Annotated in this window: 46 protein-coding genes (2 of these 46 running past the window's edge); 14 read left to right on the forward strand and 32 right to left on the reverse strand. The window is 60.9% G+C overall.

Annotated features, from left to right (window positions below; all coding sequences use genetic code 11):
* From OX460_RS19970 to mnmG, 13 genes are all read right to left on the reverse strand, one after another.
* Positions 1–202, reverse strand: partial view of a F0F1 ATP synthase subunit epsilon gene (locus tag OX460_RS19970; protein ID WP_077398374.1) — the beginning only. The gene continues 218 nt to the left of window position 1, outside the view; 202 of the gene's 420 nt are visible here — the first part of the coding sequence; the start codon lies at positions 200–202; its stop codon lies beyond the left edge, outside the window.
* Between the two features lie 62 nt (positions 203–264).
* Positions 265–1,665, reverse strand: a complete 1,401-nt coding sequence (gene atpD, locus OX460_RS19975; RefSeq protein WP_034752705.1) for a F0F1 ATP synthase subunit beta — start codon at positions 1,663–1,665, stop codon at positions 265–267.
* Between the two features lie 29 nt (positions 1,666–1,694).
* Positions 1,695–2,570 carry a F0F1 ATP synthase subunit gamma gene (gene atpG, locus OX460_RS19980; protein ID WP_034783836.1) on the reverse strand — a complete coding sequence of 292 codons (876 nt, stop codon included), beginning with the start codon at positions 2,568–2,570 and terminating at the stop codon, positions 1,695–1,697.
* Positions 2,571–2,633: 63 nt separating this feature from the next.
* Positions 2,634–4,175 carry a F0F1 ATP synthase subunit alpha gene (gene atpA / locus OX460_RS19985; RefSeq protein WP_034752701.1) on the reverse strand — a complete coding sequence of 514 codons (1,542 nt, stop codon included), beginning with the start codon at positions 4,173–4,175 and terminating at the stop codon, positions 2,634–2,636.
* A 78-nt stretch (positions 4,176–4,253) separates the two neighbouring features.
* A complete protein-coding gene (locus OX460_RS19990) occupies positions 4,254–4,799 on the reverse strand; it encodes a F0F1 ATP synthase subunit delta (RefSeq protein ID WP_034752699.1) in 546 nt (181 codons plus the stop codon).
* Positions 4,800–4,801: 2 nt separating this feature from the next.
* Complete coding sequence (locus tag OX460_RS19995) at positions 4,802–5,272, reverse strand: F0F1 ATP synthase subunit B (protein WP_034752697.1); 471 nt, start codon at positions 5,270–5,272, stop codon at positions 4,802–4,804.
* Positions 5,273–5,315: 43 nt separating this feature from the next.
* Complete coding sequence (gene atpE, locus OX460_RS20000) at positions 5,316–5,594, reverse strand: F0F1 ATP synthase subunit C (protein WP_034752695.1); 279 nt, start codon at positions 5,592–5,594, stop codon at positions 5,316–5,318.
* A 59-nt stretch (positions 5,595–5,653) separates the two neighbouring features.
* Positions 5,654–6,463 (reverse strand): F0F1 ATP synthase subunit A, encoded by an 810-nt coding sequence (gene atpB, locus OX460_RS20005; RefSeq protein WP_046681851.1) that lies wholly within the window; start codon positions 6,461–6,463, stop codon positions 5,654–5,656.
* A 51-nt stretch (positions 6,464–6,514) separates the two neighbouring features.
* Positions 6,515–6,883 (reverse strand): ATP synthase subunit I, encoded by a 369-nt coding sequence (locus tag OX460_RS20010; RefSeq protein WP_035823464.1) that lies wholly within the window; start codon positions 6,881–6,883, stop codon positions 6,515–6,517.
* A gap of 270 nt (positions 6,884–7,153) precedes the next feature.
* Positions 7,154–8,038, reverse strand: a complete 885-nt coding sequence (locus OX460_RS20015) for a ParB/RepB/Spo0J family partition protein (protein WP_251349583.1) — start codon at positions 8,036–8,038, stop codon at positions 7,154–7,156.
* 64 nt (positions 8,039–8,102) lie between these two features.
* Positions 8,103–8,873 (reverse strand): AAA family ATPase, encoded by a 771-nt coding sequence (locus OX460_RS20020; protein WP_034752687.1) that lies wholly within the window; start codon positions 8,871–8,873, stop codon positions 8,103–8,105.
* 158 nt (positions 8,874–9,031) lie between these two features.
* Positions 9,032–9,676, reverse strand: coding sequence for a 16S rRNA (guanine(527)-N(7))-methyltransferase RsmG (gene rsmG / locus OX460_RS20025; protein WP_289899681.1), 645 nt, complete (start codon positions 9,674–9,676; stop codon positions 9,032–9,034).
* Positions 9,673–11,610, reverse strand: coding sequence for a tRNA uridine-5-carboxymethylaminomethyl(34) synthesis enzyme MnmG (mnmG, locus tag OX460_RS20030; protein WP_251349586.1), 1,938 nt, complete (start codon positions 11,608–11,610; stop codon positions 9,673–9,675). Before mnmG ends, rsmG begins: the two co-directional genes overlap by 4 nt.
* A 317-nt stretch (positions 11,611–11,927) precedes the next feature.
* On the opposite strand from mnmG, the gene sugE reads away from it, so the two are divergent.
* From sugE to OX460_RS20050, 4 genes are all read left to right on the forward strand, one after another.
* Positions 11,928–12,248 (forward strand): quaternary ammonium compound efflux SMR transporter SugE, encoded by a 321-nt coding sequence (gene sugE / locus OX460_RS20035; RefSeq protein ID WP_289899682.1) that lies wholly within the window; start codon positions 11,928–11,930, stop codon positions 12,246–12,248.
* A gap of 11 nt (positions 12,249–12,259) precedes the next feature.
* Positions 12,260–12,619: an NADH-quinone oxidoreductase subunit A gene (locus OX460_RS20040; protein WP_099665948.1), complete on the forward strand. Its 360-nt coding sequence runs from the start codon at positions 12,260–12,262 to the stop codon at positions 12,617–12,619.
* Positions 12,616–12,777: a hypothetical protein gene (locus tag OX460_RS20045; protein ID WP_180278653.1), complete on the forward strand. Its 162-nt coding sequence runs from the start codon at positions 12,616–12,618 to the stop codon at positions 12,775–12,777. The genes OX460_RS20040 and OX460_RS20045 overlap by 4 nt, the downstream gene beginning before the upstream one ends.
* A gap of 76 nt (positions 12,778–12,853) precedes the next feature.
* Positions 12,854–14,011 (forward strand): iron-containing alcohol dehydrogenase, encoded by a 1,158-nt coding sequence (locus OX460_RS20050; protein ID WP_289899683.1) that lies wholly within the window; start codon positions 12,854–12,856, stop codon positions 14,009–14,011.
* Positions 14,012–14,081: 70 nt separating this feature from the next.
* Here OX460_RS20050 and OX460_RS20055 read toward each other — a convergent pair whose 3' ends face one another.
* The 7 genes from OX460_RS20055 to OX460_RS20085 all read right to left on the reverse strand — a co-directional run bounded on the left by OX460_RS20055 (position 14,082) and on the right by OX460_RS20085 (position 22,818).
* Entirely contained in the window at positions 14,082–16,142 is a 2,061-nt protein-coding gene (locus tag OX460_RS20055; protein ID WP_289899684.1) for a 3-hydroxybutyrate oligomer hydrolase family protein, read from the reverse strand.
* 76 nt (positions 16,143–16,218) lie between these two features.
* Positions 16,219–17,199: a branched-chain amino acid ABC transporter permease gene (locus tag OX460_RS20060; RefSeq protein ID WP_289899685.1), complete on the reverse strand. Its 981-nt coding sequence runs from the start codon at positions 17,197–17,199 to the stop codon at positions 16,219–16,221.
* 31 nt (positions 17,200–17,230) lie between these two features.
* The gene (locus OX460_RS20065) at positions 17,231–18,115 is read right to left on the reverse strand and encodes a branched-chain amino acid ABC transporter permease (RefSeq protein ID WP_034752662.1); all 885 of its coding nucleotides are present in this window, start codon (positions 18,113–18,115) and stop codon (positions 17,231–17,233) included.
* A 160-nt stretch (positions 18,116–18,275) separates the two neighbouring features.
* Positions 18,276–19,484 carry an ABC transporter substrate-binding protein gene (locus tag OX460_RS20070; RefSeq protein WP_289899686.1) on the reverse strand — a complete coding sequence of 403 codons (1,209 nt, stop codon included), beginning with the start codon at positions 19,482–19,484 and terminating at the stop codon, positions 18,276–18,278.
* 76 nt (positions 19,485–19,560) lie between these two features.
* On the reverse strand, positions 19,561–20,289 hold the full coding sequence (locus OX460_RS20075; protein WP_077398364.1) for an ABC transporter ATP-binding protein: 729 nt from the start codon (positions 20,287–20,289) through the stop codon (positions 19,561–19,563).
* Entirely contained in the window at positions 20,289–21,059 is a 771-nt protein-coding gene (locus OX460_RS20080) for an ABC transporter ATP-binding protein (protein WP_289899687.1), read from the reverse strand. The genes OX460_RS20075 and OX460_RS20080 overlap by 1 nt, the downstream gene beginning before the upstream one ends.
* A 133-nt stretch (positions 21,060–21,192) precedes the next feature.
* Entirely contained in the window at positions 21,193–22,818 is a 1,626-nt protein-coding gene (locus OX460_RS20085; RefSeq protein WP_289899688.1) for a GMC family oxidoreductase N-terminal domain-containing protein, read from the reverse strand.
* A gap of 1,455 nt (positions 22,819–24,273) precedes the next feature.
* On the opposite strand from OX460_RS20085, the gene OX460_RS20090 reads away from it, so the two are divergent.
* Positions 24,274–25,050: a 5'-methylthioadenosine/adenosylhomocysteine nucleosidase gene (locus tag OX460_RS20090; RefSeq protein WP_289899689.1), complete on the forward strand. Its 777-nt coding sequence runs from the start codon at positions 24,274–24,276 to the stop codon at positions 25,048–25,050.
* Between the two features lie 166 nt (positions 25,051–25,216).
* On the opposite strand, the gene putA is transcribed toward OX460_RS20090, so the two are convergent.
* Positions 25,217–28,870 (reverse strand): trifunctional transcriptional regulator/proline dehydrogenase/L-glutamate gamma-semialdehyde dehydrogenase, encoded by a 3,654-nt coding sequence (gene putA / locus OX460_RS20095; protein ID WP_289899690.1) that lies wholly within the window; start codon positions 28,868–28,870, stop codon positions 25,217–25,219.
* A 206-nt stretch (positions 28,871–29,076) separates the two neighbouring features.
* On the opposite strand from putA, the gene OX460_RS20100 reads away from it, so the two are divergent.
* Positions 29,077–29,532, forward strand: coding sequence for an Lrp/AsnC ligand binding domain-containing protein (locus OX460_RS20100; protein ID WP_010393827.1), 456 nt, complete (start codon positions 29,077–29,079; stop codon positions 29,530–29,532).
* Between the two features lie 202 nt (positions 29,533–29,734).
* Entirely contained in the window at positions 29,735–31,294 is a 1,560-nt protein-coding gene (locus OX460_RS20105) for a methyl-accepting chemotaxis protein (protein WP_289899691.1), read from the forward strand.
* 50 nt (positions 31,295–31,344) lie between these two features.
* On the opposite strand, the gene OX460_RS20110 is transcribed toward OX460_RS20105, so the two are convergent.
* Positions 31,345–32,325, reverse strand: coding sequence for a LysR family transcriptional regulator (locus tag OX460_RS20110; RefSeq protein ID WP_034783859.1), 981 nt, complete (start codon positions 32,323–32,325; stop codon positions 31,345–31,347).
* Positions 32,326–32,517: 192 nt separating this feature from the next.
* Between OX460_RS20110 and OX460_RS20115 the strand changes: the two genes are divergently transcribed.
* Positions 32,518–32,823, forward strand: coding sequence for a hypothetical protein (locus OX460_RS20115; protein WP_034752641.1), 306 nt, complete (start codon positions 32,518–32,520; stop codon positions 32,821–32,823).
* Positions 32,824–32,889: 66 nt separating this feature from the next.
* Here the strand turns inward: OX460_RS20115 and OX460_RS20120 are convergent, their stop codons facing one another.
* The 5 genes from OX460_RS20120 to OX460_RS20140 all read right to left on the reverse strand — a co-directional run bounded on the left by OX460_RS20120 (position 32,890) and on the right by OX460_RS20140 (position 36,264).
* On the reverse strand, positions 32,890–33,498 hold the full coding sequence (locus OX460_RS20120; RefSeq protein ID WP_289899692.1) for a chalcone isomerase family protein: 609 nt from the start codon (positions 33,496–33,498) through the stop codon (positions 32,890–32,892).
* A 112-nt stretch (positions 33,499–33,610) separates the two neighbouring features.
* Positions 33,611–33,877, reverse strand: a complete 267-nt coding sequence (locus OX460_RS20125) for a YfhL family 4Fe-4S dicluster ferredoxin (RefSeq protein ID WP_077398358.1) — start codon at positions 33,875–33,877, stop codon at positions 33,611–33,613.
* Between the two features lie 14 nt (positions 33,878–33,891).
* Positions 33,892–34,389 carry a pantetheine-phosphate adenylyltransferase gene (gene coaD / locus OX460_RS20130; RefSeq protein WP_034752633.1) on the reverse strand — a complete coding sequence of 166 codons (498 nt, stop codon included), beginning with the start codon at positions 34,387–34,389 and terminating at the stop codon, positions 33,892–33,894.
* Between the two features lie 112 nt (positions 34,390–34,501).
* A complete protein-coding gene (rsmD, locus tag OX460_RS20135; protein WP_289899693.1) occupies positions 34,502–35,161 on the reverse strand; it encodes a 16S rRNA (guanine(966)-N(2))-methyltransferase RsmD in 660 nt (219 codons plus the stop codon).
* Positions 35,162–35,358: 197 nt separating this feature from the next.
* Positions 35,359–36,264 carry a DUF6279 family lipoprotein gene (locus OX460_RS20140; RefSeq protein WP_289899694.1) on the reverse strand — a complete coding sequence of 302 codons (906 nt, stop codon included), beginning with the start codon at positions 36,262–36,264 and terminating at the stop codon, positions 35,359–35,361.
* Positions 36,265–36,289: 25 nt separating this feature from the next.
* On the opposite strand from OX460_RS20140, the gene glmU reads away from it, so the two are divergent.
* On the forward strand, positions 36,290–37,666 hold the full coding sequence (gene glmU, locus OX460_RS20145) for a bifunctional UDP-N-acetylglucosamine diphosphorylase/glucosamine-1-phosphate N-acetyltransferase GlmU (protein WP_099665959.1): 1,377 nt from the start codon (positions 36,290–36,292) through the stop codon (positions 37,664–37,666).
* 433 nt (positions 37,667–38,099) lie between these two features.
* Here glmU and OX460_RS20150 read toward each other — a convergent pair whose 3' ends face one another.
* The 3 genes from OX460_RS20150 to OX460_RS20160 all read right to left on the reverse strand — a co-directional run bounded on the left by OX460_RS20150 (position 38,100) and on the right by OX460_RS20160 (position 47,126).
* On the reverse strand, positions 38,100–39,770 hold the full coding sequence (locus OX460_RS20150) for a ShlB/FhaC/HecB family hemolysin secretion/activation protein (RefSeq protein ID WP_289899695.1): 1,671 nt from the start codon (positions 39,768–39,770) through the stop codon (positions 38,100–38,102).
* Positions 39,771–39,804: 34 nt separating this feature from the next.
* Positions 39,805–44,790 (reverse strand): YDG domain-containing protein, encoded by a 4,986-nt coding sequence (locus tag OX460_RS20155; protein WP_289899696.1) that lies wholly within the window; start codon positions 44,788–44,790, stop codon positions 39,805–39,807.
* A 329-nt stretch (positions 44,791–45,119) separates the two neighbouring features.
* Complete coding sequence (locus tag OX460_RS20160) at positions 45,120–47,126, reverse strand: sensor histidine kinase (RefSeq protein ID WP_289899697.1); 2,007 nt, start codon at positions 47,124–47,126, stop codon at positions 45,120–45,122.
* An 80-nt stretch (positions 47,127–47,206) separates the two neighbouring features.
* Here OX460_RS20160 and OX460_RS20165 point away from each other — a divergent pair, with 80 nt between their 5' ends.
* Positions 47,207–47,905, forward strand: coding sequence for a response regulator transcription factor (locus tag OX460_RS20165; RefSeq protein WP_289899698.1), 699 nt, complete (start codon positions 47,207–47,209; stop codon positions 47,903–47,905).
* 315 nt (positions 47,906–48,220) lie between these two features.
* On the opposite strand, the gene OX460_RS20170 is transcribed toward OX460_RS20165, so the two are convergent.
* Complete coding sequence (locus OX460_RS20170) at positions 48,221–48,694, reverse strand: Lrp/AsnC family transcriptional regulator (protein WP_289899699.1); 474 nt, start codon at positions 48,692–48,694, stop codon at positions 48,221–48,223.
* Positions 48,695–48,855: 161 nt separating this feature from the next.
* On the opposite strand from OX460_RS20170, the gene glmS reads away from it, so the two are divergent.
* Entirely contained in the window at positions 48,856–50,685 is a 1,830-nt protein-coding gene (gene glmS, locus OX460_RS20175) for a glutamine--fructose-6-phosphate transaminase (isomerizing) (RefSeq protein WP_289899700.1), read from the forward strand.
* Between the two features lie 900 nt (positions 50,686–51,585).
* Here the strand turns inward: glmS and OX460_RS20180 are convergent.
* Positions 51,586–51,864: a hypothetical protein gene (locus tag OX460_RS20180; RefSeq protein ID WP_070283028.1), complete on the reverse strand. Its 279-nt coding sequence runs from the start codon at positions 51,862–51,864 to the stop codon at positions 51,586–51,588.
* A 389-nt stretch (positions 51,865–52,253) separates the two neighbouring features.
* Here OX460_RS20180 and OX460_RS20185 point away from each other — a divergent pair, with 389 nt between their 5' ends.
* The 3 genes in view from OX460_RS20185 to OX460_RS20195 are tightly spaced (each overlapping or abutting the next) and all read left to right on the forward strand, a layout consistent with a single transcriptional unit that may run on beyond the window.
* Positions 52,254–54,974, forward strand: a complete 2,721-nt coding sequence (locus OX460_RS20185; protein ID WP_289899701.1) for an AAA domain-containing protein — start codon at positions 52,254–52,256, stop codon at positions 54,972–54,974.
* Entirely contained in the window at positions 54,974–56,380 is a 1,407-nt protein-coding gene (locus OX460_RS20190; protein ID WP_289899702.1) for a hypothetical protein, read from the forward strand. The genes OX460_RS20185 and OX460_RS20190 overlap by 1 nt, the downstream gene beginning before the upstream one ends.
* Positions 56,377–57,671, forward strand: the 5' portion of a protein-coding gene (locus OX460_RS20195) for a phospholipase D-like domain-containing protein (protein ID WP_289899703.1). 271 nt of this gene lie beyond the right edge of the window; the window shows 1,295 of its 1,566 coding nt (coding positions 1–1,295); it begins with the start codon at positions 56,377–56,379; the stop codon falls past the right edge of the window. The genes OX460_RS20190 and OX460_RS20195 overlap by 4 nt, the downstream gene beginning before the upstream one ends.

Here is a 57,671-nt window from a genome sequence, read left to right on the forward strand (position 1 = left end):
CGGCAACGAAGACGAACTCTTCTTCAGCCTGGCCGACTACCTTGATGCGGACCGCGCCCGGACGGATGCGGGTAATCAAAGGCGTGTGGCGTGGGTAGATACCCAGCTCGCCCTGTTCACCCGGCAACGCGACGAATTCTGCTTCGCCTGAAAAAATCAGTTCTTCAGCGGAAACCACGTCAACGTGAATTGTGTGTGCCATGTGTGTCCTATCGGGTTGAAGAACCCCGCCGTGTAACGGGCGGGGTTAGGCCCAGACTTAACTTAGTTAAGTTTCTTGGCTTTTTCGATTGCTTCTTCGATCGTGCCGACCATGTAGAACGCTTGTTCCGGCAGGTGATCGAGTTCGCCCGAAGCGATCATTTTGAAGCCCTTGATCGTGTCTTTGAGCGAAACGTATTTACCAGGCGCGCCGGTAAAGACTTCAGCGACGTGGAAAGGCTGCGACAGGAAACGCTGCATCTTACGTGCGCGGGCGACCAGCAGTTTGTCTTCCGGTGCCAGCTCGTCCATACCCAGAATCGCGATAATGTCGCGCAATTCCTTGTAGCGTTGCAGGGTCGTTTGCACGGCACGCGCGGTGTCATAGTGCTCTTGACCAACGATCAACGGATCCAGCTGACGCGAGGTCGAATCCAGTGGGTCCACGGCTGGGTAGATACCCAGGGAAGCGATGTCACGCGACAGCGCAACGGTCGAATCCAAGTGAGCAAACGTGGTAGCAGGCGACGGATCGGTGTAATCATCGGCTGGAACGTAGACGGCCTGGATCGAGGTGATCGAACCGGTCTTGGTCGACGTGATACGCTCTTGCAGACGGCCCATTTCTTCCGCCAGGGTCGGTTGGTAACCCACAGCCGATGGCATACGGCCCAGCAGTGCCGATACTTCGGTACCGGCCAGCGTGAAGCGGTAGATGTTGTCGACGAAGAACAGAACGTCCTTGCCTTCATCACGGAACGATTCAGCGATCGTCAGGCCGGTCAGCGCGACACGCAGACGGTTACCTGGCGGTTCATTCATCTGACCGTAGACCATCGCCACTTTGGAGTTCTCTGGGTTTTCCAGATCGACCACTTTCGCGTCAGCCATCTCGTGGTAGAAGTCGTTACCTTCACGGGTACGCTCACCAACGCCGGCAAACACGGACACGCCGCTGTGTGCCTTGGCGATGTTGTTAATCAGTTCCATCATGTTCACGGTCTTGCCTACGCCAGCGCCGCCGAACAAACCAACTTTACCGCCTTTTGCAAACGGGCACACCAGGTCGATCACCTTGATGCCGGTTTCCAGCAGTTCTTGCGATGGCGACAGTTCGTCGTATGCAGGAGCGGTGCGGTGGATCGACGCGATCTGCTCGTGCGACACAGGGCCGCATTCGTCGATCGGGTTGCCCAGCACGTCCATGATGCGACCCAGGGTTGCTTTACCGACTGGCACCATGATAGGTTTGCCGGTGTTCTGGATCATCATGCCGCGACGCAGGCCATCGGACGAGCCGAGTGCAATGGTACGGACAATGCCGTCGCCCAACTGCTGTTGTACTTCCAGGGTCAGTTCCGAGCCTGCCATCTTCAAGGCATCAAATACCTTAGGCATCGCGTTGCGGGGAAACTCAACGTCCACCACAGCGCCGATACACTGAACGATTTTGCCATCAGCCATGTTCGTTCCTTCAATATAGTTAAATTCGTTTAAACCGCAGCCGCACCGGCGACGATTTCGGAGAGTTCTTTGGTAATCGCAGCTTGACGGGTCTTGTTGTAGATCAGCTTCAATTCGCCGATCACACTACCCGCGTTGTCGCTTGCAGCTTTCATCGCGACCATCCGTGCCGATTGCTCGGACGCCAGATTCTCCGCGACTGCCTGGTACACCAGCGCTTCTACATAGCGCTCCAGCAATTCGTCGATCACGCTTTGCGCGTCCGGCTCGTAGATGTAATCCCACGAGTGGGCGCCCTTGTCGGCGACCATCTTGTCGGCCGTCAGGGGCAGCAATTGCTCCACGACTGGTTCCTGTTTCATCGTGTTGATGAATTTGGTGTAGCACAGGTACACTGCATCGATCTTGCCTGCCTGGAACTCTTCGAGCATGACCTTGACGGGTCCGATCAATTTGTCCAGGTGGGGCGTATCACCGGTTTGAATGGCGTGCGCAATGATCTTGACGCCGATGCGATTCAAAAAACCCAAACCCTTGTTACCGATGGCAACTGCTTCAACCCGGTTGCCAGCTGCTTCCAGCTCGCGCGACTTCGACGTCACCTGGCGCAGGATGTTGGTGTTCATGCCGCCGCACAGACCCTTGTCGGTCGTGACAACGATGAAACCCACTGCCTTCGCTTGCGTACCCTGGGCAGCTGCCAGGAACGGGTGCGTGTATTCCGGATTGGCGGTCGCCAGATTGGCGGCGATATTCCGAATCTTGTCACTGTAGGGACGGGCGGCCCGCATCCGGTCTTGCGCCTTGCGCATTTTGGACGCGGCGACCATTTCCATCGCCTTGGTGATCTTCTTCGTATTCTCTACGCTCTTGATCTTGCCTCGTATCTCTTTGCTTGATGCCATGAGTCCTTACTCCTTCTGCGCGTAGGGCGGCGCCTCACTCAAAGGTGGGCGCCGCCTGGCCGCTTAATATGCGCCGGATTTCTTGAAATCAGCAATGGCCGCCGACAGAGTTGCTTCGCTGTCTTTGTCGAGTTGCTTGGTTTCTTCGATCTTGGCCAGCAGAGCAGCTTGCTTGGTCTTCATGTAAGCGTGGACACCAGCTTCGAACGACAGCACTTGCTTGACTGGCACGTCGTCCATGAAGCCTTTGTTCACCGAGAACAGCGATACGGCCATCAGCGAGATCGACAGTGGCGAATATTGGGCTTGCTTGAGCAATTCCGTTACGCGCGCACCGCGGTCCAGCTGCTTGCGGGTCGATTCATCCAGGTCCGAAGCGAACTGCGCAAACGCGGCCAGTTCACGGTACTGCGCCAAGTCGGTACGGATACCGCCGGACAGGTTTTTGATGACCTTGGTCTGAGCGGCGCCACCGACGCGCGATACGGAAATACCGGCGTTAATTGCAGGACGGATACCGGCGTTGAACAGCGAGGTTTCCAGGAAGATCTGACCGTCGGTAATCGAAATCACGTTGGTTGGAACGAATGCGGACACGTCGCCAGCTTGCGTTTCAATGATCGGCAGTGCCGTCAGGGAACCGGTCTTGCCTTTGACGGCGCCGTCGGTGAACTTCTCGACGTAGTCGGCGTTCACGCGTGCTGCGCGTTCCAGCAGGCGGCTGTGCAGGTAGAACACGTCGCCTGGGTACGCTTCGCGACCTGGTGGACGGCGCAGCAGCAGCGAGATTTGACGGTATGCAACAGCTTGTTTGGACAGATCATCGTAGACGATCAGTGCATCTTCACCGCGGTCACGGAAGTATTCGCCCATGGCGCAACCGGAGTACGGCGAGATGTATTGCATAGCGGCCGATTCCGAAGCGGAAGCGGCGACAACGATGGTGTATTCCATCGCGCCGTGCTGTTCCAGCGAGCGCACGATGTTCTTGATCGACGAGGCTTTTTGGCCAATCGCGACGTAGATACATTTCATGCCCTGGCCTTTTTGATTGATGATCGCATCAATCGCCACAGCCGACTTGCCGGTTTGACGGTCGCCGATGATCAGTTCGCGCTGGCCGCGGCCAACTGGAACCATCGCATCGATCGACTTCAGGCCGGTTTGCATCGGTTGCGACACGGACTCGCGGGCGATCACGCCCGGAGCGATTTTTTCAATCGCGGCCGTCAGTTTGGTCTCGATGGCGCCTTTGCCGTCGATCGGCTGACCCAGCGCGTTGACAACGCGGCCGAGCAGCTCAGGACCGACTGGCACTTCCAGAATGCGGCCGGTGCATTTCACCGTGTCGCCTTCGGAGATGTGCTCGTAGGCACCCAGAATCACGGAACCGACGGAGTCGCGTTCCAGATTCATGGCCAGGCCAAACGTGTTGCCTGGGAATTCCAGCATCTCGCCTTGCATCACGTCCGACAAACCGTGGATGCGGCAGATACCGTCGGCGACGGAAATAACCGTGCCTTGATTACGCACTTCAGCGCCGCCGTCAAGACCTTGGATCCGGCTCTTGATCAACTCGCTGATTTCAGATGGGTTGAGTTGCATACTAACTCCTAAAAGTGTTTCTCTCAGCTTGCGCGAGGGGTAAGGGTCTGTCTAAGCTGGCCTGCCGAAGCGCGTGTCTTACGACACCAGTGCAGCGTGCAGTTGCTGCAGCTTGGCGCGCACCGAGGTGTCGAGCACTTGGTCGCCAACAACCACGCGCACGCCGCCGAGCAGCGATGGATCCACTGTGACGGCAGGGTTGAGCTTACGACTGAATTTCTTTTCCAGCGTTGCGACCAGCTCGGCCGTTTGGCCTTCGCTCAGATCGAAAGCGCTCGTGATCTCGGCGTCAGCCGCACCTTCCAGGCCATTTTTCAAGGCATGGAATTGCGCGCCGATTTCCGGCAGCAGGCTGATGCGGCCATTTTCGATCAACATCGTGACGAAGTTTTTCACTTCCTCATTGAGCGGCGATTTCAACAACGACAGGATGGTGGCGGCGACGTCGCTTTCCGAAACTTTCGGATTGCGCGCGTACGCCTGTACCTCGGGGTGGCTACCGATCTGTGCCAGTTCGGACACCAGTTCGGACCACGCCGCGAGGTTGCTTGACTCCTTACCAGCTTGGGCTACGCGGAACAAAGCTTCCGCGTAGGGACGGGCGACGGTTGCGAGTTCTGCCATGATTACAGCTCGACAGCAAGACGCTGCAACATTTCGGCGTGAGCCGTAGCGTTTACTTCACGCTTCAAGATCTGCTCGGCACCCTTGACAGCCAGGTCAGCCACCTGAGCGCGCAATTGTTCGCGTGCTTTCGACAGTTGCTGTTCGGCGTCCGACTGGGCTTGCGCAATGATACGCGCAGCTTCAGCTTGTGCATTTTGCTTGATCTCTTCAGCAACCAGCTGCGCGCGCTTTTCAGCGTCCGCAACGCGTTGCGACGCTTCTTCACGTGCACTGTTCAATGCCTCTTGCGCACGCTTTTCAGCGACTGCCATCGAAGCCTGACCTTGATCGGCCGCAGCCAATCCATCCGCGATTCGTTTGGCACGCTCATCCAGCGCGTTGTTCAGCGCTGGAAATACGAACTTCATCGAGAACCAGACCAACACCGCGAAGGTGATCATCTGGCCGATGAGCGACATATTGATGTCCATACCTTTGCTCCTAACTAAAAGTTTCTCCTAGGGTTGGAGCGAATTACTGAGCAACAGCCGTCAGAGCGGACAGGAACGGGTTAGCGAACGTGTACAGCAGAGCAACACCAACGCCGATCATCGAGATAGCATCCAGCAGACCAGCGATAACGAACAGTTTGGTTTGCAGTTGTGGCATCAGTTCTGGTTGACGTGCCGAAGCTTCCAGGAATTTGCCACCCAAGATAGCGAAGCCCAGAGCGGTGCCGATTGCGGCCAGGCCGATGATGATTGCTGCTGCCAGAACGGTCATGCTTTGTACTTGTGCGATCAGAGCTTGCATAAAATTCTCCTAAATTTAAAAACGAAAGATACTAAAAAAACAAAATATAAAGTTAATGATTAATGTTTCTCAACCGCAAGGCTCAGATACACAACCGTCAACGCCATAAACACAAAAGCTTGCAAAGTTACAATCAAGATATGGAAAATTGCCCATGGACCACCCAACGCCCACTGTGCCCACCAAGGCAACAACGCGATCAAGATGAAAATCAGTTCGCCGGCATACATATTGCCGAACAGTCGCAGCGACAGGGAGATCAGTTTTGCAACCAGCTCAACCATTTGCAGCAGGAAATTGACAGGTGCCAGGGCGATCGTGCCGATCAGGCCGCTCGCATGGAACGGTGCCGTGAACAGTTCCTTGATCCAGCCGCCCAGGCCCTTGGCCTTGATCGAGAAGGCGATCACGCACAGCACGACCGACAGCGACATGGCGAAGGTGTGGTTGACGTCGGCGGTCGGCACGGCGCGCAGTTTATGCACGCCAAACCAGCTCAAGATCTTCGGCAACAGGTCAACCGGCAGGAAGTCCATCGCGTTGAGCAACCAGACCCACACAAAAATAGTGATGGCCAGCGGCGCGATGACCTTGCTTTTCGCGTGGAAGGCCCCATTAATAGTGTCATTGACGATTTCCATGACCATTTCGACGAAGTTTTGCAACTTGCCAGGGACACCCGCCGTCGCGCGGCGCGACGCCATATAGAAAACAGCCAGGAAAACAAAGCCCAGAATGGCCGAAATCCAGAACGTATCCAGATTGATCATGCCGTCGGCACTTCTCAGGTGGGCCAGATGGTGACTGATGTATTCTGTGGCGTTGGCCGGGGCAGCATGGCCCGCTTCAATAGCGTGTTCTGTGGTCATAATGAATTTAGATTTGTCGTTTCAGAGCTCAACAGGCCCCAAAACCAATGATTAAACAGCGAGCAATGAAAACCAGTATGCTAAGGTTGCCACCGCGAAACCCAAGATCAGCCATAACCAGGCGGCCGACTGAAACAACACCAGTGCCAATATAAACAGCACCGCTGTGATAAATATTTTCACCACTTCTGCGCGCAAATGCGCCCGGAATGCCTTGTTGGCGTCGCTAGAACCGCGAACCACCAACAGGGCATACACCAGGCTACCGATGACTGCGATAGCGCCGCCGTATGCGGCGGACCAGCCTCTGACATTGCCACCGAAAAACAGGGTGACCGTGGCAAAGCTGATAGCGATTGCTAGCTGCAATGCAACTACTTTGTAGACTGGCTTGGCAATACTTTGTTGTGAATCACTCAATTGCCAAGTTCCCAGAAAAATCTACACACGCAAAGACACGGGATTATAGTTGGCTTTGATCTATAGAGTCAAACGTTGCTGCACCGCAGCAGGGCAATTGCTGCGTGAAACTGACGCTTTACCGACTATTCGCCGCCTTTTGCACCACTATATGGCAAAGTCGCTTGTCTGGCCGCTTCCAGCCGTGTTATCAAGGAATCACGTGGTGCATCTGGAAAGCATGGCCGGATCGTCCATACCCGCATGGCCCCTGTCTTTGCAGCTTGCTATTTAACCACGCAAGCGGGTCAACAAACCATCGAGCACGTCAAGATCGGCAAAATCAATCACCAATTGGCCGCGGCCCTTGTTGCCCATCTTGAACACCACGGGCGTGGCCAGCGCATCGGACAACTCTTCTTCCAGGCGCGCGATGTCGCCGGACTTTTCCTTCTGCCGCGGCTCGACCGGGTTGGCCGCTTCCTCGACCGTGCGGGTAACGAGCTTTTCCGTTTCACGCACGGACAGGCGCTTGGCCACGACCTGGTTCGCCAGGGTGATCTGGCTGGCCGCGTCGACGGCCAGCAGCGCGCGCGCATGGCCCATGTCGATATCGCCGGCCATCAGCATGGTTTGCACGGGAGCAGCCAGGTTCATCAAGCGCAACAGGTTCGACACGGCGCTGCGCGAGCGTCCCAGCGCAGTGGCCGCTTGCTCATGCGTAAAACTGAAGTCGGCGATCAGGCGGTGGATGCCCTGCGCCTCTTCCAGCGGATTCAAGTCTTCGCGCTGGATATTCTCGATCAGCGCCATGGCCGCCGCCGCCAGATCGTCCACATCGCGCACCAGCACCGGCACTTCCGTCAGGCCCGCCAGCTGCGAGGCGCGGAAACGGCGTTCGCCGGCGATGATTTCATATTTGATCACGCCGCTCAGGGTGTCTTGCCCGATCGGCCGTACCAGGATAGGCTGCATCAGCCCCTGCGCCTTGATCGAGGCGGCCAGTTCATTCAGGGCCCCCTCGTCCATGCGCGTGCGCGGCTGGTACTTGCCGGCTTGCATTTGCGACACGGGCAAGTTCGACGGTTGATTCGTGTCCGGACCGGCAAAGTCGCCGCCGCCGCCCAACAGGGCGTCGAGTCCGCGACCCAGTCCTTTTAATTTTTTCGTAGCCATGCTGTCCTAATCGTGTTTTCAGAGTAAGCGCTTACATCACAATGTGCAGGCGCTCGCCCCTTGTTTACATATGTTTGATGCGTTCGACCATCTCGGCGCCGAAGGCGATGTACGCCTGGGCACCTTTCGAGCTGGGGTCGAAGGTCACGCCGGGCAAGCCGTACGATGGCGCTTCGGCCAGGCGGACATTGCGCGGGATGATGGTATTGAATACCTTGTCGCCGAAGTGCTGCTCCAGCTGCGCCGACACTTGTTGCGATAATGTCATGCGCGGATCGAACATCACGCGCAACAAGCCGATGATCTTCAGATCCGGGTTCAGGTTGGCATGCACCTTCTTGATGGTATTGACCAGGTCGGACAAACCTTCCAGCGCGTAGTACTCGCACTGCATCGGGATGATCACGCCATGCGCGGCGCACAGGCCGTTCAGGGTCAGCATCGATAATGCCGGTGGGCAATCTACTAATATGAAGTCGTATTCGCCGTCCACTTCGGCCAGCGCATCCTTCAGGCGGCGTTCGCGGTTGTCCAGTTCGACCATCTCCACTTCCGCGCCGGCCAGCTCGCGGTTCGACGGCAAGACATCGAAGCGCCCCGCTTCCGAACGCTGGCGTGCCGTCTTGACATCGGATTCGCCCAGCATCACTTCATAGGTCGACGCCTTCAGTCCGGCCTTGTTGATGCCGGCGCCCATGGTCGCGTTGCCCTGCGGGTCGAGGTCGACCAGCAGCACGCGCTGGTTCAACTTGGCCAGACCGGCGGAGAGGTTGACGCTTGTTGTTGTTTTACCAACACCACCCTTTTGATTTGCTACACAAAAAATTTTGGCCATGTATCTTCTAATTGTAAAGAGATGCAAACTTCATCGTGCGCCCCGGCATCCGGCCGAAACGATTTATATTATTTATTTCATTTATACGATATAAATCATTTATATCGTTTATACCGTATAAACTGTTTATATGATTTATACCGTTTAATTTCCGGCTTTTAAATTCTTGCTATAAAGACCAGATGACGCTCTGCATTTAGCCCTGGCACCTGGATAGGCCGTAATTCCGTCACTTGCCAGTCTGCCGGCAGTCTCTCGCGCTCGTCTGGCGGTGCCACCCCTTTCAAGGCGATGAATTGCCCGCCCTCGGCCAGCACGTGGTTCGACCAGTTGACGAAGTCGGACAGGTCGGCAAAGGCGCGCGAGGTGATCACGTCGAATTTCTGCTGCACTTCCAGCTGTTCCACGCGTTTCGTGTACACGGTCACGTTGGCGAGGCCCAGTTCGGCCTTCACTTGCGTCAGGAATGCCGTCTTTTTATGCACCGTGTCGATCATCGACACCTTCACATCGGGCCGCGCGATGGCCAGCACCATGCCCGGCAAGCCGCCGCCGGCGCCCACGTCGAGCACGTTTTTCGCCTGCGCGAACGCCGGCACGGCGGCCAGCGAATCGAGCACGTGCAGGGTCAGCATCTGCAGCGGATCGCGCACCGACGTCAGGTTGTACACGCTGTTCCATTTGGCCAGCAAGGCCAGGTAATCGAGCAGTTTTTCCGTCTGATCCGCGCTCAGGTCCAGCCCCAGCGCGGCGATGCCTTCATTCAAAATCTGGGCCAATGCGGCCCGGTCAAACTGCTTCATTCAACAACCTCGTCCTTTAAAGTGGTGGTCTGCGCGGCACCGAAGCCGCGCTTTTTCAGGTGGACCAGCAGCAGCGAAATCGCCGCCGGCGTCACGCCGGAAATGCGCGAAGCCTGGCCCAGGGTTTCCGGGCGCTGCTTGTCGAGTTTTTGCCGCACTTCGACGGACAGCGCGCCGATGTCCAGGTAATTGAAACCCTCTGGCAAGGCCAAGTTTTCATAGTGTTCGTGGCGCTCGATTTCCTTGCTCTGGCGCTCGATGTAGCCCGCGTATTTGAGCTGGATTTCCACCTGCTCGCGCACGGCCGCATCCTCCACGCCGGGGCCGGCCAGGGCCTGGCCTTCGATGCCCGTCATGCTCATCAAGGTGTCGTAGGCGACGTTCGGGCGGCGCAGCAAGTCCGCCAGCGAGTATTCGCGCTCGATGGCCTGGCCGACGATGCGTTCCGATTCGGCGGCCGCCAGGATGCGCGGGTTGACCCACGTGGAACGCAGGCGCTCGAGTTCGCGCGCCACCGCTTCGCGCTTCGTTTCAAACGCTTGCCACTGGGCGTCGCCCACGCAGCCCAGGGCGCGCCCGATTTCCGTCAGGCGCATGTCGGCATTGTCTTCGCGCAGGCTCAAACGGTACTCGGCGCGGCTGGTGAACATGCGGTACGGTTCCTGCACGCCCTGCGTGATCAGATCGTCGACCAGCACACCCAGATAGGCCTCGGAGCGGCCCGGTACCCAGGCTTCCTTGTCCTGCGTCAGCAAGGCCGCATTCAGGCCCGCCAACATGCCTTGCGCGGCCGCTTCCTCGTAGCCCGTGGTGCCGTTGATCTGGCCGGCGAAGAACAGGCCGGCGACGGCCTTCGTTTCCAGCGAGGCCTTCAAGCCGCGCGGGTCGAAATAATCGTATTCGATGGCATAGCCGGGACGCAGGATGTGCGCGTTTTCCATGCCCTTCATCGATTGCACCAGAGCGATCTGCACGTCGAACGGCAAGCTCGTGGAGATGCCGTTCGGATAGAACTCATGCGTCGTCAAGCCTTCCGGCTCGAGGAAGATCTGGTGCGATTCCTTGCCCGAGAAACGGTGGATCTTGTCTTCGATCGAGGGGCAATAGCGGGGCCCCACGCCTTCGATCACGCCCGTATACATGGGGCTGCGGTCCAGGCCGGCGCGGATGATGTCGTGCGTCTGGCTATTCGTATGCGTGACCCAGCACGGCACTTGGCGCGGGTGCATGGCCGTATTGCCCATCACGGAAAACACGGGCACGGGATCGAGGTCGCCCGGCTGCTCTTGCATCACGGAAAAGTCGATCGTGCGGCCATCGATGCGCGGCGGCGTGCCCGTTTTCAGGCGCCCCTGCGGCAGTTTCAGCTCTTTCAGGCGGGCGGACAAGGAGATGGCGGGCGGGTCGCCGGCACGGCCGGCCGAATAGTTATTCAAGCCCACGTGGATCTTGCCGTCGAGGAAGGTTCCGGCCGTCAGCACGACGGCGCGCGCGAGAAACTTCAAGCCGATCTGCGTCACGGCGCCGACGACGCGGTCGCCTTCGACGATCAGGTCATCGACGGCTTGCTGGAACAGCCACAGGTTAGTCTGGTTTTCCAGACGCGTACGGATGGCGGCCTTGTAGAGAATACGGTCGGCCTGGGCGCGCGTGGCGCGGACTGCCGGGCCTTTCGAGGAATTCAGGATGCGGAACTGGATGCCGGACTCGTCGGTGGCGATCGCCATCGCGCCGCCCATGGCATCGACTTCCTTGACCAGGTGGCCCTTGCCGATGCCGCCGATGGAAGGGTTGCACGACATCTGGCCCAGTGTCTCAATATTATGCGTGAGCAATAGCGTCTTCTGCCCCATACGGGCGGAAGCGAGGGCCGCCTCGGTACCGGCGTGACCACCACCGACAACGATGACGTCGAATTCTGTAGGAAATAACATGATAAATAGGTAACAGTGCAAGTAAAAATGCGGGATGAGAGCTCCGATTATAGAGTCTTTTTGCAAGCGCAACCTTGCGCAGCGCATTTTTTGCTTAATTTTTACTCAGCAGGGGCAAGCCAACGACGATTTCTGTTTCACGTGGAACACGCAACGTGGTCAGGCAGAGGGCTGCGGTGGCGTGAAATGTTTGCTACAATTGCCGCATCGTCCGCCAACGTGACCACGCCAGTGGCCAGCGGGACGATCATCCAGGAGGACGGCCTCCCCCATCATGGGAACACACCGGGACGGCCCGCTCTGTATAAGGAGCCGCCATGGCCTGGATACTGTTACTCATTGCCGGCATGTTTGAAGTCGTGTGGGCATACTCGATGAAACTCTCCGAGGGTTTCACCAAACTCACTCCCTCCGTCATTACCATCGTCATGATGATCGCCAGCTTCGGCTTGCTGTCGCTGGCCATGCGCACCCTGCCCCTGGGCACGGCCTATACCATCTGGACGGGCATCGGCGCCGTCGGCGCCTTCATCGTCGGCATCGTCTTTCTGGGCGAGCAAGTCAATACCATGCGCGTGTGCGCCGCCGTCCTCATCGTGTGCGGCATCGTGTTGATGAAACTGTCGTCCAGCCACTGAGAGGAATCCCCATGCTCCTCGAAAACTATTTTCCCGTCCTCCTGTTCATTCTGATCGGCATCCTGGTCGGCATCGTGCCCATGCTGCTGGGCCGCACGCTGGGTCCGCACAAGCCGGACCCGCAAAAACTGTCGCCGTACGAATGCGGCTTCGAAGCATTCGGCGATGCGCGCATGAAGTTCGACATCCGCTTCTACCTGGTGGCCATCCTGTTCATCCTGTTCGATATCGAGGTGATCTTCCTGATGCCGTGGGCGGCCAACGTCAATGAACTGGGCTTGCATGGCTTCTGGGCCGTCATGGGTTTCCTGGGCGTACTGACCATCGGCCTGGCCTATGAATGGAAACGCGGCGCGCTGGAGTGGGAATGAGCAAGCTGCTGTTGCTCAACCTGCTGATGGGCGCCGGACTGGCCTATGCGGCCGTGCGCGAGTATCGGCAAGATGCGCGCACGTTCCGCGTGCTGGCGGCCGTCTCCAGCCTGTCGCTGCTCGTGAGCCTGGGGTTGGCCAGCCAGCTGCAAGACTAAACGGTTCCACGTGAAACATGCGCGGCGCGGGAAAGCGGAGTAAGCTTGGCGTCTGTCCTTGCCGCCAGGAGTCTGCATGCCCGCCTTCCAGTTCCGCACCGTGCCGCACCTGATCGTTGAACCGGGCGCCGCCGCCCAGCTGGGCGCGCATATCGCCCATCACTTCCCCACCGTCCGCCGCGCCCTGCTCGTCACCGATGCAGGGTTTCTGCGCACGAGACTGGCCGATGCACCTCTGCACAGCTTGCGGACGGCGGGCATCGACACCCATGTTTTTTCCGACGTGCAAGCCGATCCGCCCGAAGCCATCGTGCTGGCAGGCGTAGCCCAGGCCCGGATGTTTCACGTGGAACTGATTATCGGCCTCGGTGGCGGCAGCTCGCTGGACGTGGCCAAGCTGATCGCCGTGCTGGTCCCCGGCCACCAGGAACTGGCCCAACTGTACGGCATCGGCAATGTCCACGGCCAGCGCCTGCCCCTGGTGCAATTGCCGACCACGGCGGGAACGGGCTCGGAAGTGACGCACATCGCCATCGTCACCACGGGCGCCACCAGCAAGATGGGCGTGGTGGCGCCGCAACTGTATGCGGACCTGGCCATCCTCGACGCCAGCCTGACCCTGGGCTTGCCGTCCGCCGTGACGGCCGCCACCGGCATCGACGCCATGGTGCATGCGATCGAAGCGTACACCAGCCGCCTGCTGAAAAATCCCTTGTCCGACATGCTGGCCAACCAGGCGCTGTCGCTGCTGTCCGGCAATCTGCTCACGGCCTGCCGCGATGGCAGCCACTTGCCGGCGCGCCAAGCCATGCTGCTGGGCGCCATGCTGGCCGGCCAGGCGTTTGCCAACGCCCCCGTGGCCGCCGTGCATGCGCTCGCCTATCCCATCGGCGGACTGTTCCACGTGCCACATGGCCTGTCGAATGCGCTGGTGCTGCCACACGTGCTGCGTTTTAATCTGTCCCACGCGGCGCCCCTGTACGCGCAACTGGCAGCCATCGTGCAGCCCGGCGTTACGGGCAGCGACGAGGCGCGGGCGAACGCCCTGATCGACGCCATGCAGGAGATTGCCTCGGCCACGGGCATCGCGCGCACCCTGCGCGAGGTGGGCATCGCGGCCAGCGACCTGGACCGACTGGCCGATGAAGCCATGCTGCAGACGCGCTTGCTGGGCAACAATCCCCGTCCCGTTACGCGCGGCGATGCGCGCGCCATCTATGCGGCCGCGCTGTAAGGCCATACGCTGTCAAGACATAAAAAAGCCACGCATGACGCGTGGCTAGCCTTGCGACCACGAGCAGCCGCTAGTTGGGAATATCCACCACCGTGCCCGTCACACTGATGACATTGCCGGACGCCGGCGTTGCCGCAATGGCCGGCACGTTGACATTCGTGATCAGGGTCGACGCATCGGTGCGCGTCACCGTGCGCACCACCTGCGATGGCGGCAAGGCTTGCTTGGCGTTCAAGTGCGCATACATGGCGTCCAGCGCCCGGTTCAGGTATACGTGCAGAGGCACGATCAGGGTCGGCAAGGCGCTGCTGAAGGAATCGAAGTGGTTGGCGTTGGTCACCTCGATATAACGCAGGCGGCTATTCGTCCCTTCCACCGCTGCGTTCAGCCCCAGATAAGCGCGCGAGGCGTGATTGACGGGAATCAAGGTGTCGCTGCGGCCATGCACGATGAGGGCCGGCTTGCCATTGAGTTTGCCCGTCGCCTGCACCTCGGTCATGCCTGCCCGCACGCGCACGCTTTGCGCGGCCAGCGTACCCTGCAAGTTGGCGTTGCTGACGGCATCGCGTCCCGTCGCCAGGCTGCGCAGGCACAGGAAGCCGTCGAGCGACTGGTCCGCCAGGCTGCTCGATGGCGACACGCCGGCCGTGTACACCCTGGCGCCGCCCACGCTGTTCTCGTACACGACATTGCCCACGATGCCGCTCTGCGCGGCAAAGCTGACAGCCTTTTGCGCCGAAGTGAACGCGACCGGATTGCCGCTGATATCCGTCTGCGCAAACGTGAAACCGCACACTTTATCGGTCACGGAGAATTTGCCGTAGGCATACGCATACGTAACGGCCACGAGGATATTCGTGCCCGCGTGCGCCGCCTGCAGCGGATCGGAGTCAAGCAGCCATCCATACGCGCGCAAGCGCTGCTTCGCGTCCGCCTGCTGCGCCGCCAGGTCGGCGCCGTTCAGCAAGCCCTTGGTCACCAGCGCCGTGCAACGTCCCGCATTGCCCGCCACGGAAGCGATGCACGGCTGATACAGGGCGGCATAGGTGGCGTAGTCGAACAGCGCGCGGCCCGGATTGGCCACCACCGCCCCGCCCTGGCGCACACTGTAGGCGCTCGATGGCGCCGGCTGGACTTGCGGCTCGCTGGCCGCCACGCCGCCGATCAAGCCCTTGCTATCCTGTTCCGCCGCCAGCAAGGCCGAGCCGGCGCCGTTGGAGATGCTGGACGCGATCGTGATGGTGTTCTTCGGCGTCAGCCGCACGACGCGCGAACTGCCGTCGCGGGCCAGCACGCCGTAGCGCTCGTTCAACACGTAATACGCCATCTCGACGGCCTGCAAGGTGACCTTGCCCCAGTCCTTCTCCGGGTTCTGCTGCGAGTGCGCATGCTTGAAGGCGATGCGGTTCGGGTTGGCGGCGGTCCAGGCCAGCCGGTCGGCATCGCTCAAGTCCGGCGCGAAGAGCGCATTCTTGCCGGCAGCCACCCTGCCCGCGCGCACCCCGTTCTGCAGGTTGACGCTGTCATCTTCAAACACATACAGGCCCGTGCCGGAGCCCTTGTCGGCATACGCCACGGCGCAGCCCTTTTTCAGCCCCCATTCGCCCGAGCTGCCGATGGCGCCGTAAATGCCGCGCGAGCCGCTGGACGTGCCCGTGACGATGCAGGCATGGTCCGGGTCGAAGCTGGCCGGCACCTGCACCATCAAGGTGACATTCTTCTTGCCCGTGCCATCATCGGCATACGCGATGTATTCGCTGCCGGCGATCAAGCCCTCGCCCGTGCCCACGTTCCCGGACGCATCCACGTTCGGTCCGTACAAGGTGCCGTAGCCGCTGTTGGCGGCAATGTCGAGCACGGCGCGGTAATTGGCGTAGATCGCATTGCGGCGCAATTCGACCGGCGTCGGCTGCTCCGCATTCGCATACGCGGGAGTCGCTCCCGCCAGCCCCGTCTTGCCCAGGCCGGCCGTGAGTAAATCGTTCGTCTTGCCGTCGTAGTCGGTCCGCGTGATGGTGCCCAGGTAGCCCGGTATCTGGTTCCGTTCTTCCGGTGCATGATTGCTGCCGCAGGCTGCCAACGCCAGCAGGGTGCACAGGCTGCTCCCCGCGCGCGTGATCGTCGTTTGCATGGTGGTTCTCTCCGTTAAGGTAACAGTGGACGCACAATGAAAAACGCCGGACGATCCGTCCGGCGTTGCTTGAAAATCAGACAGCGGCTTTGGCTGACCTGCCGCCGAAGCGCGCGATGGCTTCGCCGACGATGCCGCGCCGGAACATCAGCACGCAGATGACGAAGATCACGCCCGTCACCATGCCCACCGATTCGCCCAGGGTGCCGAACCACTCGATGCCCGTGTGCGTGGCCAGGTAGGTGCCGACATCGCCCAGCTTGTTTTCCAGCGCGATGATCAACACGGCGCCGAGGATGGGGCCGGACAAGGTGCCCATGCCGCCCACCAGTGTCATCAGCACAACGAGGCCCGACATGCCCCAGTACACGTCGGTGAGGGTTTCAAAGCCCAGCACCAGGGTCTTGGTGGCGCCGGCCAGCGCGGCCAGCGAAGCGGACAGCACGATGGCCATCAGCTTGTACTTGTTGACGTCGTAGCCCAGCGAGATGGCGCGCGGTTCGTTTTCCTTGATCGCCTTGAGCACTTGTCCGAACGGCGAATGGATGGTGCGCACGATCAGGGCGAAGCCGGCGACAAAAATGGCCAGCACGACGTAGTACAGGACGGTGTCATTGCCCAGGTCTATCGTGCCCAGCAAGGTTCCACGTGGAACACCCTGCAAGCCATCCTCGCCGCCAGTGAACGGCAGGCGCAAGGCGAGGAAGTACACCATCTGCGCCAGTGCCAGGGTGATCATCGTAAAGTAGATGCCCTGGCGGCGGATCGCCAGGCCGCCGATCACCAGGCCCAGCAAGGCGCCCGTGGCGACGCCGGCCAGCAAGCCAAGCTCGGTCGGCCAACCCCAGGTGCGCAGCGCATAGCCGGTGACGTAGCCGGCGCCGCCGAAGAAGGCCGCATGGCCGAACGACAGCAAGCCCGTGTAGCCGATCAGCAAGTTGAAAGCGCAGGCAAACAGGGCAAAGCACAGCAACTTCATCAGGAAGACGGGATAGCCGTAAAACGGGGCCGCCAACGCCAGCAGCAAGGCAATGGCGTAGCCTACATTCTTATTCATCGTGGTAGCTCCAATACATGACTGATGAGGATTACTTTTCTTTGCCGAACAGGCCGGCGGGACGCAGCAGCAGCACGATGACCATCACCACGAACACCACGGTGGCCGAGCCTTCCGGGTAGAACACGCGGGTCAGGCCCTCGATCACGCCCAGGCCCAGGCCCGTCAGGATGGAACCCATGATGGATCCCATGCCGCCAATCACCACCACGGCAAACACGACGATGATCAGGTTCGAGCCCATCAGCGGCGAGACCTGGATGATGGGCGCCGCCAGCACACCGGCGAAACCGGCCAGCGCCACACCGAAGCCGAACGTCAACGTCACCATCAGCGGCACGTTGATGCCGAATGCTTCCACCAGTTTCGGGTTTTCCGTGCCGGCACGCAGGTAAGCGCCCAGCTTGGTTTTTTCGATGACGAACCAGGTCGCCAGGCAGACGGAGAGCGAGGCGATGACCACCCAGGCGCGGTAGTTCGGCAGGATCATGAAACCCAGATCCGTCGCGCCGGCCAGCGCTTCGGGCACGGCATACGGCTGGCCCGAGACGCCGTAGAAGGAACGGAACACGCCTTCCATGATCAGGGTAATGCCGAAGGTCAGCAGCAAGCCATACAGATGGTCGAGTTTATACAGCCAGCGCAGCATGGTCTTTTCGATCAGGATGCCGACCAGGCCGACGAGGATAGGGGCGATGACCAGCATGGCCCAGTAATTGATGTCGAAATAACTGAGGCCCATCCAGGCCAGGAAGGCGCCCATCATGTACATGGCGCCGTGCGAGAAATTAATCACATTAAGCAAGCCGAAGATGACGGCCAGACCGAGGGACAACATGGCATAGAACGAGCCGTTGACGAGACCCAGCAGCAGCTGGCTCATCATCGCTTGTATTGGAACGCCGAAAATTTCCATGGCATCACAGTATAAAAAAGCACCGCCGGGTAGCGGTGTGGTATCAAGGGAAACGCGCCACCGCAAACGGGAGCGGCGGCGCAAGGCGAACCCTGCGGGCGAAGCGTGCAGGACAGAACACCCGCGCAGCGGCGGGCACTCTGTAGAGATTGCTACAGCATTACTTCCACAGCGAACACTTCGACTCTGCCTTGGTCACATACGCTTGCGCGCCGGGCACGGTGGCGACCACCTTGTAGTAATCCCATGGGTACTTCGACTCGGACGGTTTCTTGACTTCCATCAAATACATATCGTGCACCATGCGGCCATCGGGACGCACTTCGCCATTCTGGGTAAACATGTCGTTGATCTTGGTCTTTTTCAGATAGGCCATGACCTTTTCCGTGTCATCCGTGCCCAGCGCCTTGACGGCTTTCAGGTAGTTCGCCGCGGCCGAGTAATCGGCCGCCTGCAGCATCGACGGTTCCTTCTTCATCTTGGCGAAATAGCGTTTCGACCAGGCGCGCGTCTCCGCATTCAAGTCCCAGTACCAGCCGTCCGTCAGGTACATGCCCTGCGTCAGGTTCAAGCCCAGCGAATGGATATCATTGATGAAGATCAGCAAGCCGGCCAGCTTCATCGATTTCGTCAGGCCGAACTCGTTGGCCGCCTTGATGCTGTTGATGGCGTCGCCACCGGCATTGGCCAGACCGAGGATTTGCGGTTTTGCCGCTTGCGCCTGCAGCAGGAAGGAAGAGAAATCCGAGGCGCCCAGCGGATGCTTGACGCTGCCCAGCACCTTGCCGCCGGCCGCCTTGACGACCTCGGCCGTGTCTTTTTCCAGCGAATGGCCAAACGCATAATCGGCCGTCATGAAATACCAGTTCTTGCCGCCCTGCTTGACGATGGTGCCGCCCGTGCCGCGCGCCAGCGCCACCGTGTCATACGCGTAATGCACGGTGTACGGCGTGCATTCCTCATTCGTCAGGCGCGACGAACCGGCGCCGATGGCGATAAAAATTTTCTTCTTTTCCGCCGCCACCTTGGCCATGGCCAGGCTGGCGCCGGAATTGGTGCCGCCGATCAGCATGTCGACGCCCTGCTGGTCGAACCATTCGCGCGCCTTCGAGGCGGCGATGTCAGCCTTGTTTTGATGGTCGGCGGAAATGAATTCCACCTTTTTGCCGGCCAGTACCACGCCGGCATTGGCGATCGCCATCTTGATGGCTTCCGCGCCACCGAGGCCGTCGACGTCGGAATACACGCCCGACATGTCGGAAATAAAACCGATCTTGATGGTGTCGCCCGATACCTGGGCGTGCGCGGCGCTGGACAAGCCCAGGACGCAAAGAGTGGCGGTGGCAATGGCGATAGCGTTACGTTTCATAGTGTCTCCGTTGGGATTATTGTTTGCTATTCAGTCGATTGCTGGACGATGACGAGTACAACAGACTACATGGGGACTACACGCCAAGCAGCTCGGTCAATACCGGCATCTTGGCCTCCAGTTCGGATGCAGCAAAAGTCTCGACGATCTGACCGTGCTCCATCACATAAAACCGGTCCGCCAGCGGCGCGGCAAACCGGAAATTCTGTTCCACCATGACGATGGTGTAACCCTTCGCCTTCAGGGTGGTGATCATGCGCGCCAAGCCTTGCACGATGACGGGCGCCAGGCCTTCGGAAATTTCATCGAGCAGCAGCAAACGCGCGCCCGTGCGCAGGATGCGCGCCACGGCCAGCATCTGCTGTTCCCCACCCGACAGGCGCGTGCCCTGGCTGTGGCGGCGCTCCTGCAAGTTCGGGAACATGGCGTAGATTTCCTCCACCGACATGCCCTTCTCGCCGCTGGCCAGGGTCGGCGGCAGCAACAGGTTTTCCTCCGTCGACAGCGAGGAAAAAATGCCGCGCTCTTCAGGACAATACCCGATGCCCAGGTGGGCGATTTTGTGCGTGGCCAAACCTATCGCTTCGACGCCGTTGACCTTGATCGAGCCCGTGCGCGCACCCGTCAGCCCCATGATGGCGCGCAAGGTGGTGGTGCGGCCGGCGCCGTTGCGGCCCAACAAGGTCACCACCTCGCCCTGCTCCACTTTCAGGTTCACGTCGTGCAGGATGTGCGATTCGCCATACCAGGTGTGCAGTTGTGCAATTTCCAGCGCGGGTGCGCTGCCATTCGCTCGTGTCGCCATCAATGCGCCCCTTCCAGTTCCGCGTGGGTGGTGCCCATGTACGCTTCCATCACTTGCGGATTGCGCGACACTTCGGCGTAACTGCCTTCGGCCAGCATGGCGCCGCGCTGCAAGACAGAAATCTTGTCGCAGATGCCGGAAACCACGTTCATATTGTGTTCCACCATCAAAATCGTGCGGCCAGCCGACACTTTTTTGATCAGTTCCGTCACGCGGTGCACGTCTTCATGGCCCATGCCTTGCGTCGGTTCGTCGAGCAGCATCATTTCCGGCTCCATCGCCAGGGTGGTGGCAATTTCCAGCGCCCGCTTGCGGCCGTACGGCATGTCGACCGTGATGGTGTCGGCAAACTCCGTCAGGTCGACCTCGGCCAGCAAGGCCATGGCGCGGTCGTTGAGCTGATTCAATGCCCGTTCGCTTTGCCAGAAGTGGAACGAGGTGCCGAGCTGGCGCTGCAAGCCGATGCGCACATTTTGCAGCACGGATAAATGCGGGAAGACGGCGGAAATCTGGAAGGAACGGATCACGCCCATGCGCGCGATCTGGGCCGGTTTGGCGGCCGTGATATCTTTCCCATTGAACAGGATCTGTCCGGAAGTGGGGACCAGGAATTTGGTGAGCAAGTTGAAACACGTGGTCTTGCCGGCGCCGTTCGGACCGATCAAGGCGTGGATATGGCCCCGCTCTACCTTCAGGTTCACCTCGCTCACAGCGGTGAATCCCTTGAATTCCTTGGTCAAATTTCTTGTTTCCAAGATTACGTTTGACATCGTGTCTCCTAGTTGTACTTTTTGTACTACTTAGTCATTTTTATAATACACAACTTAAATTTAACGCACAATACAGTATAACTACGGGGATTTTTCGCCGGCCCGAATGGCGCAAACTCGCACGCTTGCCCGGCTATTTCCAGGCCGCGTGTATCATTTGCGCCGCTTTTTCCGCGATCATCACGGTGGGCGAGTTCGTATTACCAGAAGTAATGTACGGCATGATCGATGCATCGACGACGCGCAAGCCGGCTACGCCGAGCACGCGCAGCTGGCTGTCGACCACGCTCAAGGGATCGCTGGCCAGGCCCATGCGGCAGGTACCCACCGGGTGAAAGATGGTGGTGCCGATCTGGCTGGCCGCCTGCGCCAGTTCTTCCTGGCTCTGGAATTGCACGCCGGGCTTGTATTCCTGTGGCGCAAACTTACTTAACGCCGGCGCGGCGGCGATGGCCCGCGTCAGGCGCAAGGCGTCGGCCGCCACGGCGCGGTCCTGCTCGGTACTCAGGTAATTGGGCACGATCTTCGGCGCCGCATAACTGTCGCCCGACGCGATATGCACGTGGCCGCGCGAGGTGGGGCGCAGATTGCACACGCTGGCCGTAAACGCGGGAAACGCGTGCAACGGTTCGCCGAATTTATCCAGCGACAAGGGTTGCACATGGTATTGCAGGTTCGGCGTGGCTTGCTGCGGATCGGACTTGGCGAACGCTCCCAGCTGCGACGGCGCCATCGACATGGGCCCGCTCTGGAACAGCGCATATTGCAAGCCGATCTGCATTTTTCCCACGATATTGCTGGCCATCACATTCAAGGTTTTCACGCCCTGCACCTTGTAAACCATGCGCAGCTGCAAATGATCCTGCAAATTGCCGCCCACGCCAGCCGCATCGAGCACCGGCACAATCCCATGCTGCTGCAGCAAGGCGGCCGGGCCGATGCCGGACAATTGCAGCAATTGCGGCGAACCGATGGCGCCCGCCGTCAGCAGGGTTTCCCGCCGGGCCGTCGCCTGCCACTGCGTGCCGCCGCCCGTAAACACGATGCCCGCGCAGCGCGGTCCCGCGTCCGTCGTTTCCAGCAGCAGACGTTCCACGTGGCAACCCGTCATGATGGTCAGGTTCGGGCGGCGCGATGCCGGTTTCAAGAACGCTTTCGAGGTATTCCAGCGGATGCCGCGGCGCTGGTTGACGTCGAAATATGCGCTGCCGCTATTGTCGCCGCCATTGAAATCGCTGGTTTTCGGGATGCCGACCTGCTGCGCCGCATCGCGGAATGCATTCAGGATATCCCAGGACAGGCGCTGTTTTTCCACGCGCCATTCGCCGCCCACACCGTGGTTTTCCGAGGCGCCGCCGTAATAATCCTCGCTTTGTTTGAAAAGCGGCAAGACCTTGTCCCAGCGCCAGGAAGCGTCGTCCGTCAGGTCGGCCCAGTGGTCGTAATCGCCGGCTTGGCCGCGCATGTAGATCATGCCGTTGATGGAAGAGCTGCCGCCCAGGACTTTTCCGCGTGGATACATCAGGCTGCGCCCGCCCAGGCCCGCATCCGCCTGCGTGGAATACAGCCAATCCGTACGGGGATTGCCGATGCAATGCAGATAGCCGACGGGAATGTGGATCCACACGTAATCGTCCTTGCCGCCCGCTTCCACGAGCAAAACGTTGGTGTCCTTGTCCCGCGTGAGCCGGTTGGCCAGCACGCAACCTGCCGTGCCGCCGCCCACGATGATGTAGTCGTATTCGCCTGCCGATTCCAATGAAGCTCCTTTCGGTATGCCATCAAGCTGTCGCGCGGCGTATCTCCCCACCGCGTTCCTGTACCAGAGTCTGTCTTTCTTCATGCATGCATGGCTGCTGAGCCGCCTTGAGATTACCACCAGTGCCGGGCCAGGGCGACATTAATCGTGGCTGACGATACGGGCAAGCGTCACGGAAAGCTCAAAAACAGGGTCGCCAAGCTGTGGATAACCGTATGGATATCCACAGGTACGATATGTGAGTAAACGAAAATTTTTTTGGACGCCTTTTTTATCCCAAAACCATCCCCGGCAGATACAACCCTTACTCAGCGTTTATCCGTACGCCAAGCGATTGTTTACAAGGATAAATCCGGACTTATCCACAGAAGATACCGCCGTTAACTACTATTACTATTCTTGTATACGAACTTGTTAAGGTAAACCCGACAACGCACGCTTTGCCTGCCCTTCATCTTCAAGAAGCTACGCCAGCCTGTCTGCAAAAAAAACCGGCGAGCTGCTTTGAGTGACAAAAAAAAAAGGGAGCCAACAACTGAGCAACGAAAACCGGCACGGCCGGCATCACGCGCACAGCACTGCCAAACCGTTTTGCAAAATGGAAACGTCAACAGGCTTGAGCAGGCAGCGTGCCAGCAAGCCATTCGATGTGAAAAAGAGGGGGGATTTGAGATGATTGTGGATAAGTCACTTGATATCCACAGGATGACTTGTGAGTAAACACGAAGTTATGCGCAGGCCCGCATTTTATACAATTTTGCTCCTCGCGTGATACAGCGATTATGCACGCTTTATTTTGCGCGTAAACGATTGATCCTGTTAAAAAAAAGCGACTTATCCACAGAAAAAAACGCGTTTACTATTACTACTATTTTTATATATAGATCTATTGTAAACCGACAAAAAAAGCGGAAGTCCGGGGATATTTCCAAAAAGCATGCAAAAACCGCCAAAAAAAAAGCCAACGGCGACATCGCGAGCCACTGCCAAACCGTCTTCCAGGAATCACCTGGATGCCAAGGTTCATGAAAGAACAACGCTCGTGGTTGCTCAACCAGGATTGCCAGGCAAGGATCAAGGCAAACGAAACACGTCAAACATGCCACTACAGCAAGAAAATCCGTGATTTTTGCTTGCTGCTGTGGATAAGTGCCTGCATATCCACAGGATGAGATGTGGGAAAAGTCGATCTTTGTCCACAGCCCGATTTTTATCCCAAACAAGTCCTCCGTAGATACAATGCTTGTGCGCCTACTTTTTTGTGCGCCAAGTCGATGATTTTTATACGGTATACCGACTTATCCACAAAAAAATGGCCGTTTACTATCACTACTATTTTTATGTATACATCTTTATTTAAAACACAGAAACAAACGCGAACGGTGGAAAAGTCACCGAAATAGCTGTTTTCACCCTGTAAACCGTTTGGCAATCCAAAAAACCTGTAAAAACAGCATGAATTCACACAAAAAAATGCGTTTGGGCATCATCAGTGCCTTGCACGAAGAACAGCAGGGGCTGGTAGAAGCCATGCAAGGCCCCCAGAGGCGTTCGCACGGCATGCGCGACTACACCCTGGGAACCCTGTGGAATATCGACGCTGTGTGCGTCCTGTCGCGTCTGGGCAAGGTTGCCGCCGCCATGACAGCTTCTATCCTTGTGGAAAAGTACGGAGTTACCCACATCGTCTTCACCGGCGTGGCCGGCAGTGGGGATAAACACGTGAAAGTCGGCGATATCGTCGTGGCCGAAGCGCTGTTGCAGCACGATATGGATGCCCGTCCCTTGTTTCCCCGCTTCGAAGTGCCGCTGACGGGACTGCAGCGCTTTGCCACGGACCTGCAACTGAGTACGCAACTGGCTGCCGCCGCGGAAGATTTCCTGCGTGACGATGTGTCCAGCGTGCTCAAGGCGGCGGATATTGCGCAATTCCGTCTGCAACACGCGCAAGTGCATCGCGGCCTGATCGCCAGCGGCGACCAGTTCATCAGCAGCGCCGCGCATGTGAACCAGCTCAAAGTTGATATCCCCGACCTGCTGGCCGTCGAAATGGAAGGCGCCGCCGTGGCGCAAGTGTGTTTTGAACTAGGCGTGCCGTTTACGGTCATGCGCACCATTTCCGACAACGCCAACGAAGAGGCGGCCGTCGACTTCATGCGTTTCGTGCAAACCGTCGCTTCGCCGTACGCGTTGACGGTGATCCAGCAGCTGTGCCAGCGCCTGGCTAACTGATTTTTCAGCTAGTGTGCATAAAAAAAGGGCAGAACCACTGGTTCCGCCCTTCTTATTTCAAAACAAAAGAATCTGAAAAATGTTCAGGGCCAGGCGCCTTGCCGCAGGCAGTACGAATGTACGGCCAGGCAAGGCAACAACGCCCTGGACTTTTTCTCAGGTTCCTTTAGACGCTGAGCATCATCAGACTGGCGTTACCGCCGGCCGCCGTCGTATTCACGCACAGCGCCCGCTCAGCGACCAGGCGCCACAGGGGGATGACACCCTCTTGCGTGGTGGCGATGGTGCCCACCAAGGCCCCTTCCCGTGCCGCCAGCAGCGGTTTGAGCTGGCCATCGAGGCAAGGCTCGATCATGGCGATCTGGAAATCATGCTTGACGGACTCCAGGCTGCTGACGACCTGGATGCGGTCCTTCAGTGCGGCCGGCAAGTCGCCGGGGATCAGATCCGGCGCTTGCGCCAGCACGAGGGCCTGGTTACCGGTGGCCAGGACGGCTGCCAGCTGGTTCATCAGCGTGCCGGACGTTGCTGCCGCGCACAGAATCGTCCCGCGCGCGGCAAAGCTCAGGGTATTGCGCTCGCCCGTCGGGCCAGGCAAGACGGTGGTGCTGCCCAGCAAGGTGGTGCGCGCATAGTCCTGCGCCAGTTGCTGCACCTGGTCGTGGCCGTGCATCTTCGCCCACACTGTGAGCGCATCGAGGGCCGGCGGCGCCTGGCGCTGGTGCTGCGCGCCGGCCGGCGCATTGCGCTGCAAGCGTTTCAGGTACAGGGGGCCGCCCGCCTTGGGGCCGGTGCCGGACTTGCCTTCACCGCCGAACGGTTGCACGCCGACGACGGCGCCGACGATGTTGCGGTTCACATAAATATTGCCCACGTGCGCGCGCTTGGTAATGAAATCGATGGTTTCATCGATGCGCGTATGGATGCCCAGGGTCAAGCCGTAACCGCTGTCATTGATCGATTGCACCAGTTGCGGCAGTTCGGACCGCTTGTAGCGGATCACGTGCAGCACGGGGCCGAAGACTTCCTGCGTCAATTGCGCCAGCGACTTGATTTCCAGCACGGTCGGGGCGACAAACGTGCCTTTGACGGTCGGCAAATCGAGCGAATAATGGTCGATGGCCATGGTTTTCATCTTGTTGATGTGCGCCAGCAGGTTACCTTGCGCTTCCGCATCGATGACGGGACCGATATCCGTGGCCAGGCGGTCAGGGTTGCCAACGCGCAATTCCTGCATCGCGCCCTTGAGCATGTGGATGGTCTTGTCGGCGATTTCCGTTTGCAGGAACAGCACGCGCAAGGCCGAGCAGCGCTGGCCGGCGCTGTCGAAGGCGGACGACATCACGTCTTGCACCACTTGCTCCGGCAAGGCGGACGAATCGACGATCAGGGCATTCTGGCCACCCGTTTCGGCGATCAGGGGAATGTCGATGCCTTCGGCCACGGCACGCGCGGTCAGGTTGCGGTTGATCAATTGCGCCACTTCCGTCGAGCCCGTGAAAATCACGCCTTTGACGCGCGTGTCATTGCACAGGCCGGCGCCGACGATCTCGCCGCTGCCGGGCAAGAATTGCAGCGCGCCCCGCGGCACGCCCGCCGCATGCAGCAATTGCACAGCGCGGTGGGCGATCAGCGGCGTTTGCTCGGCCGGCTTGGCCAGCACCACGTTGCCCGCCGCCAGGGCGGCGGCCAGCTGGCCCGTAAAGATGGCCAATGGGAAATTCCACGGGCTGATGCAGGTGACGGGCCCCAGCGCCAGGGTATTCGGCGCGTGTTCCACCTGCGCCGCGTAGTAGCGCAGGAAGTCGACGGCTTCGCGGATTTCCGCGATCGCGTTCGGCAGGGACTTGCCCGCTTCGCGCACGGCCAGTGCCATCAGCTCGATATGGTGTTCCTCGAACAGGTCGGCCGCACGCAGTAACGCTTGCGCGCGGAGCGACGGTTCCGTCGTTTGCCAATCCATGGCAAAGGCGCTGGCGCTGGCCAGGGCCGTTTCCACGTCGGCCTGACCGGCTTCCATGACCTTGCCCACGACATCGTCGTGCTGGGCCGGGTTGTGCAGCATGTGCGTGGGGCCGTTCAGGCTGACGGCGCCATCGATCAGCGGCGCCGCCTGCCACGTCTGCTGCTGCGCCAGGCCCGTGGCCAGGGTGCGCAAAGTGTCTTCATTCGACAGGTCCAGGCCGGCCGAGTTCCTGCGTTCGCTGCCAAACATGTCCAGCGGCAATGGAATCGACGGGTGCGGCAAGCCGCCCTGCAGGCGCGCCTGTTCCAGCGGATCGCGGATCAGGCTATCGATGGCCACGCTTTCGTCGACGATCTGGTTGACGAAGGACGAGTTGGCGCCGTTTTCCAGCAGGCGGCGCACCAGGTAGGCCAGCAGGGTTTCATGCGAGCCGACAGGGGCGTAGATGCGGCACGGCTTGTCGAGGTTGTCGGGGCCGACGACCTGGTCGTACAAGGTTTCGCCCATGCCGTGCAGGCACTGGAATTCGTAGTCGGTAATGCCGTCGCGCTTGGCCCACGTATAAATGGTCGACAGGGTTTGCGCGTTATGCGTGGCAAACTGTGGATAGATCAGGCTGCTGGCTGCCAGCAGTTTTTGCGCACACACGAGGTAAGAGACGTCCGTGTAGACCTTGCGCGTGTAGACGGGATAGCCTTCCTGGCCGTCGACTTGCGCGCGTTTGACTTCCGCATCCCAATACGCGCCCTTCACCAGGCGCACCATGAACTTGCGGCCGCTGCGGCGCGCCAGGTCGATCAGGAAATCGATGGCGAACGGGCAACGCTTCTGGTACGCCTGCACCACGTAGCCGATGCCGTCGAAGCCGGCCAAATCGGCATCAAAGGCCAGTGCTTCCATCAGGTCGAGCGACAGTTCCAGGCGGTCCGTCTCTTCCGCATCGATGTTGAAGCCGATGTTGTACTGTTTGGCCAGCAACAGCAGCGCTTTGACTTTTGGCAACAATTCTTCCAGGACTCTGGCGCGCTGAGCGCGGCTGTAGCGCGCGTGCAGGGCCGACAGTTTCACGGAAATGCCGGGGCCATTGCGGATGCCGCGGCCGTTCGAGGCCTTGCCGATGGCATGGATCGCCGTTTCGTACGAGGCGTAGTAGTTGGCCGCGTCTTGCTGCGTCAGGGCCGCTTCGCCCAGCATGTCGTACGAGTAGCGGTAGCCGCGCGTTTCGTTGTCGCGGCTGTTCTTCAATGCTTCCTCGATGGTCTGGCCCGTCACGAACTGGTTGCCCAGCATGCGCATGGCCAGGTCGACGCCTTTGCGGATCAGCGGTTCGCCGCCTTTGGCGATGAGCTTGGTCATGGCCGAACCGAGGCCCGATTCGCTGCTGGTACTGACCAGTTTGCCCGTGATCAGCAAGCCCCAGGTGGCCGCGTTGACGAACAGCGACGGCGATTCGCCCAGATGTTTCTTCCAGTCGCCCTTGCTGATTTTGTCGGCGATCAGACGGTCGGCCGTTTGACTGTCGGGTATACGCAACAGCGCTTCAGCCAGACACATCAATGCAACACCCTCTTCCGACGATAGCGAGAACTCGTGCATCAGTGCATCGACGCCGGAGGCGCGTGTGCGTTTTTGGCGCACGTTCGAGACCAGGCGGTGCGCCAGGGCTTGCCCTTCGGCTATCGTTTCGGTGCTGCTGGGGCGCACTTGTTGCAACAGCCACTGCACGGCGGAAACCTCATCGCGCCTATAGGCGGCGGTGACGGCGGCGCGTTGTGGTGTCGCTTCGGGCAGGATTTCTGCCTGGAACGCAGCAAAAGGAATCGGGGTAAAAGCCGAGGGGCCTGCAGGGTGCATAAGTGCTCTTTACAAGGAAAAGGGGACGAAAACTGACGTAATTCTTGCTCTTTTTTGGTGCAAAAAAATACAGAAAGTCGGACGTTAAGATGATTCGATTGTAAAGGGGATTCTTATGGATTAATTCTGGTAATACAGGGGACTAGCAATAGATAGTTTTTGATGCGACAATTTAACCAAATAATATTAATTTGGGGGTGATGGTAATGCTGGACAAGATCAGTAAGAAAATCTTGATGGAATTGCAGAGCGATGGACGCATCAGCAATGTGGAGCTGGCCGCGCGCGTGAACCTGTCGCCGGCCGCCTGCCTGGAGCGCGTGCGCAAGTTGCACGAATCCGGTTACATCATGGGCTATACGGCCCAGTTGAACCCGCAGCTGCTCGACGTGTCGCTGCTGGTGTTCATCGAAGTGGTGCTCGATCGCACGACACCGGAAGTGTTCGACGCCTTCAAGCATAGCGTACAAATCATCCCAGAGGTACTGGAATGTCACATGGTGGCCGGCGGTTTCGATTACCTGGTCAAGGCGCGCGTCAAGGACATGGCCGCCTACCGCGAATTCCTGGGCAAGACGCTGTTGCAGAAAGGTGTGCGGGAAACCCACACTTATGCCGTCATGGAAGAGGTCAAAAACACGACCAAATTGCCAATTAAGTGACCCTGGTGTAGCCGCCCCACTTTTCTGATTGAGCTATCGGAACAAATGTTGTAGGGTAGAACTACAATTCTGCTATCCGGTAGCCGCCTGAAACGCCGCGCAGACGGTCACTTCAGGGTGCAAAGTGGGCAATCGTGCCCACCCGCATACGGTTACGGCACGTCCCCGCGGGGGCGTGACGGGTTCGCGCAGCGGGGGACAAATGAAGCAGTTGCAGCATCAGCTGGTGCGTTTCTTTGTATTCACGATCCTGGCCATGGCCGTCGCCTGTTGCCTGGCCTATCTGTTGTTGCTCTCGGGCGGCGACCATCCCTATCTGATTGCCTGCGTGGCCGCCGCCATCGGCGCCGCGTTGCTGGCGTTTGCCGGCCGTCCGCGCGGCGAGCCGGGCTTGCACCAGTTCGCCGACACGGTGGGCAACGCCATCGATGCCATCATGATCGGCGCGGCGGAAACCTCGTATTTTGTCGATTCCGTCAAACAGAAGGTGGAACTCGATGTCCGCACGGCCAGCGACATTGCCGACAGTTCCGTACAAAATGCCGCGATGACGGAAAAGATCGCCGCCAATGCGGAACGGGCCGCCAAGGTGGCCGCCGGCGTGCGCGTGGAAAGCGTGGCGGCGCGCGCCGAAGTGGACCAGGGCTTGCAGCGCATCAATAACGCACGCGAGGAAGCGCAAGGCGCCTCCAGCAACATGCTGAGCTTGCAGGAAAAATCCAAACGCATCACGGGCTTTACGGAAGCCATTTCCGATATTTCCGCGCGCACCAACTTGCTGGCGCTGAACGCCGCCATCGAGGCGGCGCGCGCCGGCGAACATGGGCGCGGTTTTGCCGTGGTGGCCGGGGAAGTGCGGCAATTGGCGCAGCGCACCAAGGAAGCTTCCGATGAAATCAGCGTGATGGTGCGCGAAATCAATGAACAGTCGGAAAAAGCCGCACGCGGCATGAGTTCGCTGGCGGCCGGCGTGACGGAAGCGGCGCGCAATGTGCAAAGCGTGCACGCCTCGCTCAGCCATATAGAGCAGTCATCGGGCGAGTCCGAGGACGAGATCGGGCAAATCGCCCGCGCCTCGCGCGAACACGTCGAGACGACGCAAGTGATCGCCGACGCCATCCTGCAAATCCGCGACAGCATGCTGTCGACGAATGCCGAATTGCCGCGCGCCACGCAATCGGCCATGGCCCTGGCCGAGCGGGCCGAAGTGATCGCCGGCGCCCTGGGCGAATCGAGCGTGGCCACGCCGCACGACGAGATCCGCGAGGCGGCCCAGCGCGCCGCGCGCGACGTGGGCAAACTCTTCGAGCAAGCGATCGCCTCGGGGCGCATCACGCGCGACGCCCTGTTCGACCGCCATTACCGCCCCATCCCGAATACCGATCCGCCCAAGCACAACACGAAATTCGACGCGTTCACGGACAAGGTGCTGCCCGACTTGCAGGAAGGCGTGCTGGCGGCATTGCCCCACCTGGCGTATGCGGGCGCCGTCGACAACAATGGATATTTTCCAACGCACAACAAGAAGTTTTCCCAGCCGCTGACGGGCGATTACGCCACCGATATCGTGAATAACCGCACCAAGCGCATCTTCAGCGACCGCACGGGCAAGCGTTGCGGCAGCAACACCAAGGCGTTCCTGTTGCAGACCTATAAACGCGACACGGGCGAGGTCATGCACGATTTGTCCGTGCCCATCCACGTCGAGGGCAAGCACTGGGGCGGTTTTAGAATCGGTTACCGCTCCAGTAACCACGCATAAAAAAAACGCCTGATGAGATATCAGGCGTTTTTTTTGTCCTGTCGCAAGTCTTACTCGACGTGCGGCTTGGGCGCCACGCCACCGCCGGCCGCCGTGGCCGTGCGCAGGGTGGGCGTGTTCATGCTTTCCAGGTGATTGCGCAGCCATTTGTGGGCGGGGCTGCGGGCGTCGCGCTCGTGCCACAGCATGTCCAGGTGGACGGCTGGCAAGGTCAACGGCAAATCCTTGTACAGCAGCGATTCCGTCATGCCCGTCGAGGCGATCAAATGGCGCGGCAAGACCGTGATCAGGTCGGAATTGGCGACGACCCGCCCAGCGGTAAAGAACTGGTTGACCGTCAACAAGATGCGCCGTTCGCGGTGGATCTGCGACAGCGCCTCGTCGATCAAGCCATGCGCGCGGCCGGAAAAGCTCACCAATAAATGGTTGGCCGCACAGTAGTTATCCAGGGTCAATTCCTTGTCGGCCAGCGGATGGCCGCGCCGCATCACGCACACATACTTGCCGGAATACAGGCGCTCGTGACGGATGGGCGAACCCGTTTCGCTGGACAATTGCGCCGCCACGCCGGGAAAGAAGCCCACGGCCAGGTCGATGTCGCCGCGCAGCAGCATGGGACGCGGTTCGCGCGTGGTCAGCGGCATCATGCGTACGTTGACGCCGGGCGCTTCCCGTTCGATCGAGCGCATCAGCGAAGGCAGCCAGAACGCGGCCGTCGCATCGGCCATGGCCATGCGGAACGTGGCATGCGTTTTCGATACGTCGAAGGTTTCCGGCGTGACAGCCGCTTCCAGGCTGGCCAGGGCCGAGCGCACGGATGGCCACAGCGCTTCGGCGCGGGGCGTGGGTTTCACGCCATAGGCCGTGCGGATCAGCAATTCGTCACCGAGGCTCTCGCGCAGGCGTTTGATGGCGTTCGATACCGCCGGCTGCGTCATCGCCAGGTGGCCGGCTGCGCGCGTCAGGTTTTGTTCCGTCATGACGGCGTCGAAAACACGCAGCAAGTTCAGATCCAGCGTCAGAAAACTCATGGAAAGCCCAAGATAAAAGTTGAATTGATTACTTAAGAGTGTAAACCGCGCCGGGCACGAATATTTTCACTCGTAAAAAAATATTACAGTTTTCCATTCACGATTCATATAATTGGTATCAAGAAATGGAATTAGATTTATATGTTGCACTGCACTATAGTACTGGCAAATTCTATAATGCACTGGAACACTATGTCTACCTTCGCCTCCGCCCTGTACGCAGTATCCGCACCCGTGCTGGAGATTTCCCTGCTGAACGCCCTGCAACTCGTGCTGGTGATCGTCGCCGTGGGCGCCTTCGCCCTGCTGTTCAAGCCTTTGCTGGTGGGCATCGCCCGCGCCATGATGCTGGTGGTGCGTCCCAAGCTGAGCCGTGAAGAGCGCCTGGCGCGCCAGCAGATGCGCGAAGCGCAAGCCTTGAAACGCACGCTCGGCAAGATGGATGGCGTATCGCCAAGCAATGCCGCCGAATTGCGCGCCCTGTCGACGCGTGCGTGAGCGAGCAACTGTTGTAGAATGACAAGCCGGCCTGCGCCGGCTTTTTTTACGCTTGCCGCCAGCCGATTACGCCATGTCGCCCAGCAAATGCGCGCGCAACATGGTGTCGGCCGGATGGGCACCTATCCAGATTTTCAGCAGCGCATTATAGAAAGCCAGGTCCGGCACCGTGTCGCCCACCTGTTTGCCGTTCAGCTTGCACAACGTTCCCTCTTCCGGCAGCCAGTCCACGGTGAGAATGTCGCCCTTCTTCAGGCCCGGCACCATTTCGAACATGGCGCCGAACTGCATCGTCTGGCTTAGCAGGCGCGTGCGGTCGGCCTGGTCGGAACTGCGCTTCAAGCCCTGCATGAAGGCTTGCCCCAGCTCGTCGGAAGTGATGTCGCGCAGCATGACGATTTCCAGGCGGCGAGGCCCGGGCAGCGCCAGGATGTCGGCCAGCTGGGTTTTCTTTTCCGGCAGGTACAGCGCGATCGTGTACACCTTGAAGATGACCTTGTAGCGCACGCCGGCGCCGTTGAGTTTTAATTCGCGGCTGGCCAGCTGCACCGTGTCGTCCAGCTTGACGCCGCCCACCTCGACGGCGAGCGCCGGTCGTGCCACGGCGGCGCACAGGCCGGCGCACAGGCAGGCGGTGGCCAGGGAGCGGCCCAAACGGGATGTGCTTATTTGCATCTTCTACCTCCGTGGAAACCATGGGCTGTGGATAAGTCAGCACACAGTGTAGAACAGTTGGCAGAAGCTGGCGCCACGCAGACGTGGCCCGGAAGTGGCGCGGGAGAAAAGCTCAGGCTTTGGCGGCGGGCAGTTCCGCCTGCAGGCGTTCGTACTTGGCCATCAATTGCTCCGGGCTTTCGCGCCAGGCGGGATTGAAGGGGATGCAGCTGACGGGGCACACTTGCTGGCATTGCGGCTCGTCAAAGTGGCCCACGCATTCGGTGCACTTGTTGGGATCGATTTCGTAGATTTCCGCGCCCATGTAGATCGCGTCATTCGGGCACTCGGGCTCGCAAATGTCGCAATTGATGCATTCGTCGGTGATCAGTAATGCCATGATTTCACTCTTACTTATTGCGATGAGGCAGCGTTGGCGGCAATCTTGTTTTGCAGCCAGCGGTTCACCGAGGGGAAGACAAACTTGGAGACGTCGCCGCCCAGCGCCGCGATTTCGCGCACGATGGTGCCCGAAATGAACTGGTACTGGTCGGATGGCGTCAGGAACATGGTTTCGACATCGGGCAGCAGGTAGCGGTTCATGCCCGCCATCTGGAATTCGTATTCGAAGTCGGAGACGGCGCGCAAGCCGCGCACGATGACCCGCGCTTCATGCTTGCGCACGAAATCCTTGAGCAGGCCGGAAAAGCTTTCCACTTGCACATTCGGATAGTGGCCGAGCACTTCGTTGGCGATTTCCAGGCGTTCGTCGAGCGAGAAAAACGGTTGCTTGTTCTTGCTGTCGGCCACACCGACGATCAGCTTGTCAAATAGACCCGATGCGCGGCGCACCAAATCTTCATGACCGCGCGTGAGCGGATCGAATGTTCCTGGATAAACGGCTACAACCATTGCGGCTCCCTGACGATGCACCAATATAGACGCGCATTATGCCTGAAATTGGTGACCACCTTGGTGCTGCGCCTCGGGGCAGGGAGCTTTTTTGCCTCATTTATAGGCAGATTCAGGCAGTAGCCGGCACTTTGTTGTAAGTTAGCAAATGATAATAAACGGTGCCCGCCTTGTCGGCGCGGATGACTTCCCACGGCGCCATCCACTCCGGTTTTTCCAGGGCGCTGGTTGCATCGAAGACGAGCGGCAAGCCCGATTCCGCATACACCATGCCGCCTTCCTTGAGCAGGTTGGCGCATAGCGGCAACACTTTCGCCAGGAAATCCTGCTGGTAGGGCGGATCGAGGAAGATCAGGTCGAAACGCTGGCCGCGCGATGCCAGGCCTTGCGCCGTCAGCAAGGCGTCGCCGCGCAGCAGCTGGACATTGTCGGCGCGCAATTTCGTCTTGTTTTCTTCCAGCTGGCGGATCACGGGCGTATGGGTGTCGACCATGGTGACGGCGGCGGCGCCGCGGCTGGCCGCTTCGAAGCCCAGTGCGCCGCTGCCGGCGAACAGGTCCAGCACCTGGGCATTGGCCCAGTCGCCGTCGCGCAAGTGGTTGATCCAGTTAAACACGGTTTCGCGCACGCGGTCCGGTGTCGGGCGCAAGCCCAGTGCCTGCAAAACAGGCAGCACGGAGCGCTTCCACTGGCCGCCGATGATGCGCACCTGGTTCGGTGGCGGCGCGTGGTGGACGGGGACTTTGGCGGGTTTCTTAATTTTCTTTTGCATGGGTATTTAAAACACCTAACAAAACCTACTGCGCGTCGCGATTTGCGGCCTGCGATGCTCACTGTGCATTCGCACAGCTGCGCTTCTTAGCCACAACTCACTGCCGCTCGCTACGGTTTTGTTAGGCGTTTCATTTCTTCAATTCGATGGCGGCCACTATAGCATATGGCCCCCTCCCCCTTGCTGGCGCTGCCTGGCTATTTGGCTTGCGTGGCGAGGGAATTGAAATCGTCGATCCAGCCCTGCATGCGCTTGACGGCATGGGTTTTTTGCGCCGGCGTGGCGATCTTGATCACCGTCATGACCATCTGCGCCGTGCTGCTTTCGTAGGCATCGAAGAAGGCCTTGCGCTCGGAATGCTCGAGGCGCTCGAAACTGTCCTTGATCAGGGTCGTGATCAAGCCCACGGTGGCTTCCTTGCCGAGTTTTTCCTGGTGAACTTTCTTGACCAGGCTCAACACGTTCTGCTGGCGCCGCATGCGTTCGTCGAGCCAGATCTCGTTGTTCAGCGGACGCGCGTCGGACGCCTTGCGGATGACGGCTTCCTGCTCGCTGCTGAAGCTGCCGAACCACAGTTCGAATTGCTCCATGGCTTTCTTGTAGCGCAGTTTCTGGCGCTTCTCCTGGTCGCCGCTCAGGTATTTCTTGCGGTAATCCTCATTGTTCGACTTGAACTTCTTTTCCATCTGCGCGATCTGCTCGGGCTTGAGCGAGCGCGCCAGGTCGGCCAGCTCGGGCGCCGCCTTCAGCAACAGCGCCTGGGTGCGCTGCTTGATCTCGCTGTAATCCGCCAGCAGGTCGGCCTGCGTGGCATTGCCTTGCAACTGCTTCTGGCCCGTGCGCAGGATTTCCACGTAATCCTTCAATTGCGTCTTGCGGTGCCAGTCGAACAGCTTGTCGATATCGTCGCGCACCCAGCCCTTCTGGTCGCGGTCCAGGTCGACATACGCGTTCAGCCACCAGTACAGCACGGTATCGCCATTGTTGTAGGCCAGGCGCAAGCCGCTGCAGCCGGCCATGACGACGAGCAGGATGGCCAGTAAGGCATACGTCAAGCGGCTGGAAGACGTGGAAGACGGGGCCTGCGTGTTAAACTTTTTCATATTCTTAACTTATAAAAGACGGTCTATGAACGTTGTCATTCTCGCTGCCGGTATGGGCAAACGCATGCAGTCGGCACTGCCCAAGGTATTGCACCCGCTGGCGGGCAAGCCGCTGTTGTCGCACGTCATCGACACGGCGCGCGGCCTGGCGCCGTCCCGATTATGCGTGATTTACGGGCATGGGGGCGCAGCAGTGCTGAAGTTGCTCGACGGCTACAAGGTGAACCATGGCGTGCAGATCGACGCCGCCGAGCAGGCGCAGCAGCTGGGCACCGGCCATGCCGTCCAGCAAGCGCTGCCTTTGCTGGATGACAGCGTGCCGACCCTGATCCTGTACGGCGACGTGCCGCTGACCAGCGCCGCTTCCCTGCAGCAACTGGTGCAGGCGGCCGGCAAGGACAAGCTGGCGATCCTGACCGTGGAACAGGACGATCCGTTTGGTCTGGGCCGCATCGTGCGCGACAACGGCGCCATCGTGCGCATCGTCGAGGAAAAGGATGCGACGCCCGCCGAGCGCGCCATCCGCGAGATCAACAGCGGCATCATGGTCGCGCCCACCGTGCAGCTCAAGCAATGGCTGTCGGCCTTGTCGAATGACAATGCCCAAGGGGAATACTATCTGACCGATATCGTCGCCCAGGCCGTCGCCGATGGCGTGGCCGTCACCTCGGCGCACCCGGCCGCCGTGTGGGAAGTGGCGGGCGTCAACAGCAAGGTGCAGCTGGCGCAATTGGAACGCATCCACCAGAACAATATCGCGCAAGCGCTGCTGGAACGGGGCGTGACTCTGCTCGATCCGGCCCGCATCGACGTGCGCGGCGAACTCATTTGCGGCCGCGATGTCACCATCGACGTCGGCTGCGTGTTCGAAGGCCGGGTGGAACTGGGCGACGGCGTGCGCGTGGGCGCCAACAACGTCTTCATCAACGCCACGGTGGCCGCTGGCGCGCACATCAAGCCCTTCTGCCATATCGAGGACGCCATCGTCGGCGCCGCTTCCATCATCGGCCCCTACGCGCGCCTGCGCCCGGGCACGGTCCTGGCGGAAGACGTGCATATCGGTAACTTCGTCGAAGTGAAAAACAGCCAGATCGCCGCGCACAGCAAGGCCAATCACCTGGCCTACATCGGCGACGCCACCATCGGCTCGAAGGTCAACATCGGCGCCGGCACGATCACCTGCAACTACGATGGCGTGAACAAGTTCCGCACGGTGATTGAAGACGACGCCTTCATCGGCAGCGACAGCCAGCTGATCGCGCCCGTCACCGTCGGCAAGGGCGCCACCCTGGGCGCGGGTACGACCTTGTCGAAAGATGCGCCGGCCGGCAAGCTGACCGTGTCGCGCGCGCGCCAGGTGACCATCGACGGCTGGACGCGTCCCGTGAAAATCAAGAAGTAAGCGGCGCAGTCAGCCCTTGCACACAGGCAGGCCGCATGGCCTGCCTTTTTTGTATGTGGATAACTCTGTGGGCAAGCCACTGCACAAGTGGCGCATAAGCCTGTGTGCAAGCCTGCGCATAAGCTGTTGGCAAGTTCTATAATCTGGCCCGCCATGCGCGTGTCGCTGCCTTTTCCGCTGATTCCAGCAGCTTGCCAGCGATGCAATCACCTTTTCCTGCGGATTGTGGATAACTCTGTGTGTAAGCCTGCGGATAAGCACTGGATAGTGTGGGTGCAAGTGGGGATAACTACAGTTTTGCCACCTGCTTCCCGGATATTGCTGTGGGTAAGCCTGTGGAAAAACCGTGCACAGACGGTGGATAGCTGGTGGGTAAGTCTTGCGTTGGATCAAGCAACAGCCGAAAGTCGGGCTTCCGGCTGTTGCCGCCGCATCAGAAGCGGCGATTGAGTTCGACCCACAGGCGGGCCGAACTGCGCGACGCCAGCAGGACTGGCGTGCCGCCGATGGGCTTGGCGACGTACGCGCGGGCATTCCACTGCTGCCCGTCCGCCCAGTTCACGCCCAGTCCGGCGCCGTGCAGGCGCGCGCTGTTCGGGCCCGGCGTCCAGCGCTGCTGGTTCACCGTCACGCGCGCGCTGTCGACGAAGGCCACGGCTTGCCATTGTCCCGCGTCGCTGGCGCTCAGTTCATGCCGCCATTCGGCGCTGCCGAAATAGCCGAGGTCGCCAGCTGCCGCGCCCACGTCATACGCGCGTACCGTGTACGGGCCTCCCACGCTCATCTTTTCGGAGGAATCGAGATTGCTGTCCGCCCACTGTCCCGCGAAGGCCAGGTACACGGCGTTGCGCTGGTCCAGGTTTTGCAGGCGCGACAGGTTGACGTTCCATTTCGCAAAATTGCCATGGCTGCGGGCGCTGAAGGCGTCGTTCAGGCGCGTCAGCGGGTCGCTGATGTCGAGCTTGCCAGCCGTCGCGGCCACGCTCCAGCTGGTGGTGGCGCCAGCGAAGGCGGCATCGCGCACGTCGCCACCGAGGGTGGCGCTCAGGTTATCCAGGCGGCGGTCGCTGCGCATGGCGCTGGCGTCGATGCGGTCGCGCAAGTGCACCTGGTCATACTGCAGCTGGATCGACATGTTCGCATCGCGGCTGCGCAGCAGCGGATGGCGCAGCCAGGCACTGGCGACCTGAGCCGTGCCATGTGCGTGCAGCGGGCGCATGGCGCCTTCCAGGCGGTAGCGCAGGGCGGACATGGCCACCCCGGCGCGCGTGCCAGCGCCGTTCAGCAGCAGGTCATAGCCGAGCCGCGCATACGACATGCCCGTGCCCGAGCTGAGCACGCTGGCGCTGGCCACGTCGCCCTGGTGCAGCGGGTTGTACAGGTACATTGTGGCGCCAAGGCGGGCGCGGCCGGTGTAGCGGTTGCCATTGTTGTCGAGGAAGGCAGCGCCAGCCATGCGCGGGCCGGACCAGGCATCGACCAGCAGGTCGGAGCCGCCCACTTCGGCGCCGGGCGTGAGCGTGGCCGTGATGGCGACATTCGGTATGTCGGACAGCAACAGCAAGCTGCGGTCGAGTTCCGCCTGGCCGATGGTCTGGCCCGTTTGCAGCGGCGCCAGCGTGGCGTTCAGCAAGGCGTCGCTGACGTCGCTGCGGTTGTCGATGCCCACCTTGCCGTAGCGCGCCTCGAGCACGTCGATGCGCACGATGCCCTGGCGGATGGTCTGGGCGGGCACGATGGCGCGCGCCAGCGGATAGCCATGGGCGCGGTAGTAACTGGTGATGCGGGCCGCCAGTTCTCCCAGTTGCTCCAGGGACAAGGTCGTGCCATGGGCGCTGGCGACGAGCGCCTGCAAGGTGGCCGTATCGAACGCGCTGTTGCCGGCGATATCGATCTGCGTGACGAGAAAGGGCGCGCTGGCGGGCAGCGGCGCGCCCTCTTTCTGTTCGATGCGCAGCGCCGGCGCGCCGGGAGCCGTATTGGCGGGCGTGGCCGGCTGCAACTGGCGCAGGATGGCGCCCGCATCGGGCACGACCGGCGTAGTTTGTGCTAGGGCGCATGGCGCAAAGGCCAGCAGCAGCAGGGACAGCAACGGTTGTTGCATCAGGTGTCGCGGAGTCAAGGAATGAGTCATGGTGTTATTGATTTACGTTAAGCATGTTGGCGGGCAGCTTGACGCCGCCCAGGACGACTTGCAGGGCCGGGCCGCGGCTGCCGATCTGCATGCTGGTGTTTGGCAAGGCATTGCTGGCGGCGGCAGTGCCGGCCGGGGCATCCGTCTGCGTGACGGTGATGGTGGGTGCGGCGGCCAGCGTGCCGGGACGCGTGTCGGCAAAGCTGCCCAGCACTTGCGCCTGCAGTTGCACCACGGCTGCCTGGGCCGGTGGTGGCAGGCTGGCCGGCGGCGGCAGGGTTGCCGACGTCAAGGTTAGCGCGCCGGCATTGCTCTCGGCTTGCACGAAGGCATAGTCGGTCGAGGCCAGGCCGCTGCCCGTGATGGCGTAGTTGCCAGCCGGACTGCCGGCCGTGGCCGGGCTGGTCCAGGCCACGGTGCCGCTGGTGGCGTCCGCCAGGGTGTCGCCGCCCAGCAAGCCGCTGACCTTGCCGCTCAAGCCTTCCGGCGCGCGGCCGCCCGTCAGGCTGGTGGCGGTGGCCGTGTACAGCAAGCTGGCCTTGGCGATATCGGCGGTGATGTTGCCTGGTTGCACGAGGTCATAGTTGGCCGCATCCGCGCCTTGCAAGGTGTAGCCATCGACGATGACGGTTTTGCCTGTTCCGGCGTGCTTGTCGGCAAAGCGGGCAGCGCCGCCCGCCACGCTCAATTGGTCGTCGCCCAGCGCCAGCACCTTGGCCTTGCCTGTCAAAGTGGCACCCGTGGTGGCGTCATACACCTTGTTTGCCGCAGACACGCCGGCGACGACCACGCTGGCCTTGCCGATGTCGGCCGTGACGTTGTTCGGTTGCACGAGGTCATAGTTGGCCGCATCCGCGCCTTGCAAGGCAAAGCCGCTCAGGGTGACGGTCTTGCCCATGCCAGCATTCTTGTCGGCAAAAGATGCGCTGCCGCCGGCGACGCGCAGTTCGTCGTCGCCCAGCGCCAGCACCTTGGCCTTGCCCGTCAGGGTGGCGCCGGTGGTGGCGTCATACACCTTGTTTGCCGCACCCACGCCGGCGACGACCACGCTGGCCTTGCCGATGTCGGCCGTGACGTTGTTCGGCTGCACCAGCACATAGTTGGCCGCATCCACGCCCTGCAAGGTAAAACCGCTCAGGGTGACGGCCTTGCCCATGCCGGCGTTCTTGTCGGCAAAACGGGCGGTGCCTCCGCTTACGTTCAGCTGGTCGTCGCCCAGCGCCTGCACGCTGGCCTTGCCCGTCAAGGTGGCGCCCGTGCTGGCGTCATAGACTTTATTGGCCGCCCCCACGCCCTGCACATTCAGCGTGGCGCGGTTGACGGTGGCGCTGTGCCTGCCGCCTTCCAAGGTGTAGTTGCTGGCCTGGCCCGTGCTGCCGTCAGCCAGCGTCAGCGTGCCGTTGGCCATGGTCTTTTTTCCACCCGCGTTTTTGTTGTCGAGGATACCGTTACCCGACAGCAACAGGCTCTCGCCTTGCACCAGGCCGTTCAGTGTCAGCAGACCGGCCGCCATGCTGGCGCTGCCGTCATAGGTGCGCGTGCCGTTCAGGCTGATGACGGCCCGGTTGATCGTCAGGGCGCCCGCCTGCAGGTCGATGTCATACCCTTGTTGGCCGGAATACAGGTAGGTGCCGGCGGCGTTGTAAAGACCGGCATCGCGGATGGCGCCGTACACGCTGTTGCTTGAGGAAAAGACTTGCCCGGAGTCGGCAGCGCCAGCGATCGAGTAACGGGCATTGGACAGGCCCCCCGCATAGCTTTGGCCATCGTAAGTCTTGCTGACCGCATCCGAGGTGACGGTCAGGGCGGTCAGGAAACTGCGCAGCAACGGCGCCGTCTGGCCTTCATAGATGCGCCAGATGGCGCCGCTGCCGGCGTTCGTGGCCATGTCCCAGCCATCGAAACTCGATTTCGAGTGCAGTTGCGCATCGCTCAAGGCGTGCACGTTCGTTTGCGCGCCGCCACCGCTGCCGATGCCCGAGACGCCGTCAGTACTGGTCCAGAAGCTGTTGTTTACCTGGCTGAAGTTGGTGCCGATCAACGCGCCCTTGCTGGTCTCGCCCTTGACCATGCCCGTCGCGTACGTGTTTTCGACGGTACCGCTCATGTTGAGGCCGATCAAGCCGCCCACGGACGTGCTGCCGCTGACGGCGCCGCTGGCGTAGCTGTTGTTGATATTGCCGTCGTTCGTGCCGAGCAAGCCGCCAACGGACTCGCGGCCATTGACCGTTGCGCTACTGTAGCTGTTGGAAATGAGGCCCCTGCCGTAGCCTGCCAGGGCGCCGACGTGGATGACGCCGCTGATGCTGCCGCCCAGTAAGCCGATATTGCTGATGACGGAGGAGCTATCCGCATAGCCGAACAAGCCGACGATATCGAAGTCGGACGCGATGGTCAGTCCGCTGATGGTATGGCTCTGGCCGTTCAAGCTGCCGGTGAAGATATTTTCTATGCCGCCGCCCAGGCCGTTTGCCATGCCGACAGGAATGAATCCATTCTTGCCCCAGACGCCCTTGCCGCCCGCCGTGGCGCTGGCATCGATGTTGGCGCCCAGCACATAGCTGCCATTGAGTGCCATGGACATCAATTGCAGCTGGTGCGCATTGTAGATCGTTGTGGAATACTCGGATGCCAGCATGGGATAGGTCCCGCCTTCGCCATGGCCGGCATTATTCAAGTTGCCGTCCACGTTGACCAGCACCCAGTTATTGCCCTGCGCGCCAGGCGTGGTGGTGAAATTGAATCCCGTAAAACTGCTGGCCGTGCGCATCTGCGTGTCCGTCAGGCCGGTGCCGCCCTTGGAGGTCGCCTGGCCCGTACCATCGATGGACCAGAAACTGTTGCTGATTTGCTGGGGCGCGCTGTTGCTGCCGATCAAACCGCCGAAGTTGGTGCCGCCGTCGGCGATGAGCAGGCGCCCCGCCGCGTAGCTGGTATTGACGGATCCCGCTCCCCAGTTGGTGCCCACCAGGCCGCCGATCTCGGTCCTGCCCGCCACGCTGCCCGTGGCATAGCTGTTGCTGATCGTTCCCTGGTTGATGCCGACCAGGCCGCCGCTCTGGGTATTGCTGCTGACGGCGCCCGAGGCGTAGCTGTTGACGATGGTGCCGCTGTTGCGCGCCACCAGGCCGCCGCTGATGAAGCCGTCGGCGATGACGTCGAGCGCCGCATAGCTATTCTTGATCGTGCCCTTGTTGTCGCCCACCAGCCCACCGGCGTAATAGTGGGTCTTGATGTGGCCGCCATTCAAACCCACATTCTGGATCAGAGCATCCTTGGTGGTAATGGAAAACAAGCCGCTGCCGCCGCCGGACCCGGACATCATGCTGAGCTGATTGATGGAATGGCCGAGGCCGTCGAAGATGCCGCCAAAGGCTGCATCCCTGCCCAGCGGCACGAAGCCCGCGTCCCACCAATTGGGGTTCCAGGCGGCCGAGGCGGTGGCCGAGGCGTCGATGTCGGCGCCGAGCACAAAATTGCCGTTCAGTTTGCCATTGATCCCTTGCAAGTCGGTGCCCGTGACACTGCGGTAAGCGCCCAGCTGGGTAATCACCGTGTAGCCGGTACGCACGCCATCGGCGCCCAGTTTGGTGCTGAAGTTTTGCCCGGCGGGCAAACTCACCTGCGCGCCGTTGCCCAGCTGATACACGGCCGTGTTGCCGGCAGCGGCGGCGCCCTGGCCGTATTCCAGCGCCAGGCTGGCCGTGCCGGAACCGTTCAGGTTGGCGTTGATATTGATGTTGCGCTGCGCATGCAAGGTCAGTTCATTGGCCGACCAGCTGACCTGGTCGTTGACGTGCACGTCGCCGGCCGTGCCGTGGCTGCCTTGCGTGCTCTGGATCACGACATTGCCGTTGCGCAAATTGGCCGTCAGGGCGGCGCCGCTGATGTCGCCGCCGCTGGCGGCGATGGTGAAGTCGACGGGGTCGATCAGCCAGGTGCCGGCGCGGCCCTGGGCAGCGGCCGTGCTGATGCGCACGTCGTTGCCGATCTTCACGTGGGCGGCGCTCGTTTCGATGAAGCCGCCATTGCCGCCCGTGGGGGCGCTGGCGTCCAGGGTGCCGCTCACATGGGTGGTGCCGGCGGCCATGCCGCCGAGCAAGACGATGCTGCCATCGCGCTGCTCCACGCTGCGCGCCTCGATGACGCCCGTGTGGTTGACGACGCTGGCCAGCAGCGAATCGCGGGCGCCTGCGCTCATCAGCACCTGGCCGCCATCGGCGCGGATCAGGCCGCCGTTCTCGGCCAGGTTGTTCAGGGTGCTTTGTTCGATGCGCAGTTGCAGCAGGCGCGCGCCGTCAAAGCTCAGGGTGGCGGCGCTGCCGGCGCCCAGGGCGACCGTGCCCAGGCGGGCCGAGATGGCGCCCTGGTTGCTCACTTGCCGGCCCAGCAGGGCGACATAGCCGCCATCGGCCGCGCGCAGCGTGCCTTCGTTGACGACCTTGCCAATGCCCTGGCCGCCGAACGCGTGTTTCGAACCGCTCAGGCTGGCGCTGTCGACGTCGAGCGTCGAGGCCACCAGGCCGCCCACGTTGACTTGCGCGCCGCGGCCGAACAGCACGCCGTTCGGATTGATCAGGTACACCTGGCCATTCGCGTTGACTTTGCCGAGGATCTGCGTGCCGTTGCTGTCGAAGATGCGGTTGACGGCCAGTGCGCTGGCCGAAGGCTGGACGAAGTTGACGGTTTCCTTGGCGCCCACGTTAAAACTGTTCCAGTTCAGCGCGGCCTGCGCGCTGCCCTGATGGATGGTGGTGGTGCCGCCCTGCTGGCTGATGCTGGCCGTGCCGCTCACCACCTGCCCGCCCGTGGGCGCGGCCTGCGCCGGTCCTCCCAGCGCCAGCGCCGTCATGGCGGCCGCTGCCGCGGCCAGTTTGCGGCGGCTGCCCTTGCCGCGCCCGCGCGACGTTTCCGCGACGGCGACCCAGGCGTTCAAGACGTGGCTCCAGACGAGGCGGTAGATGTGGTTCAACGATCCGTGACGATGCATGCGATGTCCTTGTTGATTTGAATAGGGAGACGCCCGCGCGCCTGCGGACCTGGCCGGGCTGGCGCGAGCGGGAAATGGGGAAAGAACGGGTCAGGAAAGCGGCGCGAACAAGGAGGGGCCGGTGAGGTGGCTGGCGAGTTGGTTGCGGTACATGTTTTCCCTGTGCTGTGCGTGGACGGCGTCCGTTGCGGCTTTTGTTGCTTTTTTAAATATAAACGTTATAAAAAGCTACAAAGATTTCTGAACGGAAAGATATCAGAACGGGGAAATTTAAAATTGAGCAAACCTGAGCGATTCCCGACTGATTTAGTCGGGAATGCGCGCGGTCGTCAGACGGGCAGGCGCAGGGCGAAGCTGATGGTGCCGTTGTTGCCGGCGCTGGCCAGTATCACTTGGCCGCCATGCAATTCGGCGATGCGCTGCACCAGGTACAGGCCCAGCCCGGCGCCGGGTTTGTGCTGGGCGATGCGGCCACGGAAGTATTTCTGGAACAGGCGCGGGATTTCATCGGCGGGCAGCGGCTCGCCTTCGTTGCTGACGGCGATCTGCACGCGGCCGTCCTCGAGCGTGCCGGCCTGCACGCGGATCGCCAGGGCTTGCGGCGCATGCCGGTCGGCATTGCTGAGCAAGTTGCGCAGGGCCACGCGCAGCAGGCTGGCGTCCACCACGGCGCTGGCGGGCAGCGCCTGGACGCTGGCCTCGATGCGGCCCGGCGGCCATTCGGCCAGCACGGCCGTCAGCAGCGCGGGCAAGTCGCATGGCAGGGGCCGGAAGGTTGCCGCGCTCGTTTCCATGCGGTCGGCGCTCAGGTATTCATCCACCAGCGCCGTCATGCGGCCGCTCGCTTCGCGCAAGTTCTGGCAGCGCTGCAGGGTTTTTTCCCGCGGCGCGTCCGTGTTGCGGGCAATTTGCTGGGCCGTGGTATTGATGATGGCCAAAGGCGTGTGGAATTCATGCGACACCATGGCAACGAAATCCTGCTGCTCTTCGCGGGTGCGGGTTTCCACTTCCAGCGCGGCGCGCAATTCGCCTTCCAGCACGGCGCGCCGGCCGATTTCCTGCCGCAGCGCCACGGTGCGCAGCGCCACCTGCTCTTCCAGCCGTTCATTCAGGGCGCGCACGGCGCTGACGGCCTCCGCTTGCGCCCGATCCTTGGCGCGGCGTAATTCGGCGTAGCGGCGGTTGAGGCGCAGGCTCATCAGCATCATGTGCACGAAGGCGCCCAGGGTGGCCGCATGGTTGGTCCAGAAGTTCGGCGGCACGATGGCCATATTGCGCAGGAAACTGATCACTACGCCCGCGTAAAAGATGCCGAAGATAAACAGGAAAGCGTGCGCCGGACGATGCCCGCGCAGCGCCAGCCAGCTGGCCAGGGCGATGAACAGCACGATCAATGGCAAGGCCGTCATTTGCACGACGAGCACGCCGGCGGCATAGTCGCCGTGCAGCACCAGCAGCGCCCCGCACAGCGCGGCAGCGGCCGTCAAACCCACCACGACGCGGCTGAAACGGGGATACAGGGCGGGCAGTTCCAGTTGCAAAGTGGAAAAACGCGCGCCGACGGCGATGGACATCGCCATCGACACGCCCAGCATGGGATCGGACAGCCAGTTCGGCATGGTGAAGATTTGCTGGGGAATGGCGATCGTCAGCGCTTCCGTCGTGGCATTCGTCAGCACGTACAGCAGATACCAGCCGCTGTGGGCTTCGCGCGTCATGCGCCAGAAAAAGATATGGAACAGGATCAAGAGCAAATAACTGCCGAACTGCAAGCCGTAATACAGGTATTCGCGGCGCGAAGCGTTGTCGAAGGCATCGCTGGGCAGCAAGGTCAGCTCCGTCGACATGGCTTTTTTGCTGTGCAGGCGCACCAGCCAGCGCTGTGGCGTGTCGGCTTGCAGGCGCAGCGGAAACACCACCTGGCGCGCATCGATGGGCCAGTTGCCGCGCGCCACGTCGGCGCCCGCTTCCTGCAAGACCCAGTGGCCTGCCGCGTCCCAGCGGTACAGCCGCACGTCGTCGAGCACGGCGTTGCTGAAACGCACGACCCATTCATCGGGGGAGCCTGCCGCGCGCGTCACGTCCAGGCGCAGCCAGACGGCGTCCTGCGTGTAACCGGCGCTGACGGCGCCGGGCAAGGTGCGCCAGCCTGGCGCCGCCAGTGCCGCATCGGGCCCCAGCCGGCTCGTGGCATCGCGCAGCATCTGCAGGTGGCCGCTGGCGGACACGGGCTGCCCGCTGGCCGGCAGCAGCAGCGGCGCAGGCAGGGGCGCGGCAGCTGCGGCATGGGGGAACAGGGCGGTGAAGAACAGGCAAAGGGCGAGCAGGATTTTCATGGCGAGGCAGCTTACCACGGCCAGCATGGGAGTCAGAAAGACAACTTCCCGGCCCCACGGCGATCGGTTATCCTTGCGCCATGTTGAACCTCATCCTGCTTGAAGACGAAGCCGTGCTGCGCCACGAGTTGACCGAGTTTCTCGGCGATTGCGGCTACCGCGTCAGCGCCGTGGCCGACCTGGCCGCCTTCCACGCCTGCTACGCGCCGGCCGTGCACCGCATTGCCATCATCGACCTGGGCTTGCCCGATGGCGAAGGCATGGTGCTGGTGCGCGCCTTGCGCGCGCAGGGGCAGCCCATCGGCATCGTCGTGTTTACGGCGCGCGGGGCCACGCAGGACAAGGTCAACGGACTGGGCGGTGGTGCCGACTATTACCTGCCGAAGAGCGCCGACCTCGATGAGCTGGCCGCCACCCTGGGCGCGCTGGCCCGGCGTTTGGGCGCGCTGCCCGCCGACGCGCCGCCGCCCGCCACGGCCTGGGTGCTGGAACTGGGACCGCGCCGCCTCTTGCCGCCCGGCTGCGGCGCCATTGCGCTATCGCAACAGGACGTCACCGTGCTGCACGTGCTGATGGCCGAGCCGGAACGCATCGTCAGCCGCCAGCAGATCGTGCAATCGCTGGGCGAGGATTTTCTCACCTACGACCAGCGCCGCCTGGACACTCAGATCAGCCGCTTGCGCCGCAAGGCCGAACAGGCGGCGGGTCTGGCCTTGCCCATCAATACCGCCCGCAACGCCGGCTACCGCTTCTTTGCCGAAGCGGAAGTGCGCCCCTGAGTTTTCCCGTCTGCCGCCGCGGACAGGCTGTGGATAAGCCTGTCGATAACTGGACTAGTAACTTGTTGGCAAGCTGTGTGCAGCCGGTGTACAAGTCAACCTGGCAGTAGCTTGTCTACTCTTTGCATGCCGGTGCGGCGCCATCGCGGGCCGCCTGACGCTGCTTCCCCGCGCATCCCTTGCTCTGTTGCCATGGCTTGCCCGCATCATGCTTGTGCATAAGCCTGTGGGCAAGTGCGGCGTAAGCGGTGGAAAAGCACCGTATAAGTGTGTGGGCAAGCGGTGTGCAAGCAGTGGATAAATGAAAGTCAAAAATCACACGGCGATGCGCGTCTCGAATTTGCTGCGGAACGTGGAAAAATAGCTTTTCACGTTGCGCACATTCGCGTGCACGGCAAACAGGCGGTGCGCCAGCGCGTGATACGCGGGCATGTCGGCCACCTGCACCATCAGCACGAAGTCGGGCCCGGGCGAGACGCGGTAGCATTGCAGCACGGCCGCTTCCTGCGCCACGAGCTGCTCGAATTCCGCCATGCGTTCGGCCGCCTGCACGTCGAGCGTGATTTCCACGATGGCCGTCAGACGCGCGCCCACCAGTTGCGGCGCGACGATGGCCACTTGCCGTTCGATGACGCCGCTTTCCCGCAAATGCTTGACCCGCCGCAAACAGGTGGGCGCCGAAACGTGCACCGCTTGCGCCAGCTCACTGTTGGTTTGCGATGCATCAATTTGCAAGGCGTTCAGGATGCGACGATCGATCTCGTCGAGGGTAATGTTGCTATCGCTCATGGTTTTGATGAATTGGAAAATAAATCGATTCTAAATGAAATAATATTTCATCACAAAATGGTTGTGAAATATTCAGTCAAAAATGCACAGATTTAGAAAGCATATTTCATTCACTCTGCATTAGCATGCTTGCATTGATTAAATTTTAGACAGAGGTTTCCATGTGCGGCATCGTCGGCGCGGTAGCGCAACGTAATATCACTCCCATCCTGCTCGAAGGCTTGAAGCGCCTGGAATACCGCGGCTACGATTCCTGCGGCATCGCCCTGCATGCGGATGGCCGCTTGCAGCGTTCGCGCTCCACCTCGCGCGTGGCGGAATTGGAAAAGCAGATCGCGGAAGAAGGCTTGAGCGGTTTTACGGGCATCGCCCACACGCGCTGGGCCACGCATGGCGCCCCTGTCTCCTTCAATGCCCATCCGCACTTTTCCCCAACGGAAGAGAACGCCCGCGTGGCGCTGGTGCACAACGGCATCATCGAAAACCACGATGAATTGCGCGCCGAACTGACGGCCTTGGGTTACGTCTTCCAGAGCCAGACGGACACGGAAGTGATCGCCCACCTGGTCGAGCACATGTACAACGGCGACCTGTTCGAAACCGTGCAGCAGGCCGTGAAACGCCTGGACGGCGCGTATGCGATCGCCGTCTTTTGCCGCGACGAACCGCACCGCGTGGTCGCCGCGCGCCAGGGCTCGCCCCTGATCGTCGGCCTGGGCAATGGTGAAAACTTTGTCGCGTCCGACGCCATGGCGCTGGCCGGCACGACGGACCAGATCATCTACCTGGAAGAAGGCGACGTGGTCGACCTGCAACTGTCGCGTTGCTGGATCGTCGACGTCGACGGCAAGCCCGTCGAGCGCGAAGTGAAGACCGTGCACGCCCACACGGGCGCGGCCGAGCTGGGTCCGTACCGCCACTACATGCAAAAGGAAATCTTTGAGCAGCCGCGCGCCATCGGCGACACGCTCGAAGGCGTGACGGGCATCATGCCGGAATTGTTCGGCGACGACGCCTATGCCATCTTCAAGCAGATCGACCGCGTGCTGATCCTCGCCTGCGGCACCAGCTCGTATGCGGGCATGACGGCCAAGTACTGGATCGAAGCCATCGCCAAGGTGCCCGTCAGCGTGGAAGTGGCCAGCGAATACCGCTACCGCGACAGCGTGCCGCACCCGAACACGCTGGTCGTCACCATTTCGCAAAGCGGCGAAACGGCCGACACCCTGGCCGCCCTGAAACATGCGCGCAGCCTGGGCATGCAGCACACCTTGACCATCTGCAACGTGGCCACCAGCGCCATGGTGCGCGAATGCGCCTTGGCCTACATCACGCGCGCCGGCGTGGAAGTGGGCGTGGCCTCGACCAAGGCGTTTACGACGCAGCTGGCCGGCCTGTTCCTGCTGACCCTGTGCCTGGCGCAAGTCAATGGCCGTTTGAGCGAAGAACAGGAAGCGGCGCACCTGAAAGCCATGCGTCACTTGCCCGTCGCCATCGCGTCCGTGCTGGCGCTGGAGCCGCAAATCATCGCCTGGTCCGAAGAATTCGCCCGCAAGGAAAACGCCCTCTTCCTGGGCCGCGGCATGCACTACCCGATCGCTCTGGAAGGCGCCTTGAAACTGAAGGAAATTTCGTATATCCACGCCGAAGCGTATCCGGCCGGCGAGCTGAAACACGGCCCGCTGGCCCTGGTGACGAATGAAATGCCGGTCGTCACCATCGCGCCGAACGACGCCCTGATCGAAAAGCTGAAATCGAACATGCAGGAAGTGCGCGCCCGCGGCGGCCAGCTGTACGTCTTCGCCGATGTGGATTCCCGCATCAGCTCCGGCGAAGGCTTGCACGTGATCCGCCTGCCCGAGCACTACGGCGACCTGTCGCCGATCTTGCACGTGGTCGCGCTGCAATTGCTGGCCTACCACACGGCCCTGGCGCGCGGCACAGATGTGGACAAGCCACGCAATCTGGCCAAATCGGTGACGGTGGAGTAAGCAGGACGGATGGCGCCCTTCTCCGATGTCGCCAAACAATACGGTCTAACATCAGACAATACGGTTCGACATGACCTAAAGCAGTTTGACATTGATTTTTATGTCAATATCGGCCTTTTGATGAAAATAATAAAGTCTGAAACAAGATGGCAGGTGTGATGTTTGGTCGTTTCAACGCCCCCGACCTGTGGGGGCGTACATGCGGCGCCCCAGGCAAGGCGCCGCACCAACGCACTCAGGGCGAAGGGCGCAGTGTCGGTGACGTTCATTTCGCTGCTCGGTACCCTGAAAAGGGAGATAAATGTCTTCTTGTGATTGGGCTTAGCCTAGAGCAAATGGTAGCTAGATACCCTTCCAGTGCATAAAACGATGGGAATTCCACGACTGTACCGTTGAGGTTCCCAGGAATGGGGCCCACACTGCCACCCAGCGTGGAAATCACCAGGCGATGTGTGGCCTGGATGGTAACCTCGGCGTTTTCGCTGATGCGCCGCCATGTCGGGAACGTCACCGCTTCGGTGTATACCTTGTCGTAGGATGCCAAGCGCGATGGGCAGGTCGAAGATTTCGGCGTATTGTATTGATACGAAGAATAGCTTTATAAATCAACGTAGTTTCGTAGCTAACCTTTATCTACCTGACAGAAACGGTGTCCGGCTTCAAAAGCCATTGGGTGTCAGCTTGGCGTGCGAATCAGTGTTCAGGTTGATGATGAGGCTACTCGGAAATTTCTACCCTCATCATAGGTTAGGACACCGTCAACTTCGAGGCGTTTAAGCCATCGCAGCGCTTGTTCAGGCATGACGTCTAACATTTCCGCTACCTCTCGGCGCCTTGCAGACGGAATTTCCTCTTGATGTTCTTGGTTTCCTTAATTATTAATTACTCCGGTTGGGTAGCTTAGTTCCGGTGGATCTTGGCGTAGCGATGGCCGCAGGTAATCACACGGCCGTCAGTAACGCTTTGCACGACATAGACGCCCATCTGGTTGCTGTGGCGCTTCACAAAATCAATCCCCATGTTTTGTTCAACGAGCTTCCGGCCGCGGCGATCGAGGTACTTCACGACACCGCCCCGGTGGTCGTATTCGCGGCTGCCGTACCTCAGCACCAGATCGACAATTACGGATGGGATACCCCGCTGCTGTTGCCGAACTTTCCCGTGATTTTTGCTATTCATCCCTATTCCTGATCTCAGTTGGTGGTATCCAACACTCCGCGAAAAGCGTGCCAAGATAAATTTCTTAATGAAATCAGATGGTTATATTTCTCAACCGCCGATGAAAGTTCGAATTCACGCATAAATATACTGAAAACGAGCAAAATTATTCTTATAAAAAAATGCAGCGAATATTTGCTCGAAAGTTGGCTATATAATGCTCATCAAATAAGTAGTCAGATACTAAGTGATTGATTTTTTTGGTGGGAGACTCCTGGCACGCCGATTGCATATAGACGCTCACTCATCCACCTGAACGAAAGCGATTCTTGGTTATGTTGACTCAACGTATTGCACGCTTGGCTGAACGCCTAGACCTCCCTCTACCCCGCATTGCCGGGCAAACGCGGTTGGGGCTTTCCGACACCCTGCGAGTGCACGGCGCAATTCCCCTGACCTGCTCGACCAAAGTGCCGGAACTTATCAAGAAAATCGACCCGGCGCTGAACTTCACGGTTGCCGTGGAGTTGCTCAACCAGTGCGATGTCTGGACCTGGTTCCAGACCAAAGGCACCGACGGCAAATTCAAGGCGACGGCTTTTCGCGAGCCCGCCAGCCTCGGGCTGGTACAAGCCAGTGAGGGCAAGTTGCCGCCGAATGATTTTTGCGTGGTGCTGGCAACCAACCAAATCGCGTTTGCCTGCAGCCCCGCGCACGACGGCCTGAGCCTGCGCGTGTTCAGCGCCTTTCGCCTGAAAACGCCGCCGGTCGCGCGCCTGCTGGTGACCAGCTTCGCTGAAGGCAATCTGCATGGCTTTGACGCGGTGGGCTTCTGCCAGATGGTGGCGGCGCAGACCCGCTTGCGCGCATGCATCGATCCGCGCGAAGCTGTGCGCGAATCGGACAAGGACCGCAACTTCATCAGCAATGTGCGCCGCTACCTGGAAGCGCTGCGTAACTACACAGAGTCTTCGGCGCCGCGCGCACGCTACGCACTGGCCGACCGCGCGCCAGTGCGTCTGCGTAACCTGGATACGGACGAGTGGCCACGCGCCTTCACCCGCGCGGGCACTCGGATTGAGATCCCGACCAGCAACGGCAAGAGACACACGCTGTCCTTCGACGATATTTCAGATGACGGCGAGGTGCTATCGACCGACTTCATTGACGACAGCGAAGAGTTGCTGGCAGAAGGCGAACTGCGCGTCAAGCCCGGTGACGACGCCTTCAAGCGCATGCGCGAAGCGCTCGACGCCATGGCGATGGGCAAGGATGAAGCCTATGGCCGTCTGCTGGAGGCGCTCACGCGCCCTGACGGGCTGCAGGAAATACCTCGGCCGGACCTGCCGTCCGGCGACCCGCAGACGCAGCGTCAGCTGCAGGCGAGGGAGCTGGCACTGAACACGCCCGATATCGCCCTCATCCAAGGGCCGCCGGGCACCGGCAAGACCACCGTCATTTGCGGCATTATCGAGGAGCTGGTAAAGGCCGGTAAGCGCATCCTGCTGGTGGCGCCGACCCATGTTGCGCTGGACAATGTGCTGGAAGGCGTGGGTGACCGTCCCGGTGTTACCGCGATCCGCCTGGGTTCGGTAGAAAATGTCGAGGTGCCAGCCCAGCGCTTCCTGCTGCAGAACCGCAGCCGCGACCTGGTCCGCCGACTATCGCAGAAGCTCCGCAGCGCCGCCGGCGATGAGTTGGCGCAGGATCCCGTGGCCCGGGTGCAGCGCGAATGGGCCGAGCGCATCAAGGACGACGATGAAATCGGCGTTATGCTGCTGCTCAACGCCAATCTGCTGTGTGCCACGCCGATCGGCATCGCCATGGCGCGCGAGTTTCGCGAGGTGGAAGCGGTGTTCGACGTAATGATTATGGACGAAGCTAGCAAGGCGACCCTCACCGATTTCCTCGTCCCGGCGGCCCGCGCGCGCAAATGGATACTGGTGGGCGACCATCGCCAGCTGCCGCCGTATGTCGACCTGGGCGAACTGGAAGCGGTGGCGTCGGAACGCGCGAAACGGGCCGATCTGGCCGCGCCGAATCCCGTATGGATACGCGAAGTGAGCAGCCGGCTGCGACGGCATTTCGACGAGCGCATGCACCCCGATCCGGTGCGCAGGGAACGCGCCTGGCGCGCTTTGGTGGAGGAGCTGTGCCAGCCCTTTGAGATCGGCGAGGCGGAGCGCGAGGAACTGGTGCTGCTGGGCTCCGATCCGGAAAAATGGCGCAATGAACTGAAGCGTACCGAGGTATCCCGCGCCGGCCACAGCAAGTTGAACGCCACGCTGCGTCTGGGTGCCGAGATGCTAGAACTGCAGAAGCTGGCACTGCCGAGTGTGTTTGAGCACCTTACCAAGTTGCCCGCCAGCCGGGTGGTCAAGCTCAATTACCAGCACCGAATGGCACCACAATTGGCCGAGTTTTCGTCCGAGCTGGTCTATGATGGCGACTACCCGCCGGCGGACACAACCGATCAGCTGGGCCTGGACATTCCCGGTCTGCAGACGCCATCGATCTGGCTCGACACCGCGTATCAGCCGGCCAAGCGGCGCTATGAATACCCGCGCGACACCAACTGGACAGGCGGCAACTACACCAATCCGCTCGAAATCGATGTTGCTATCGAACTGGTCGACACCTGCGCCTCTTGGGCAGTCCAGAGCTGGCGCGGCGACCTGCGCAAACGCGGGCGCGGTCCCGACGCGACGTTCGAGATCGGCGTAGTCTGCTTTTATCTGGAACAGGCACGCAGTCTTCGCCAGGCCATTTTCCGCCGCCTTCGCAGCGGCAGCGACCCGTGGCGCCGGCAATGGGATAGCCCGGCGGCAAACAATGCTCCCATCGATATTCACATCAGCATTGTCGACCGCTTCCAAGGGCGCGAGAAGGATTTGGTGATCCTGTGCACGACGCGCAGCAACCCAAACGGCAACCGCGGCCACGTCGACAATCTCAACCGCCTGAACGTGGCGGTCACGCGCGCGCGCCACAAACGCATCGTGATCGGAGACTCGACCACGCTGGCCGGCCAGGAGGGCGGCCGCCGGCGCGATCCCGGGGACCTGCTGGTTCGCCTATACGAGGGCAGCGAGCAGAAGAAGAAATGGGGTCGTGCATTGGGAGGCCAATAATGAGCGCACTGGACTTTCACGCGATTGAGGCGTCGCTGCACCACGCTGGTGCCCCCGGCGTGCCCACCGCAATCTTGGCGCGGGAGGTGCCGCTGTACGAAGTCGAATTTGCGGCACTGGAATGCGCGGAAGAGCGCAAGCTCCGCTCGGCTGACTGGGCAACCCTAGCGCTGGCGCGTGCGCTGGGGCGGATTTCGCCGGCGCTGGTCGATGAATACCTGGGTTTGGGTGACACGGTCTCGGAAGCCGCCGTCCACCGTTTGCTGGGCGACCAGCTGTTGCAGCACTTCCAAGCCGAGCCGGCGCAGGCCGACGAGAGCATGCTGCCCTTCCTCAGGCATTTTTTGATGTCCATGCCGCTCGCCGGCGACGCGCCGACGCAGGTAGCACCGGCGCCGACGCAGGCGCGCAAACTGCATACCTCGCAGGCATCGGACTCGCCGCTGTGCCAGTTGAGCGACCTGGGCAACACAGCACTGGAACGCGGCGCCTTTCCGCAACGGCGGGAGCGCCCGGCACGGCTCGTGTTCCTGGCTGAGCCGCTGCTGTTCATCAAGGTCGAAGATGAAAAACAGCAACGCAATACGCAGTATCAGCGCCGGCTGCCGCTGCCGCCGGAAGAAGTGCCGCCGTCACTACGTGCCTTGGACAGCACATTGTCCTTGCCGGCAGACGAGCGCATGACAGCCTGCGGCATTGGCGCCAGCGTGAGCGGCCTAAGGGGCCAGTTGGTGCGCATCGTGCCGGGTTCGCAGTGGGAAGTTCGGAAAGTCAGCCGCCCCGGCAACGAGAAACAACAACAGAAGACCGCGGCGCTGGTGCTGGCGGCATTTCACTCCACGTCCGGCGGACTGGTTTGGCGCACCTTCCTGCGGCACGGCACGCAGACGCGAGCCTGTCAGCAGATTGATGCCGCCGGGTTGATCAACGCTCAGGCGCAATATTCGGCCGGACTGCTGGCTGCCGTCAGCAGCGCCCTGGCGCTCCCAGCAGCCACCCGGCTGCGGGGCGACGGCGCGTACGAGCTGCCATGCGGTGGTGAACACATAGCCAACCTAATCAGTGGAAGCGACCGGCCGTGCGATGTCCTGCTGCCGGTGCAGCTCGACCAATGGCAGGCAGTCCTGCGCATTCACGCAGTTCCTGCCGATGGTGAGGCGGCGCGCCAGGCCTTTTACGCTTTCCTTCTGCGAAGTGACGCTGCGTTGCGGCGCAACTTCGACAGCACTTGCGTGGAAGTTGCGGCCCTCCTTACCGACTATTGGGAATGCAACCACGAGCTGCCGTCGGCCGACGAAGCCGCGATGAACGCATGGTCTCAGATTGAACTGCGCGCTGCGCTCTGCATGCGCCGCCTGCAGCGTGATCTGGTCTTTCCTTATGCAGCCAAAGAAGAACAAACATGACTGAAGACATCAAACAAGCGTCACAACCGGCCGCCGCCCCCATTATCGAGCTGGGCCAGCAGCGCGTAAAAGGTGTGCTGTTTATGCCCGCCAAATCGCCGGAACCGGCAGTCGGCTACTACGCGCAGGACACGGGACGTCTCGACATCGTGCATGTTTCCACCGACGACCTCAGCCAGTCCGCGCACATTCGCAATCGGCTGATCGCGCATATCCGGGCGGCCAGCGAGAAGGTGCTGTTCTGCAGCTTTCTGTTTGCCGACGAGGACATCGTACAGGCGCTGTGCGAAGCGGCGGAGCGCCTGCATGGAGGAGTCTACATCCTCACGGCGCTAGAAAAGCACCTGCGCGCCGAAGTGCTCGAGCTGGACGACGAGATTGACGCGCAGACCGCAAAACTGCAGGAACGCGCCAAACGTCACGAAGAGCACCTGCGGCGGCTGTCGCATGCCGGCGCTTGGCTGCGCAGCGCCGAAGACTGCCACGCTAAGTTCTGCGTTGTCGATGACACCTGCGCCATCGTCACCTCCGCGAATTCAACCAAGGAAGCCTACGAGATCAATCCCGAAGACGGCCTGGCCATCCACCAGCCAGTGACCGCGCGCGAGTTCGGTCGCCTTTTCGCCTACATCTGGCAGCAGCTGACCACCCTTGAATCGCTACCTGGCGCCAGCCTGGATGTGCACTCGCTGCCGGTTCCGCCCATCGTGCCGTGGCGCACGCTGACCAGCGCCGGCGAGAGCCGCTGTGTGACTACCCTGCGCCAACACGAAACCTCGCTACTGGATGCCGCCGTCGAAGTAATCGACCGCGCCCGCAGCCACCTAGCGATTGCCACCTACAGTTTCATGGGGATGGAATATCATCCAGTGGGCGTAGTGTTGCAACGCGCGTTGGCGCGTGGCGTTCGTATCGACCTGCTGGTGCAGCCACGGAACCACATCGAAGCGCAGCGTGCCTGCTTGGCCTGGCTGCTCGAGCTCGCGCCGAATCAGGTGCACATCCATGGCCATCGCCGCACGCATACCAAGTCCATCGTCGCGGATGGGCAGACCGTGCTGTTGTGGACCGGCAACCTGGACGCTAAGCATGGTTGGCATGACGGCATCGAGGTTGGAGTGGTGGTGGAAGACAGCGGCGTGGCGACGGCGGTCGGCCGCTGGACCCGCAACGTCATGCAACGCCGCACGCATGTGGCAGTGAGCGCACCGTCGGTACGTCAGCTGGCTGACGCGGGGTTCCCGACGGCCTTATCCGGCGACTGGGAGCTGCGGCTTCCCCCGAAGACGGC

The sequence above is a fragment of the Janthinobacterium sp. SUN033 genome (assembly GCF_030397595.1).
Lineage (GTDB): Bacteria > Pseudomonadota > Gammaproteobacteria > Burkholderiales > Burkholderiaceae_D > Janthinobacterium > Janthinobacterium kumbetense.

What these genes read in the sequence shown, in the direction of transcription:
- OX460_RS20040 (WP_099665948.1), top strand. Translation starts at nt 12,260, where the DNA reads ATGCTCCTCGAAAACTATTTTCCCGTCCTCCTGTTCATTCTGATCGGC.
- OX460_RS20150 (WP_289899695.1), bottom strand. Translation starts at nt 39,770, where the DNA reads ATGCAACAACCGTTGCTGTCCCTGCTGCTGCTGGCCTTTGCGCCATGC.
- OX460_RS20050 (WP_289899683.1), top strand. Translation starts at nt 12,854, where the DNA reads ATGCCCGCCTTCCAGTTCCGCACCGTGCCGCACCTGATCGTTGAACCG.
- OX460_RS20020 (WP_034752687.1), bottom strand. Translation starts at nt 8,873, where the DNA reads ATGGCCAAAATTTTTTGTGTAGCAAATCAAAAGGGTGGTGTTGGTAAA.
- OX460_RS20170 (WP_289899699.1), bottom strand. Translation starts at nt 48,694, where the DNA reads ATGAGCGATAGCAACATTACCCTCGACGAGATCGATCGTCGCATCCTG.
- OX460_RS20065 (WP_034752662.1), bottom strand. Translation starts at nt 18,115, where the DNA reads ATGGAAATTTTCGGCGTTCCAATACAAGCGATGATGAGCCAGCTGCTG.
- OX460_RS20045 (WP_180278653.1), top strand. Translation starts at nt 12,616, where the DNA reads ATGAGCAAGCTGCTGTTGCTCAACCTGCTGATGGGCGCCGGACTGGCC.
- OX460_RS20160 (WP_289899697.1), bottom strand. Translation starts at nt 47,126, where the DNA reads ATGAAAATCCTGCTCGCCCTTTGCCTGTTCTTCACCGCCCTGTTCCCC.
- OX460_RS20090 (WP_289899689.1), top strand. Translation starts at nt 24,274, where the DNA reads ATGAATTCACACAAAAAAATGCGTTTGGGCATCATCAGTGCCTTGCAC.
- glmU (WP_099665959.1), top strand. Translation starts at nt 36,290, where the DNA reads ATGAACGTTGTCATTCTCGCTGCCGGTATGGGCAAACGCATGCAGTCG.
- OX460_RS20105 (WP_289899691.1), top strand. Translation starts at nt 29,735, where the DNA reads ATGAAGCAGTTGCAGCATCAGCTGGTGCGTTTCTTTGTATTCACGATC.
- OX460_RS20115 (WP_034752641.1), top strand. Translation starts at nt 32,518, where the DNA reads ATGTCTACCTTCGCCTCCGCCCTGTACGCAGTATCCGCACCCGTGCTG.
- OX460_RS20055 (WP_289899684.1), bottom strand. Translation starts at nt 16,142, where the DNA reads ATGCAAACGACGATCACGCGCGCGGGGAGCAGCCTGTGCACCCTGCTG.
- OX460_RS19995 (WP_034752697.1), bottom strand. Translation starts at nt 5,272, where the DNA reads ATGGACATCAATATGTCGCTCATCGGCCAGATGATCACCTTCGCGGTG.
- coaD (WP_034752633.1), bottom strand. Translation starts at nt 34,389, where the DNA reads ATGGTTGTAGCCGTTTATCCAGGAACATTCGATCCGCTCACGCGCGGT.
- OX460_RS20140 (WP_289899694.1), bottom strand. Translation starts at nt 36,264, where the DNA reads ATGAAAAAGTTTAACACGCAGGCCCCGTCTTCCACGTCTTCCAGCCGC.
- atpE (WP_034752695.1), bottom strand. Translation starts at nt 5,594, where the DNA reads ATGCAAGCTCTGATCGCACAAGTACAAAGCATGACCGTTCTGGCAGCA.
- sugE (WP_289899682.1), top strand. Translation starts at nt 11,928, where the DNA reads ATGGCCTGGATACTGTTACTCATTGCCGGCATGTTTGAAGTCGTGTGG.
- OX460_RS20075 (WP_077398364.1), bottom strand. Translation starts at nt 20,289, where the DNA reads ATGGCGACACGAGCGAATGGCAGCGCACCCGCGCTGGAAATTGCACAA.
- OX460_RS20060 (WP_289899685.1), bottom strand. Translation starts at nt 17,199, where the DNA reads ATGAATAAGAATGTAGGCTACGCCATTGCCTTGCTGCTGGCGTTGGCG.
- OX460_RS19990 (WP_034752699.1), bottom strand. Translation starts at nt 4,799, where the DNA reads ATGGCAGAACTCGCAACCGTCGCCCGTCCCTACGCGGAAGCTTTGTTC.
- OX460_RS20120 (WP_289899692.1), bottom strand. Translation starts at nt 33,498, where the DNA reads ATGCAAATAAGCACATCCCGTTTGGGCCGCTCCCTGGCCACCGCCTGC.
- atpA (WP_034752701.1), bottom strand. Translation starts at nt 4,175, where the DNA reads ATGCAACTCAACCCATCTGAAATCAGCGAGTTGATCAAGAGCCGGATC.
- OX460_RS20070 (WP_289899686.1), bottom strand. Translation starts at nt 19,484, where the DNA reads ATGAAACGTAACGCTATCGCCATTGCCACCGCCACTCTTTGCGTCCTG.
- glmS (WP_289899700.1), top strand. Translation starts at nt 48,856, where the DNA reads ATGTGCGGCATCGTCGGCGCGGTAGCGCAACGTAATATCACTCCCATC.
- OX460_RS20015 (WP_251349583.1), bottom strand. Translation starts at nt 8,038, where the DNA reads ATGGCTACGAAAAAATTAAAAGGACTGGGTCGCGGACTCGACGCCCTG.
- OX460_RS20165 (WP_289899698.1), top strand. Translation starts at nt 47,207, where the DNA reads ATGTTGAACCTCATCCTGCTTGAAGACGAAGCCGTGCTGCGCCACGAG.
- OX460_RS20100 (WP_010393827.1), top strand. Translation starts at nt 29,077, where the DNA reads ATGCTGGACAAGATCAGTAAGAAAATCTTGATGGAATTGCAGAGCGAT.
- OX460_RS20125 (WP_077398358.1), bottom strand. Translation starts at nt 33,877, where the DNA reads ATGGCATTACTGATCACCGACGAATGCATCAATTGCGACATTTGCGAG.
- rsmG (WP_289899681.1), bottom strand. Translation starts at nt 9,676, where the DNA reads ATGAAGCAGTTTGACCGGGCCGCATTGGCCCAGATTTTGAATGAAGGC.
- atpD (WP_034752705.1), bottom strand. Translation starts at nt 1,665, where the DNA reads ATGGCTGATGGCAAAATCGTTCAGTGTATCGGCGCTGTGGTGGACGTT.
- mnmG (WP_251349586.1), bottom strand. Translation starts at nt 11,610, where the DNA reads ATGTTATTTCCTACAGAATTCGACGTCATCGTTGTCGGTGGTGGTCAC.
- OX460_RS20110 (WP_034783859.1), bottom strand. Translation starts at nt 32,325, where the DNA reads ATGAGTTTTCTGACGCTGGATCTGAACTTGCTGCGTGTTTTCGACGCC.
- atpB (WP_046681851.1), bottom strand. Translation starts at nt 6,463, where the DNA reads ATGACCACAGAACACGCTATTGAAGCGGGCCATGCTGCCCCGGCCAAC.
- OX460_RS20080 (WP_289899687.1), bottom strand. Translation starts at nt 21,059, where the DNA reads ATGTCAAACGTAATCTTGGAAACAAGAAATTTGACCAAGGAATTCAAG.
- atpG (WP_034783836.1), bottom strand. Translation starts at nt 2,570, where the DNA reads ATGGCATCAAGCAAAGAGATACGAGGCAAGATCAAGAGCGTAGAGAAT.
- OX460_RS20180 (WP_070283028.1), bottom strand. Translation starts at nt 51,864, where the DNA reads ATGAATAGCAAAAATCACGGGAAAGTTCGGCAACAGCAGCGGGGTATC.
- OX460_RS20155 (WP_289899696.1), bottom strand. Translation starts at nt 44,790, where the DNA reads ATGCATCGTCACGGATCGTTGAACCACATCTACCGCCTCGTCTGGAGC.
- OX460_RS20190 (WP_289899702.1), top strand. Translation starts at nt 54,974, where the DNA reads ATGAGCGCACTGGACTTTCACGCGATTGAGGCGTCGCTGCACCACGCT.
- rsmD (WP_289899693.1), bottom strand. Translation starts at nt 35,161, where the DNA reads ATGCAAAAGAAAATTAAGAAACCCGCCAAAGTCCCCGTCCACCACGCG.
- putA (WP_289899690.1), bottom strand. Translation starts at nt 28,870, where the DNA reads ATGCACCCTGCAGGCCCCTCGGCTTTTACCCCGATTCCTTTTGCTGCG.